This window comes from Acerihabitans arboris (assembly GCF_010131535.1).
Lineage (GTDB): Bacteria > Pseudomonadota > Gammaproteobacteria > Enterobacterales > Enterobacteriaceae > Acerihabitans > Acerihabitans arboris.
Genome location: NZ_WUBS01000001.1, coordinates 404,856 through 462,526 on the forward strand (window position 1 = coordinate 404,856; position 57,671 = coordinate 462,526).

The following is a 57,671-nucleotide window of genomic DNA, read 5'->3' on the forward strand; positions in this document are numbered from 1 at the left end:
CAGATAATGCAGGGGATTGCGGCGCGCCCTTGGCGGAGAGCATAGCCTTGGTGGTTTCCGTTTGCGGGACACGGGTTTTCGTTGTCGTGGCAACGCCCGGTATGGCGCCTTCTGCCGGCCGGGCATTCCCCGGCGCGGATGCTTCGCGTAAAGCAGCATGTGCGGATACCGGGATGGCTTTTATGAGCGCCTCCATCGCTTCGGCCACCTCTTTCGTCGCAGCAAGCAATGAGTTGGATTTATTGGTAGGGATGCCCAGTTTGGCGCCCTCTTTCGTCGGGACATTAGCCAGATTCCGCGCGTTAAGATCAAACTCCGCGGGTCGGTTATATATTTTTTGCCCTATCCCGGGCGATACCCGCTCGAAATGGGTAAGCTGCGCCGGCGGCGATGCGCTAATCAGGCGGCTGATAAGTTGTTTGAGCGCGGGCGTGGGCGTGGCTATCGCCTGATCCAGGCCTGGGCCTGGATCGGTCTGAGTCGCTTTTACGTCGTTACGTAATGTAGTAGCACTCGTCTGGGAATCAGCGACTTTCTTGCCAACAACAGGCCGATGGACAAGAGATCCCCGCCGGTCAGGGTTGTTATCCGATTCCTGGGTATGGATACTACCCGTCGCCGTAGAGGGCAACAAATTAATAACCGGCGCAAATACAGTTTTATTGACCGGCGCATAGGTGAAATGATAAGACCCTGGCGCTGAATTCGCCTTGGGAGGCTCGATTTCAGCCGCGGTGGCTTTTCTATCATGCCGGTCGTTATTCCCTGCGGCAAAGGTTTGCTGTTCCGCATCGCTCGTCAGTCGCGCCGTCAGGGGAGGATTCTTCGCCTGATGTAAATCAGCCAGCAAATTAGGCAGTATTAAAACCATGTCCATATCGCGAAAGGTTTTTTCCAGTGATGAGGCTTGATAAGTCTGAATCCCCGACCGTATATTCTGGAAACATTGATAGGCGTTTTTCTCGACTAACTGCTCAATGTGGTTTCTATTTACCGCGTCGTGGCCGCGCCCCGTCTCTTGCACGATATAGTCAACCACAAACGGCTTGATTTTTTCATTGATGAATCGTTCTCCCGCTTTGGCGCCGCCTTCACCCTGAATGGTGTTCAACAGTAAGGCAAGCTTTTGCTCCAGGCCCCGGCGGCGCACGCAGACCTCTTTCTGCTCAGGACGGTAGCCGCCGAAAACTGAATTTTCGCCCAACTTATCTTTTAACATCATATCGGTCAGGTCATGCATAACCTTGTCGAGGCTGGCGCGTTGTTCCGCGGAAGGTTCGAGCTGACCGGCGAGAAAGTGAGCGTTGGCAATATGCTCCAAATGACGTTGGGCCAGTCTATTGGGCGTATTTTGCAGCATCTGCGCCAGCGTTTCCCGGCGGTTTCCGGCGCAGGCAAACAGGGCGTTCATGCTATCCTGCCGATACTGCCGCTTAAAATCGTTAATATTAATCGGTGAAGGGCTTGCCGCCGTCCGATCCGGGCTTTGGCAAAAGTCAACAGGCGCATCATCGGCGATAGAATACAGGGCGGGGCAACTCTTTCTGCCGCCGGAGACGATACTTCTATTGCCGGTCGGCACATTACCGACCCGCCGCGGATGGCTAGGGTTATTCAGCGCCCGTTCCGCCTGTCGGTTGGATGGCGCTTCCATATCGACAGGAGGGTGAGAAATTAAATTGGTTTTAGGCATGTGTCCCCCGTTATAAATCATCTGTCAGATTGAAGACTTTGGAATTGCCTTCTGCGCGCTTCAATCCACTCATTCAATCCTTTTATCTGAACATCTCGTTCGCCGAATTTATTAGTGAGCTGGGTCATTAATATTTGCATAGTATTTTGCAAGGTATCACCCTGCGCATTAAATCCGCTCTCCCAGGATTGATATTGAAATGAATTCATGGTTTTATCGACACCACTCTTCTCTAAGTCTTTTTTGATCGTCTCCAAAGGAGCCAGATCCACCCTGACGACCCATCCGCCGTTGGCTTCTTGCACACATTGGGGATCCATATCCCATTCCTGCGCCCATTTATCCGCATCCGCTCTGCTGGCGCTGCCCGACGCGGGGAACATAATGCCGGCGTTACCGGAAAATTTATCGATAAGCGTTTGCAGTTCTGCCAGGATGGCCTTGTCAAACTGCATGATGTCGTTACCGTTGCTATCCTTTAAAATGGTGAGGTACTGGGTTTTCTTCCCTTTAAAAGCGTTGAATTCACTTATCAACGAAGTAAAAGCCTTCACGCCGTTTTCATATTCCTGGTAAAAATTTTCATAAGCGGTGATATTTTTTATTCCTTTTAACCAAAAATCCGCCTCCTCCGTTGATAACGCGCCTAAGGCTCTGGCGCCGTGGATTTCGGCTTCCGCCTCGCGCAGGCGTAGCGTATTTTCCACGTGTTCACCCTCAGGCAGGCGTGGTAGCGAAAGAAAGGGCGGTTCCGGCGGCCGATTCGCAATGCTTAACGGCTCGGCATCTGGCCAATTGCGGTAAATTTCTTGGTAATCACGCAACTTTTCATCGAATAAGGCGACTTTATCCTGCATCAACCCTATATGTGCGCCAATTGAATCCAAAACGTCCAGGGATTTGTTTTCGGCATTTTCAATTAATGCATAACCTATCGCCGAGTTCCGGCGATTTGCACCAACCGCTGCTGAATCTGATTGATTCCCCGCGGTGTTGATGCTTTCCTTCTTTTCGTCCAAGAGCGGATCGCTCACTGCGCGACTGTCGACTTGGAATACCGGTGGATAATGGAAAATTACATTAGGCATGGTTGTTACCTCGCGCCGCGCTGCGATTACAGGCGGCGCATTGTATTTTTAAGCGCGGCCGTTGATGTGGTTCAGGTTTGCCGTATGATTCTGTCCCGTATCCTGCATCAATTTCAAAACCATCTGCGCTGCGTTTTCAGCGTCGGCGGTCCCTTTAACGCTTCCCTCGGTTAAGGCGGCTAACACCTGCGCTTGGCTTGACGACACGTATTCTTGCGACTCAGCCACAGCCACGCCCGCGCGGGTCGCGCCGCTGGCCACACCTGTAACGGGATTATTTAACATCTCCAGCAAATTACCCCGGTCACGTAACTTTGCGCTGTCGTTCTTTTTGATAGCGATATCCTGCTTGCTGGCCGCGATATCCTTCTTCAAGTTATCTAAAGCACCTTGTTCGAGATGTGCCTGGTTTTGTGACCTGATATTGTTCTCAGTGGACTGGAGCGGGCTGGTATTGCCTTGGGCGAGCTTTAACTCGGCAATATTACGATCGTTTTTCAACCCCATTAGCTTGGGTTCATCATGTTTTGCTATTCCGCCGTCAATTTTAGTGGCCTTGCTGCGCTTGCTGTACGAGCCGCCCGCCGCCGTAAATCCCAAACCGGCCTGGGCAATGCTGCCGCCAAGCGCGGCCGCGCCTGACGCCCGCTTCATATCGGCGGTGTTTTTTACCGCCGCTTCATTAAGCAATGCCATGGTTTGCGTATTCTTCTGTTCCGCCCGCTTGCCTTCCAGCTGTGCCTGCATAATTTGCGATAAGAGGAGCATAATTGACGCCGATCTGGATTGTGTTTTGTTCACGTTGGCGACGCCGTCCGCAACGTCCTTCTTGTCGCTTACGGTGGTTTTTTCACCCGCCGTCATCAGCATGGGATTTACCCCCGTCTTGACGATTTTCTCAAAGTCTTCAAGAGTCGTTTTAGGTACGGACGGGTCGGGCGCAACGAGTTCAATCTTGTGCGCGTCCAGGGATCCCTCTGCGTCGCGGGATAGTATATTCGCCAGATTCAGCATCTCCGGCCCAAAGCCAAACGACGGATTTACCTGTTTTTCCGGCGCCTCCTGGGATGTAAGCTCATTAATCCTGTGTTCATTTTGGGTATTGATCGAATTTAAATAGCTCATGGGAAACTCCTGTTGGTTATGCTTGGTTGCTTGATAAACCCTGCCTGTTCTGAATGGACAGGGTCGTCAGGTCGTTTAAGGCCATCCACTGCTGGTGAATAGTTTTTTCAGCCTCGCTGAATGCTTCAAGAAGTGCCGTCAGTAATTTTCGCAGTTGCTGATGTTCCGCCAGTTGCTGATGGAAGTCGGCCAACGTCCCCGCCATTTTATTTTGCAGTATGCCTTGATATACCGTAGCGCCGGACTGTGCTGCCTCCGCGCTTAACATCATTTTGTTGTTAAGCCGGTCGAGCCTGTTGACGTGGCGCGCCATAGCCAGCCGGTCCGTACTGAAGGAAAGTTTTTCCATCACCCGCTTTACGCTATTATTGATAACGGCGCCGGATTGACCGGCCACATGCTTAAGCACGTCGGGCACCAGCTTTTTGACGGCGTCGGTTAACATTTTGCCCAATGCCGAGGAAGCGATTTTGCCGCCGGCGGATTTCCCCACCACCACTATGGCGACAATCAACGCCGCCGCGACCAGGGCGCCGATAATCGCGCCTACCATACTTGCGATATTGGCATTGATGCCAAGTCCTTCCAGCATTTTAGTAATGGCCTTGCTAATCATATCGACCAGCGGTTTAATAATGCCCTCCATCAAGGGTCGCAGCGCCTGCTCCATAAAAGATACGCCGGTGACGGCTTTGCATATCTCGTCACCCATCATCAAGGCCAATCCCACCGCCGCCAGCGCCAGGCTGGCGCCGCCGCTGAAAATTGCGCCGGCCACGCTTATAAGGGTAATAAGCCCGCCGAGTATTTTGCCCACGCAGCCCATGGTCCGATTGAGTTCCTCGGACTTGCGAACCTGATCGGCGTATTCGTCGGACTTCATTTTCATCTGTTCCTGCTTGAGCACCTGCATACGCTGATTGAATTTGTTGTCTTCCTTCAGCGATTTGATATTGCTGTCTTGTTGCACTTTGTTCATAGCCAGGATCAGGCCCATTAAGCGATCAAGCGCGTTGAGCACTGGCTTCGGATCTTCCTTGGCCGCGCCGGGCTGCAGACTTTTGGAATAGATTTCGTCAAGCTTTAGCATGCTTTTTTCAGCGGCGGCATACGAGGCATCCGCCCGAACCAGCGCGCTCTGCAGCCGGGTCTCGGCCTTATTTAATGCATCCTGCGCCTCGGATAGCGTTTGCAGCGCCGCCGCAAAGGCATCATCTTCCGGCGGAATCTGGCTTAGCGCCGCTGCCGCCTTGTCAAACGCGAGCCGTTTTTCCACCAGCTCGCTTTGGGCATGTTCCAACGCCAGCACATCGCCTTCGGCAGCGGCCAACGCGGCCTCGCTCGCTTGAATCGCCTGCTGGTATTCAGCCGCCAGGGCCGCATTGGCTTGATTCATTGCCACGCGCCTGGCCGAGGCTAACGTTAGGCGGTCCGCCAGCAGTGCCAGCGAAGAGTTGGCCCATATCTTCTTGACGATATTAAATAACTGGGCTAATCCAAACCGGCCGGTAAAGCTATTTTCCTGGGGGGCGGTAAGAAAGGGCGCCAGGGAATCAGCCGCGGCACTCCGTGGCGCGGGTAATTCAGTTCCAGTCGAGGCATTGGCGCTGAGACTGGACAATAACGCCTGGGTCACCTGTCGTGTGTGATTATTCAGGGACTGGCTTTGCTCCCGTGACATCCCCACAGCATTATTAATTTGGACACCGGCGCTTTCGGAGTGTTGATGTTGTAATTCAATGTTATTCGTGGAAAGAGGGGCATTAAGATTATTGGCGATCTCCGTCATGTCATATCCTCATTTTGTAGTGTATCTTCACTGGCCGGATCCGATTTCTTAAGATTATTTAAATATACTCCAGCGCGTATTTTCAGCGATTCATCCTGGCTTTGTTCCATGACGAGTTCGAAACATTGCCTGGCTTTATTAGTCTTTTGCAGTAACAGCTGGCATTGGCCGTTAAAGAATATCGGGCGATAATCATTCTGTGCCAGGGAAAAGGCTACCGCATAAATATCCGCCGCCTTTTGATACTCTTTTTTTAACTGGTATACCGCGCCAAGCCCTATGTAATACTCCGGATTATAGAAATCATAGATACAGAGAAACCGGAAAAATGTAGCCGCTTCATCTAATTGACCTTTATTATAATAATTATACGCATGGGCATATAACCCTTCCATCATATCTTGGGGTATATCATGTACTTCTTTTAAAGTGATACCACTATTTACCGCATTCCATAGCAGATCTGCAATATGGTCTTCACTGACGTTATCAACAACACTCATATATTACTCCTGAATATGTCATCACCGACAATGATGGTGACCTGATTGAAACACTAAGGAGAAGTAAAAACTTTCAATTATCGCTTAATCATTAATGTCATGTGCCGGAAGGAGAATTGATTGCGCCAGGACCTGATTCGCCCTGCTTAATTTGGTATATTCTGCTCAAATACCACAGACTGCGCTTTCTTCGCAGCCATCGGTTCTTTTGCCGCGCGCATCTGCTACGCCCGCAGCGCGCCTTACCACGCTAACACAGCCGCCTCCTGTTCCAGCGTGGCACCTACGGCTTGCTACTCTCGCGGGACGTTTTCATTATCTTCAGTAATTGGGCCAATCGCTTCCCGCCGCCATGCATCTTCAACTTCTTTCAACCACAGCAACACCTGGACGATTTCGTCCAACGCCTCCGAACCAATAAAAGTATATATTTTATTGGTTTTGTAGATCTTTCTCGCCAACCGTATATCCCTGACCACCGGCACGCCGATTTTTTCCGCGTAGGCGCGTACTGCCAAGGCCCGCTGATTGCACTCTCTTAACGAAACAAACGGCGCCGGCACTACGTCGGGGTCAAAATAAATGCCTATGGCGATATGAGTCGGGTTTACCAAAATAAATTGGGAATCCTTAATATTGGCTTTCGTTTGTTCCGAAAGGGTTTCCCGGTGCAATTGACGTCGCCGGAATTTTATCTCCGGATTGCCTTCCTGTTCCTTGAACTCGCGTTTGACCTCGTGTTTTTCCATTTTTAATTCTTTGATATGCAGGAAATAATCCGCAAGCGCATCCAATATCGACACCAGAATAATGCACAGCAGGCAGGTAATCACCAATGACAGCAGCAGCTCCCGCCAAATATTGACCAGGTTTGCCACGCTGCCGTGCAATTGGGCAAAGATCAGCCGCTTATTGTTGTGCCAGAAGATCATCGCCGCCGCGGCGAAACAGCCTAGATGCAGCATGGCTTTGATGCCGTCCTTGATAGTCCTGATGCTAAAGATTTTTTTAAACCCTTTGGTTGGGTTTAACGCGCCGAAATTGATTTTCAGCGCCTTGGTGGCAAGCATAAACCCGGTTTGCAATAGCGTGGGCAGCGCCGACGCCAGCACGCATGCCAGCAGGATGGGCAATATCATTTTCAGCCCTAACAGCATGATGGCGGTGCTATAGGCCTTTATTTCCATAGCAAAGTTGCCGGCGATAATATTGCGGTAGGCCTCAAGCAATTGCGCCAATGAACTGACCTTGGTCAGCCAGGCGATACCGCACAGCAGCAGGCAGGCGATAATCAACTCGCGACATTTAAACGTTTGCCCTTTTTTCGCAGAGTCTTTCAGCTTTTTTGGCGTCGGTTTTTCCGTCTTGTTTGCCATAATTAATCAGGTTTCAGCCATATGTCCAATACACCTGGCCCGGGGGCCAATGATTTAAACGCGTCGGGCAAATACGGGGAGAAATATAAAATCAGCACCATAAACGCGATCATGCTTTTTATTGTCAATGAAATAGAGAACGCGTTCATTTGCGGCGCAAAGCGCGATAACAGTCCCAAAATCATTTCCGATAATAACAGACAGGCCAGCACCGGGCTTGCCAGTATTATTATCTTGCCCATCAGGTGGCCTACAATCCCAAGCACCGGCTTTAGCGCCGGCGTGCAGGTTTGCAGCGGATCGCATAGGAGATAGCTTTGCTGGAAGGTCTCCAGCAGCAGCAGCATACCGCCACCGGCCAGGAACAGGGCGCCGGCAAACAAATTGAACAGATTCGACAGCTCCGAGGTATCCACGCCGCTCATGGGATCAAAGGTGCTGCTTACGGTGGCCCCGCGCTGATGATCGATAACGCTGCCGAGGCCGTGCATAATCCAGAATGGCAGGGCGAACAGGATGCCTAAAATCAAGCCGATAAATAATTCTTGCGCCAGCACGGCCAAAAAGTTGATCTCATCCGCCGGCAGCCGCTCGAGAGAATAAGGCCACAGGGACGCGCCGATAAAGATTATCACCGGCATGCGTATATTCATGCTGATGATATTGCTGGTTAAAAAGGGCAGCAATAAGAAAACCGGCGTAATCCTGGCGGAGGTGAGGATCATGACGCTGAGCCAATGCTGTAAATCAAGCCATGCGGAGAAATCCATGATGGGTTACCGGCTCATGGCCATTCTGATAACTTCCCGGCCAAAACCCAGCAACGTCTCGCCGTACCAGCCTGACAAAACAAAAAGACATAACGTAACAGACAACAACTTAATACCGAAAGGCAAGGTCTGTTCCTGCAGTTGTAAAACTGTTTGCAACAGCCCTACCATTAACCCAACCACCGTCGCAACCAGCACAGGTCCCGCGGAAAGAATTAACACCAGATATAAGGCTTTATTGCCGGCAAATACGACGTCATTCATTTTTAAACCCTATTCATACTTAATTCAGGTAGCGAGATCGATATATTGCATAATTAACCCCTTGGAAAGTAATGTCCAGCCATCAAGCACCACAAACAATATTAGTTTAATAGGCACTGATATGGTAATCGGACTCATCATCATCATACCTAAGGAGAGCAGGATACTGGAAATCAGTAAGTCCACCACCACAAAAGGCAGATAGAGATAAAAGCCGATTTTGAATGCATTTTTTATTTCACTCAACGCGTAGGCGGGCAGCAATGCCAACATCGAGGGCGTTGCTTCCTCTTCTTCATCCGCACGATCCCTGCTTTGTCGGGACTGGGCTTTTTCAAAAAACTCGGCTAATTCCGGGTCGGCGTATTTTTGCAAATAGGCTTTATAACCGCTCATGCCGTTTTCAACAAAATCAACCACCGTTTCCACGCTGGTGAACTGGACGTTTTCTTCAGTAAAGGCGTTATAAGCGTCCCGCGCCACCGGCGCCATGACAAACATCGCCAATATCAGCGCCACGCCGTTCAAGGTCATGTTCGAGGGAACCTGCTGCAGCCCCAACGCATTCCGAACAATAACAAATACAATGGAAAATTTGACGTAACAGGTTCCTGAAGCGATTAAAAATGGCAGTAACGATAGGAATGATAGCGTGGCGATCATCCCGATTTCATTAGTCATGGGGGCTATCCGGATTGAGTTCCGTTATTTCGACCCCGAGGCGATCTTCCAATTGCACCAACTCGCCCCGCGCCAGCAAATGGCCGTTGCTTCTCAGCTCGATCCTTTGCTCGCAGGCAGGATCCAGCTCCAGGACCTTGCCTGCGAATAACGCCTGTACCTCGCCAATCGACAGGAAGCGCCGCTGCAAAATAAACTCCACGTTTAACGGCAGCGTGGTCAATGCGTCGGGCAAGGCCGCGTTATCAAATGACGGCACATGGCCCTCCGCGGGCGGATGGTATTCTTCATAAATTTCATCATGGCTTTCATCAATCATGATCATCTCCTCTCTTTGGCAAAAATGTCCCGTCCGTCGGCCCTGGCATGTCACCCGACGTGTGAGCGTGGTAATCAACACAATATCCCCGACGGCAAGAGTGCTTGCCATCCCCGCCGGCAGCCTACTGGCGCCGAGGATAAATTCCACCGCCAGCGGCACGCCCAGCAGGCCATGGCAGGATAGCCCGGGCATCACCAGCCGCCGGGGGGCGAGCGCCTGCAGCCAGACCGCACACTCGCGCGCGTTTACCCTGGGCAGGGGAACCCGGTCGCTTACCTCCGGCGGCATAACGCCTTGCGCCTGTATGCGCCGATAGTCCAGCGCGCCGTCGGCAAACGTCAGGGGGCGGGGCATGGAATTGAATAACGCCACGATCTGCCGATCGTCACAGGCGTTGGCCGCCATGGCGGCCAACGCCGGCGCGGTCTGCGCCAGCCATTCACGCGGGTCCAGCAGCGCCCGCCACTCGCCATCGTCGGCGTTTACCATTATCAGCGACCCCGCCGCCGGGGGTAACGCCAGAGCGACGGCAACGCCGCCCGCCCGCCAGCCCGCCAGCGCCAGATGCCAGGACGCCTGGGCCCTTGGCAGTTTGCGCAGCGAAAGTTTACTCACTCGTCATCCTCCTGCTTCTGTTCCTGATGCTGGTCCCGCTGCTGCCTGCGTTGCTCATCCCCCGCGGGCAATATCCGGTAATCTCCCGGCATCTGGTGGTTAGCCATATGCCTGATCACTTCATGGCTAGACGGCGACAACGTGACACCTTGGCCGGTCGACACCCGGACCGAATGATCGCCCGGCACCGAATGAAAGGCGTAGGTCAGGGTGTGGCCGGCGTTCGCGCCGCGGTTTTCCTGGGACATATTTGCCTCGGGGCCGGGGTTCGCCTGCCGGGGCAAGGCGGGATGCCCGACCCTGGCCTCGGCCAGTTGATTTTCCGACGGGGTTGGCGTGCCCTGGGTAGCGCCTGGCGGTAATCCGGCCAGGATCCGCGCATCGACGGATTCGCCCGACGACTTGTCAGCCGGAGTCCGGCCGCCATCGCCGGGCGCAGGTTGGTTATCCCCCTCCGGTAAAGCAGTCTGCGCAACCATGGCGCCGGCGCGCGCGCCCTCGTCCCGTGGTTCGCTGTTTTTCATAGCCGCGCCGGCCAAAACGGGGAGACACTTCACCCGGGCGGGTAAGGTTTCTCTTTCCCGCGCCGCGGCCGATGGTTCCTGAGCTTGGTCCGGGAACTGGATCTGTCGAATCGGCATGGTGGTTTTAGCCGTTATTAACATCCCATTGAGGGTAAGGACATCCTCCCGCCGCGCCATCGTCGCGGGGATAAAGGCGTAATGGCCGTTATCCGCGGATGCCTGCTTTGGTTTTCCACGCAATTTTTTGACGTCCATGCCGTCTTCATCGCGGCGCAGCCGACGGGCGATATCGTCGATGCTCTCCACGGAGTTATCCGGGGAAACGGCAAGACCGCGTGCCAGGTTGTCTATGATGACCATGTGATAATCTCCTGCGTTTCATCTTCTTCCTGACGCAAGCCGGTAAGCCTGAAGGCTTTTTTGCGCTGGTCCGCCCAGTTCAGGTACTTTTTATGCTTACGTTCCCAGTGCAGCTTTTCCGTCCTGAGGGCCGCTAGCTGACGCGTGAGGTCATCGCGCGTCTGGAGCAGTTTTTTCTCCTGGACTTCCAGCTCTTTTATTTTCTGCATAAACACCGCGATACGGTGCTGGCACAGAAAAAGCCGGGCTTTGTCCAGCATGCCGCTGGGACGTTCCTGTTCAATCAGCTGTCGCAAACCGTTTTTCTGCTGTTGCAACGAGGCCGCTTCCTCTTCGTTCTCACGCAGCTGCCGCTCGGTGCCGACGCGGCGCATGTCACAGCGACGCACGCTGGCGTCAGAGCGGCTGATAAGGGTTTTGATATTACGCAACGACGTCATACATCACCCGCAGGGTCGTGGCAAAATCGGTGCTTTCCTGCGTAGACTGGCGCAGCAGGGCCGACAGCGCCTGCCGCTTACCCATGGCGCGGTCATTTTCCGCATTTTCACCGGGTCTGTACTCGCCCAAATCCAAAAACACCTGCAGTTCCTCGAGCCGGGTCATCAGGCGGCGGACCTCTCCCGCCAGGGATTGATGCTGCCCGTCGGTGACCTGGCCGGCGACCCGGCTGATGCTGCGCAGGATATCGATGGCCGGATAATGGTTTTGCCCGGCTAGCTTGCGGCTCAGGTAAATATGCCCGTCAAGGATGGAGCGTATTTCGTCGGCAATGGGATCCGGCTCGTCATCGCTTTCCAGCAATATGGTATAAAACGCGGTGATGCTGCCGACACGGGTATTGCCCGGTCGCTCGAGAATGCGCGGCATGGCGTCGAACACCGAGGCCGGGTAACCGCGCCGCGCCGGCGGCTCTCCCGAAGCCAGGGCCACGTCCCGCAGCGCGCGCGCATAACGGGTGATGGAGTCCAAAAACAGCACCACCTTTTTACCCCGATCGCGAAAATACTCCGCCACCGTGGTGGCCACCATGGCCGCATTGCACCGATCCAGCGAGGAGAAATCCGAGGTGGCGTACACCAGCACGCATTTATCCTGCCGGCCGGAGCGGCGCAGGGACTCGGTGAATTCCGTCACCTCCCGCCCACGTTCGCCAATCAGCCCGATGACAAACACATCCGCCTCGGACCGGTCGATCAGCATATGCATCAGGACCGTCTTGCCGCACCCGGCCGAGGCGAAGATGCCGATCCGCTGCCCGGTGCCGCAGGTCAGCAGGCCGTCGATGGCCCTGATGCCGGTAATAAAGGGCGCGTCGATAACAGCGCGCTCCAGGTAGGAGGGCGCGTTGATATCGATGGGCCGGGTTTCCGGCTGCGGCCCGGGCGCCGGGGAATGCAGCCGTTCGACAATATTTCCCATGGGATCGACCACCGCGCCCAGCAGATCCATGCCGACGTCGATCCCCAGTTGGGCGCCGGTGGGATGCAAGACCACATCCCGGCATAAACCACGGCCGTGCCCTATCAGGCTCAGCACCGTGCGCTCTCCCTGGAAACCCAGCACCTGGGCCCGGGCGACAATCTCCGCCGAGCGCCAGTCGCGGCGAACTTCGCAAATCTCGCCCACCGCGACTCCCGGCAGCTCCGCCTCGATAATCGGCCCCGCCAAACGCAGAGGTAAGGCCTGTCGCAGCAGCAGCCTCAGCTTGCCGGTCATTAATGCATAACCCTGACAAATCCTTCGAGGCGATCAAAATAACCGCTCAGGGCCACCGCGAAATTTTGCGCGCTTTGCAGGCATACCGGGTTTAATAACGCTTTCAGTTCCAGGTAGCCTTCATTCCTGGCCAACAGGAACTGCTCGCCGCGGATAAATTCGGCGCCGCGCATATGCTCGGTCAATAACTCCGCCGCGCATTGTTTCACGGTCGCTTCATTATATTCAGCGATGCGCGACCACAGCCAGATATCCTCATCCTGGCTGCTTATATAGATGCTTGGCAAATCATTAAAATCAAGAGCAATAGTTGAATGGCTATCAAAATTATCCAACAAATCGGGATCACAGCCACTTTCCATTAAGGCTTCACGCACTAAAGCGGCGATATCAACATACATGTTCAATACTCCAGGTCAATTAGATAGTTTTGATAACATTAACATTTATTGCTTCAGTCAACTCCCCAAAGGACATTACTTCCAGATCGCGAAAACGCGTCTCGATTAATTTTTTGACGAAGCGTCTTATATCTACCGAGGTTAATAAAACCATATCTTTTTGGGCAATCAATATGCTTTCTAAACCTACAGTAAACAAATCTATTAATTCATCCGAAACCGCCGGTTCCAGATGCAAAAACGCACCGGAAGAGGTATTCCTGATACCGCCCCGGATCATTTCCTCGACCTCTGCCGAAAGAACAATGACTCTTAGCTCATTATTTATAGCGAATTTATGACATATATAGCGCGCCAGCGAGCTTCTGACATGCTCAACCAGGGTAATCACGTCTTTTTCCCTGGGCGCCCACAGCGCGAGCGATTCCATAATCAATTTCATATTGCGGGTGGATATGCGTTCCATTAACAACCGCTGCAGCACTTCGGCAATGCGTTGCACCGTGGCGTGACGCAGCACTTCCTTCAATAAGTCCGGATATTTATTCTCCATCAGGTCCAGCATATGCTTGGTTTCCTGTACGCCGAGAAACTCGTTGACGTGATGGGACATCAATACCGCAAAACAGTGGTACACCTCATCCACGGCGGGACGCAGCTGGTAACCGAGCTGCAGCAGGGTTTCCTGCGCCCCGCGTTCCACCCAGATGCAATCTTTTTCCACGCGCATGGCAATATCGAGGTGATGTATCTCATCCGACGCATTGACCACGCGCAGCAAATCAAAATGAATGGTAAAGGCATCGGCGCGGATTTCGTTGATCAAGACCACGACGGTGCGATCGTCGACATTTTCCGTGGCGCGCAGCATCGGTTCCGGCAGCTTTACGCCATAATCGACAAAGAACTGGCTGCGCAGGCGTTCACAGAGCTGTTCCTTCTCCAATAAGGCGTAATTGGCGCGCGACACCACCAGTATCAGCGCCACGGTCTCGGCGGCTACGCTATCGAGATCGTTGATGATGTTTAACCGGGTATCCATGCCATTTTCGCCCCCCGGATGATGCGGCTGGAACTCGCCGGCGCGGGAATCAATGGCGACCGCCTCCGCCCTGCGCTGCTTGCGCTGCCGAAGATAAAATACGCCTCCCAGCGTGCCGGCCAGCAGGACGAACACCGGAAACGGGAACCCGGGCAACAGGCCGATGGACAGCGCCAGGAACGCGGTAATTATCAACGCAACCGGATTGCCCAGCGTTTGTTCCATGATGGTGCGGCCCATGTTATCGCCATCGCCGTTGACACGGGTGACAATGAGTCCGGCGCTGATCGAGATCAGCAGCGCGGGTATCTGGCCGACCAGTCCGTCGCCGATGGTCAGCATGGTGTAGGTATTGAGCGCCGTGGACATATCCATATGATGCTGGCTCATGCCTACCGCCATGCCGCCGATCAGGTTGACGAACGTTACCAGTATACTGGCGATGGCGTCGCCCTTGATAAACTTCATCGCGCCGTCGAAAGAGCCGTACAGCTGGCTTTCCCGCTCCAGGTCGCTGCGGCGCTGGCGCGCGCCGTCGGCATCGATCATGCCCGCCTTCAGGTCGGCGTCAATGCTCATCTGCTTGCCGGGCATGCCGTCGAGCGAGAAACGGGCCGCCACCTCCGCGACGCGCTCCGACCCTTTGGTAATCACAATGAACTGCACGACGGTGACAATGGCGAAGATAACAAACCCCACCACCAGGTTGTCGGCGATAACAAACTGGCCGAATGAGGCGATAATTTCGCCCGCGTCGGCGTCGGTGAGGATCAGCCGGGCGGTGCTGATGGTCAACGCCAGGCGAAATAACGTGGTAATCAGCAGCACCGAGGGAAAGGTGGAAAAGCTCAGGATGCGACCGATGTAAAACGCGCCCATGAACACCAGCATGGCGATAACGATATTCAGGCCGATAAGGAAATCTAATAAGTAGGTCGGTAAAGGAATAATCAACATACTGATGATCATGACCACCAACGCCAGAATAAGCAGTTCCGGGCGAGAATGTATATTATTCAGAAATTTTGTAAACACATCGTTATCCCATGCAAAGGCGGTAAAATCCCACAGCCATTATCGATTCATTCTGCTTTCAATGACTTCACGTTTATAAGCCAGGCCGGCGAGATATTCGAACTGCCGGAACATGCGTTGCGCAGTTTCAGCACAAAAAAATAATTCATGTGGTAATAGTCTACATGTGCGAAATATAGGCTGAAGAATAGCCGAGCGCTCGTGGTGGCGATACAATAAAAACTCTTCTCCCAATAAATAATGAAGATGCTCATCTATATCTTCGGGAGATTGCAATAAGGAGAACAAAAATATCAGCCAATCAGGTTCACTTTTATTTAAACCAACAATCACTTCATTAGATATGAGTTGTTTCATGAACAGGTCGTCCCCGGAGCGGATCAGCCTGAGCTGACCCAATTTACCGCAAAAATCGCCATATACCGATCCCGAGCTGGGGGTGGCCGCATAGGCATCGGCCATCAGGGCGGCCTCGATAAACGCGAGGATTGTGCTGCGGTACTGATGGCCATAACAGGAGATCCACTCCTGGTACTCCTCAATGGACTGGCGGTCGCTTTGTAAAAACCGCCGGTAGCTTCCCCGCAGCATAGCAGGCGCCAGATCCAGATGGGCCTGCCCGAATAGCCGGGCCTTAAGCGCGCAGTTAATCCCGGCGTTGAGATGTTGGGGATCGGCCTGCGCCTCCACCTGGGCCAATAATGCCGCAAGCGCCTTCCCGACCGCCTCTTTAAGTTTACGGCGGCGCAATATCTCGCGCAGCACCACCACCAAATCACTGTCATCGGGAAACAGGGCGCGCGCATATGACAATAACGAAGGTTCCTGCGACAGTTTGCCGTCGTTGAGGATGCGCAGCAGTTGCTCCACCTTGGGGATCGCGTCGTCATCAAGGATACGGGCGAAATTTATCTCCGTATCCCGTTCGTATTTCTCGTACTGCCGCCGGCTGGCAAACTGGGACGCCGCCGCCGCGCCGCCCTTGGCGAAGGACTGTTCCGCCTGCCTGGCCAGGGTGGCGGCGCTGCGTTTTACCCGCACGTTGGCAGACATATCCTGCCCCGGCTGCCGGTTGGCCGTCCTGGCGTCAGGCAGGGTAAACAGAGCGGCGGGGCCGATGCCTCCGGTGGCGTTTACCGCCATTTTTGGCTTTCCAGCAGGTTGCGCGACCAGTCCGGCAAGGGATCCAACCGGCGGCCCGCGATCAGCCGCTCCGCCACGTCGCTGGCGTCGGATTGCAGTGGTTCGGTGATTTCCCGCGGCTCTATCAGGAAAATACGCACCATATTGGACTGGGTATCCTGCTTATAGCGAAACAGGCCGCCGATAAGGGGGATGCTGCCCAACACCGGTATCCTGCCCTCCCGGCCGGAGATTTCGTCGCGCGTATAGCCGCCTATCAGCAAACTTTTGCCCTGGGGCACCCGGGCCACGGTGCTGATATTGGTGCGCCCGACCATGGGCAGGATGGCATTGCCGGATACCGTGGTCTCTTTGAGTTCGTTGCCGTCCTCGATATTAAGCACCATTTCAATTTGCCCGGCGGCGGTGAAACGCGGCAGAACATTCACCATGGTGCCGTAGGTGACGTGCTGCAGCTCGACGTTGCGCTCGCCGATAAGCTGGGTGTAAAAGGTGCGGTTGTTGTCAAAAATGGCCGGGATATTTTCCTGGGTCAGCACCACCGGGCGCGATACGATATTGGCGCGGTTTTTCTGCGACAGCGCCTGGATGGACGCGACAAAACGCGCCCCGTCGAGGGTGGAATAGGAACCGCCGTTAAAGGAAACGCCCAATTGGCTGCCGATATTCACGTTACCCTGCCAGCTGACCCCCAGCTGATCCAGATCGTCTCGTTGTATATCGACAATCCATAAGGAGAGTTCGACATGCCGTTTTATCGTATCCAGCGCCGACACCAGGTTGGCGATCAGCTGGACCTGTTTGGCGGTTCCCTTGACCAGCAGGCTGTTGGTATTGGGATTGGCGATCACGTTAATCGGGCTTGACGCTGATTCAGCGCGCAGCGCTTCCGCCAGACTCCCCCGGGGCTGGTAGACCGAGGCTCCGGCACCCGGCGCCTCAATATTGAACTCTGGCATTTTTGGCGCCGGCATGGCGTCCGGCATCATGGAATGCACCGCCGGGCCGGCCACTTTCGCTCCCCCCCTCAGCAATTCGTTGATCACCGTCGCCACCCCGGGGATGGTGATTTTTTCACCGCGCTGTTCATAGACCCGGTCGGTAACAAAGGTATTGCTCAGGTGGATGACCGCCGTTTTCTCGTCGCCGGAACCGATGCCGGTGGCGGACTGCTCGTCCATGTTTTTGGCGGTATTCATTACCAGATCGACATAAAACGGCGGCCCGGAAATGTAAAACGTCCCGCTGTTCTCATCACCGCGCAGCGGATAGCGGCTGTCCAGCAGCTTTGACTTGCGCAGGAAATTGTCTAGCGCGGTAAAGGAAGTATTATTCAGCGACATCATCGAATTACGCATTTCACTGGCGTCGTAAACGTAGACCGCCTGGCCGTCGTGATACCAAATCAGGCCCAGTTGCTGGGAAATGTTCTCCAGCAGATCCTGGGGATTGCTGAAATCAAACTCGCCGCTGATTTGCCTGCGCGCCGCCAGCTTGCTGACAATGACCGGTTTGCCCAGACGCGACGACAGCGCGTCAAAAAACACCTTTAAGCCGTCTTTATTGGCGACATACCCTTCGGCCGCGGCGGTGTCGCCGCCGGTGAGCGGGTTCGCCTGCGCCAGCAGGGGTACCATCCCGCCGAGCAGACACCAGCAAATCAGACCCTGTTGGATAATTATTTGCGATTTCATTTCTCAAGTTTCTTGTTGATAATGTTCCACAATCCCCGGGGGGAAACGCCAAAGGCATCCCTGATATCATTGGATAGATGTGAGGAGGATGCGTAACCGTACCGCATCGCCACCTCCGTCAGGCTTTGCCCCTCCTCGACCACGTCGAGCAATGCTCTTGCGATACGCCAGCCGCGCAGCTCGCTCTTGGCTGAATTACCCAGCGCGTTCCGGCATAACCGCCGGAAATGCGAATAAGACAAACCATAACGCGCGCCCAGCTCGTGTATTTTTCCGCTGCTTATCGATTCATTTAATAAAAACCGGATAAGCCAATACCATTCCGTCCTGCGCAGGAAAGACGCCAGCATGCCCATTTGGGCGGGCATCACCTGATTCTGCGATAACCGCCAGCGCTCGACGTCGCCGCAGGTGGCAATAAGCGGATCGCTGTTAAGCTCGATGCTGTCCCAATGTTGAAGTGGGTCGTACTTCAATGAAATCCGGCGTGACTCATCAATGAACACCTGAAGCTTGACCAGCGCAAATAAGGGTAATTCCTGCTGGCTGGGCGAGCCGGACACAATTTCCATATTGATCTTGTTCATTACCAAAATGCCATGCCAGTCCGGCGACAGCGTCAATGTGGAGGACTCCTCGCCAAACTGGAAATGAATCCGGCACGCCTGGTTATTAGTTTGCATCAGCCAGCATGTGGGTTCGGTTATATCCTGTCTGTAATTTTCCACGAGCAGCCTGCGGGGCAATATGATATTCTCTTTGTCCATTATTAACCCTGCGCGCTTTTGATTAATCTTTATACTCATGATAGTGCCTATATATTTTTAAGAAATCATGACGGGAATCTGATTCATCGGGTTAGATTATTTATTTTATAAAAAAGGACGACATTGAAACCCAGGCAAACACAGATATAGCAATCAGGCTTAAAATATATTCACATACATTTATCATTTGCTAATCTTTAAAAGATGAATTTATTCAAAGAGCAACTTATAACTCCATTATCATTACGTCTCCTTGCATGCTCCGCCGCGCGCTGGCGAAATAGCTGCCGTCAAAACGAGGCAGGCCTGGCCATGACCTGCAGTCCCGTGCTCTCCAGGTTTTGATAACGTTCCCAAACGCGCCGGGCATAACGCATCCGCAGGTGTTTGCTTCCTGCGCCCGTCCCCGCGTTGTACGCGCCCACCGCCTCCCAGGAATAGCCGTAGCGTTTCATCATGTCCGAGAGCACCGATGCCCCCACCATGACCGAAACGCAGGTATCGTCATAAAGCCGTTGTTCATTGATGCCCAAGATCCTCAACCGGGGCAAATGAATGCTGTTGATTTGCATCAGGCCGATATCCCTGGTGCCGTTTTTATTCTTTCCCGTGGCGCGCGGATTCATATTTGACTCCGTCAGCGCAATGGCCCGCAGCAGCCTGGCCTCGATGGAAAAATGGCTTTCGGCCTGGAACCAGCAGTCTGCCGACGCGGCCGTGGCGACCAGCATCAGGCCGAGCGCGATAATGTATCTACCCAGCAGCATCTTCTGTTAACCCTCCTGTCCATCGGCATAAAGGGGTTTGACCCGCGGATCGTTGCGCCAGAACATCAGGCAGGGCGACGACGTCATGTACAGCTGGTCATACCATTTTTTAGCGGCCCGGTAGCCCTGGCACTGCAAGATAACCGGCAATAAGGCCGCGGGCATCATATGCGTCGGCCTTTGCATCAGCGTGGCGATTTGTTCTCCGTTCACCGAGGCCGACTGCGAAAACATACGCGTATAGAGCGCGTTTAAATAGACAATGCCGTCCCGTTCATTCCCGTCCATCAGATGGGAAATCAGCTTCGCCGCCTGGCCGGGCTGCCCCTCGCTGCACAAGATCACCGCCTTCATGCTGAGCAGCACCGGATGGACCGCCGCCCCGGGCGATGGCGGCTGTGCGATTGCAAGCGCCGCCGACGGGTTACCGTCGCAATACGCCAGCCACATGATCAACACCTGCACGGCTATCATTTCAGGCCGCATTTTCCAGGCCTGGCGGGCAAAATGCAGCGCCCGGCCGATTTCCCCGACGATAAACAAGTGCCATGCATAATAATAATTGACCGAAGGGTTATCCCCGGACAGCGCCAGCGCCCGCCTGAACATGTCGGCCGCCTGGCCGAAAGCGGAGCCCAACCCCTGCAGTACCCCGCCCAACGCGAGCGCCTGCGCATGATCCGGGGTATGTTCCAGGACGATATCAACCAGCGCGCCGCATTCCTGCAGTGCGCGGTCAAAATCCATCATCCCCATTTGTCCGAGGGCGAAGTAGCATTCCGCCAGATGATAAAGCAGATCGATATTATCCGGGAGCAGCTGGCGACCCTGTTGCAGCAGGGCCAGCGCCCTGGTCAGGCTTTCCGGGGTATGGGCGAGGAATGCGCCGCGGCCCTCCTGGTGAATGGCCCGCGGATCAACGGCGGGCGAAGGTTTAGCCGGCCCTTGCCCGCCTTTGCGCAAACAGGGGATATGCTGTAACAGCAGCGGCGTGATCCGGTGGTTTATTGCCGCCAGCGTCAGTTGGCCGTCAAGGCGTATGGCCTCCCGGTGCAGTACCTGGTGATCCTGCGCGCGCATCAGTTCGACGCGCAGCGATGGCCCGCTGGCCTGGGTGAGTTGATACCCGGTCAGGTAATAGTCCGGTTTGATCTTCTCCATCAGTTCCAGAGTCGATTGCAACGTCCGGCAATTGAGCGTCAGGGACGAGGGCAAAACGTGCAGGCCCATGGCGGCGTAGCCGGTCATTTCCTGTACCAGGCCGTCGTGTAGCTCCAGCACATCGAGATGCCCCGCCAGATTAAAGGGCAGTACCGCAAAAATGCAGTTGGCGGTGGCGAAGCGTTCACGGGGCGTGACACGGGTAACCGGCAGGGCGAAACGGTAGCCTTTGCCATAAACGGTATCGATAAACCGATCTTGTTTGCCCTCCTGCAGGATGCGGCGCAGCACATAGATGCACCGGGTCAGGGACTCTTCGCCGACGTTCCCGCCCGACCAGACTTCATCAATAAGCCGGTCCTTGCTTACCACCTCGCCCGCGGATTCCAGCAGCAGGATCAGCACGCCCAGCTCCTTGGGTGAAATACTGATTTGGCGGTCTTTGTGAAACAGCACGCGGGTGGAGTTAAGGATGAAATCACCAAACGTATACTGCCCCTTGAAATGGTTAACGACCTCTTTTCTGATCCCTTTGATCGGAAGAGGGGACGGCGGGATATTCGCAGCACGTGGTTCATTAAATGCATTACTCATTTTATACTCCCCCTATCTTGTGATAATGCTGAATTAAAATAGTGGATCACCAATGAACAAGCCTATGACATGACCGGTGCATACTTCATCAATGCACCGATCATTTCTTATTCATTTACCCTTTTGCCATACCGAAAAAACGACTAAAACGTCGTTGCCGCTGAAAAAGCAATGAACAACTTCATCCATTAAAAGTTATTATTAGTTATATAAATTCATATTTATTTTATTATTAATACTTGCGCCTATATTAGCACGTCTTAGCCGGATTCATAGGGCCAGCTTACAATCATACCGCGTCTGTATTTGCAGGTTAGATCAAAAAAATGATAAATCAATTTTTTTTAGCAATACGCACATTATGATTGCAAAAAATATATTAATTAAAATTTAGCTATTATTCCCTTAATGGTGAATACATTCAATTATCAACCAAGGGATATAATACACGTGCCAGTGGAATTGAAATGGGTTACATAATTATCAGGCTTATTGTCAAATAAACCGTCATGGGGAAAGTAAAGCTATCCTGGCGATCGGTACGCGCACGGAGAAACTAAGGCGACATTTCGCCAATAACGAAGATTTTAATAAACGGATGTGATAAATAAAAACATGGGGTTAACATTTTTAACAAGAATGGGCCATAATCCGGGCGGCGCAATAAACTCACATCGCAGCGTTAACCGGGCGCGGAGATCAATACATCTTGCATTTTCTGCGGTTGCCCTAAATATTTTTTCAGCCTGAAAAAAACCAACAATGTTAATGCCATATTTACAAAAAATTGAGATGGCATAGTGATTTCGGCCACGAAATATAATACACCTAATTACAAAATATCTTGGTAAATCAAGAGCTATTATTACCGTCAGCGTTTCCTGCCGCGCCCCGACACCCTATTAACGCTGGGCACATTCACCTGGAACCAGACGCTCAAAGTCCCAATCGTTATGTATGTTTACCAAGAGAAGTGAAATGGTTTTTGACGAAACTTTTACAATATCGTCCACAAAATTACTTTATCCTAGTACGATGTTCAATCTCTGACCACTGATGGCCGCCCGTATCGCATGAAAATCCGTTCCCAACGTAAAATCAAATGGCGCAACGTCCTGTTGTTGTTAGTCGTCGCGCTGTTGATTGCAGCCGCCCTGTTCTATTTTCTTCCTCGTCATACGACCAACACGCATACCGGCGGCATGCCCGGCGGGCCGGGTAGAGGCGGCCCCGGCATGGGCGGCGCCACCCCGGTACATGGCGGCACGGCAAAACTGGCGGATGTGCCGGTGTACCTTACCGCGCTCGGCACCGTGGTGGCCAATGCCAGCGTTACCGTGACCAGCCGGGTCGACGGCCAGCTGATGCAGGTCTATTTCGCCGAAGGCCAGAAAGTGGCCAAAGGCCAGTTGCTGGCGCAAATCGATCCCAGGAGCTATCAGGCGACACTGGAACAATATCAAGGTGAACTGGCGCAAAACCAGGCGTTGCTGAAAAGCGCCCAGCTTACCCTGGCGCGCTACAAGACCCTATTCGCCCAAGACTCGTTAGCCCGTCAGGATCTGGAAACCCAGACCGCGACGGTCGGCCAGTACCTGGGCACCATCAAAGCCGATCAGGCGCAAATCAATGCCGCCAAGCTGGATCTGGACTACGCGCGCATTACCGCGCCGGTCTCCGGCCGGGTGGGACTACGGCTGGTGGATCCCGGCAATATGGTGCACAGCAGCGATACCACCGGCATTGTCACCATTACCCAGACCCAACCGATTGCGATTACCTTCAGCCTGCCGCAGGCCCACTTGCCGACCTTATTAAAAACGCTGCACCAGGGCCAATCCCTGCCGGCAACGGCCATCGACCAGGATGGCGTTACCCCCCTCGGCCGGGGCAAGCTGAATTTTATCAGTAATGAAATCGATAGCGATACCGGCAGCATCAAGCTAAAGGCGATTTTTGATAATAATGACGAGAGTCTCTACCCCAATCAGTTCGTGAACGTCCGGCTGCAGACCGACACGCTCGCGGGTGCCACCGTGATCCCGGCCCAGGCGTTGCAGTTAAGCAGCGATGGTGATTTTGTCTATGTGATCAAGGCGGACAATACCGTTGAGCGTAAAGCGGTTAAAACCGGGCCGGCCTATGGCGATAATATGCAGGCCATACTGTCCGGTGTTGCGCCGGGCGACCGGGTGGTCACCGAAGGCATAGATCGGCTTAGCAACGGCAGTAAGGTTTCTGTGGTCACTGCGGCGACGGCGCAAAGCCAGGGCGTGACGGCGCAATGAATCCTTCCCGGCTTTTTATCCAGCGCCCGGTCGCAACGATTTTATTGATGATCGGCGTGCTGGTTTCCGGCATCTTTGCCTACCGAATGCTGTCCACCTCCGCCCTGCCGCAGGTGGATTACCCGACCATCCAGGTGACCACGCTCTACCCGGGCGCCAGCCCAAGCGTCATGGCGTCGTCCGTCACCGCCCCGCTTGAGCGGCAGTTGGGACAAATGGCCGGCCTGAGCCAGATGTATTCCACCAGCTCCGGCGGCGCGTCGATCATCACCCTTAAGTTCTCGCTGGAGCTGTCGCTTGACGTGGCCGAGCAGGAAGTGCAGGCGGCCATTAACGCCGCCGACAGCCTGCTGCCCACCGACCTGCCCAACCCGCCGACCTATAAAAAGGTCAATCCCGCGGATACCGCGGTCATTACCCTGGCCGCCACGTCCGATACCCTGCCGCTTATCAAGGTGCAGGATTTGGTGAATACCCGCATCGCCCTGAAGCTGTCGCAGATTTCCGGGGTGGGTATGGTGACGCTGGCCGGCGGCCATCAGCCGGCGATACGCGTGCGCATGGATCCCCGCGCCCTGGCGGCGCATAACCTGACGATGGAAGATGTCAACACGCTGATTGGCAATAGTAATGTCAACGGTTCCAAAGGCGGGTTCGACGGCAAATATCATTCCATTACCATCGATGCCAACGACCAGCTGCGCACCGCGGCGGAGTATGGCAACCTGATCCTGACCTACCAGAACGGCGCTGCGCTGCGCCTGCGCGATATCGCGCAAATCGACGAAGCGGAGGAGAACGCCTTCCAGTCCGCCTGGGCCAATCGCCAGCCGGCCATCGTCATCAGCGTGCAGCGCCAGCCCGGCGCCAACGTCATCTCGGTGGTGGACAATATCAAAGCCCAGTTGCCGACGCTGCAGGCGGCGCTGCCCGACGGGGTGAAAGTGCAAATTCTATCGGACCGTACCCAGACTATCCGCTCGTCCATCAGCGATGTGCAGTTCGAGCTGTTGCTGTCCATCGCGCTGGTGGTGATGGTGACGTTTTTATTCCTGCGCAACCTGGCCGCCACCTTAATTCCCAGCATCGCCGTGCCGCTGTCGCTGGTCGGCACCTTTGGCGTGATGTACCTGGCCGGATTCAGCCTGAACAACCTGTCGCTGATGGCCCTGACGGTGGCCACCGGTTTTGTTATCGATGACGCCATCGTGGTGGTGGAGAATATCTCGCGCCGCCTGGAAGACGGCGAAACCCCGATGCAGGCGGCGCTTAACGGCTCGGCGCAGATTGGGTTTACCATTATCTCGCTGACGTTTTCGCTGATCGCGGTGCTGATCCCGCTGCTGTTCATGGGCGATGTGGTCGGGCGCCTGTTCCGCGAGTTCGCCATCACCCTGGCGGTGGCGATCCTGGTGTCCATGGTGGTGTCGCTGACGCTGACGCCGATGCTGTGCGCTTACCTGCTGCGCCATATCCCGCCGGAACAACAGAGCCGGTTCAACCGCAAGGGCGGCCAGCTGTTCGATCGGCTGGTGTCCGGCTACGATCGCTGGCTGAACGTGGTGCTGGATCACCAACGGCTGATGCTGCTGGTGGCCCTGGCAACGCTGGCCCTGACCGCGCTGCTGTACCTGATAGTGCCGAAAGGCTTTTTCCCGCCGCAGGATACCGGGCTTATCCAGGGGGTCACCCTGGCCTCGCAGGATGTGTCGTTCAGCGAAATGGCCGCGCGCCAGCAGAGGCTGGCGGACGTTATCCTGAAGAACCCGTCGGTGGAAAGCGTTTCCTCGACCATCGGCATCGACGGCAACAATACCAGCCTGAACAGCGGCCGGCTGCAGATAAACCTTAAACCTTTCGCGGATCGCGATTTACGTTCCGATGGGATTATCGCGCAGTTGCAGCAGGCTACCGCCGGTATCGCCGGCATCCAGCTGTATATGCAATCCGCCCAGGACCTGACGGTTAACGATCAGGTCACGCCGAGCCAGTACCAATTCACGCTTGACGACGCGGACAGCGAGAACCTGGTGGCCTGGACGCCAAAGCTGGTGGCGGCCATGCAGGGGCGGCCCGAATTCAGCGAGGTGGTGAGTAATTTACAGGATCAGGGACAGGTGGCCTACGTTGAGCTGAACCGGGACGCGGCGGCGCGTTACGGCATTACCGCCTCGGATGTGGATACCGCGTTGTACAACGCCTTCGGGCAGCGCCTGGTCTCGACGATTTTTACCCAGTCCAATCAGTATCGCGTGGTGCTCGAGGTGCTGCCGAAGTACCAGCAATCGCCGGCGTCGCTGGATGATATCTACCTGGCGACCAATCTCACCGACGGCACCAGTAGCAGCAGTACGAGCACCAGTAGCACCAGCGCGTCCAGCAGCTCCACCAGTTCGTCCGGCACCACCACCAGCTCCTCGGGCGGCATGGTGAAACTCACCGCCATCGCCAGTATTCACCTGCGCACCGGTTCGCTGCTCTACGCCCGGCTCAATCAGTTCCCGGCGGTCACCCTCTCCTTTAACCTGCAAAAAGGCTATTCGCTGGAAGACGCCCAACAGGCCATGGTCAAGGTGACCGATGGGCTGAAGCTGCCGTCGAGCATTACCCTGCGCTATCAGGGCGAAACCTCCGCATTCCAGAGCGCCACCGATAATACCCTGTGGCTGATCCTGGCGGCGCTGATGACCATGTACGTGGTGCTGGGTATTTTGTACGAGAGTTTTATCCATCCGGTGACGATTTTGTCGACCCTGCCCTCGGCGGCGGTGGGCGCCCTGCTGACGCTGTTGTTTGCCAATACGGAGTTCAGCCTGATAGCGCTTATCGGCGTCATCCTGCTGATCGGCATCGTCAAGAAGAACGCCATCATGATGATCGACTTTGCGCTGGAGGCCGAGCATAAACAGCATCTTACACCGCGCGAAGCCATCCACCAGGCCTGCCTGCTGCGCTTCCGGCCGATCCTGATGACCACCATGGCGGCCCTGCTGGGCGCGCTGCCGCTGATGCTGGCGCACGGGTCCGGCGCCGAGCTGCGCCGTCCGCTGGGGCTGGTGATCGTCGGCGGACTGGTTTTCAGCCAGGTGCTGACCCTGTTCACCACGCCGATTATCTACCTGTGGTTTGACGGATTGTCACAGCGCGGGCAGCGGTTTTTGCGCCGCCACGGCCGCCAGGAGCGCTGATGAACATCTCGCGCGTGTTTATCTTTCGCCCGGTGGCGACATTATTATTGACGCTGGCCATATTACTGCTCGGCCTGCTGGGCTACCGGCTGCTGCCGGTGGCGCCGCTGCCGCAGGTGGATTTCCCGACCATCATGGTCACCGCCAGCTTGCCGGGAGCCAGCCCGGAAACCATGGCCGCGACGGTGGCCACGCCGCTGGAGCGCGCCCTGGGGCAAATTGCCGGCATTACCGAAATGACCTCCAGCAGTTCCCAAGGCTCCACCAACGTTATCTTGCAATTTGATCTTGACCGGGATATCAACGGCGCGGCGCGCGATGTCCAGGCGGCGATTAACGCCGCGCGCAGTCTGCTGCCCTCCAGCATGCCCTCGCTGCCCACCTATCGCAAAGCCAACCCGTCCGACGCGCCGATCGTCATGCTGGCATTGACCTCCGCCACCCGCTCCAGCGGACAGCTGTACGACCTGGCCTCCAGTCAACTCCAGCAAAAAATCGCCCAGGTCGAGGGCGTCGGCCAGGTATCGCTGGTGGGCAGTTCGCTGCCGGCGATACGCATCGAGCTGCGTCCGCAGATGATTACCCATTTCGGCTTATCCCTGGATAGGGTGCGCAGCGCCATCGCCGACAGCACCAGCAATTTGCCGAAGGGGATTTTGCAGGGGGATAAGCAATCCTGGGTGGTGGACGGCAACGGCCAGCTGGATCTGGCCCGCGATTACCGCGCGCTGATCGTCAGCTATCAAAACGGCACCGCCGTGCGGCTGGGGGATGTGGCCAACGTCTATGACTCGGTGGAGGACAAATACAACGTCGGTTACTACAACCAAACCCCGTCGGTGATGATTGGCGTCACCCGCCAGGCGGGCGCCAATATGCTGGAAACCATCGATGCCATCAAGGCCCGGCTGCCGGCGCTGGCCGCCACCCTGCCCGGCGATGTCCAATTGCATATGGTGGTGGATCGTTCGCCGAACGTGCGCTCTTCGCTGCGCGATACCGAAGAAACGCTGCTGATTGCCGTCGCGCTGGTGATTGCGGTGGTATTTGTCTTTTTACGCAATCTCCAGGCGGTGATTATCCCCGCCCTGGCGCTGCCGGTGTCGCTTATCGGCACCTGCGCGGTGATGTACCTGCTGGGCTATAGCCTGGATAACCTGTCGTTGATGGCGCTGATTATCTGTACCGGGTTCGTGGTGGACGACGCCATCGTGGTATTGGAAAACATCACCCGCTATATCGAGCAGGGCATGGGGCCGGTGCGGGCGTCGATCAGGGGGGCGCAGGAGGTCAGTTTCACCGTGCTGGCGATGACCTTGTCGCTGGTGGCGGTGTTTATCCCCATCTTATTAATGGGCAGTATCGTCGGCCGCCTGTTTCGTGAGTTCGCGGTAACGCTCACCATCGCGCTGCTGATTTCGATGCTGGTTTCGCTCAGCCTGACGCCGATGCTGTGTTCGCGTCTGCTGCGACGCAAGCCGCCGGTGGCCCGCAAGCCGTCGCGGGTGTATGTGCTGATCGAGCGCGGCCTGGCCCGGCTGCTGGCGGCTTACGCCGTCGCCCTGGCCTGGGTGATGCGCCATCAGCGCCTGACGCTGTTCAGCCTGGTGCTGACCGTGATGCTGAATATTTTCCTCTATACCGTGGTGGAAAAAGGCTTTTTCCCCAACCAGGATACCGGCCTGCTGATGGGCATGCTGCGCGCCGACCAGAACGTGTCGTTCCAGGCCATGAAACCCAAGCTGCAGGAATTTTCCCGCATGATCCAGCAGGACCCGGCGGTGGACGGGGTGCTGTCCTCCACCGGCAGCGGCGGATTCGGCTCGCGCAATACCGCCAATTTTTTCGTGCACCTGAAGGATTTCAGCCAGCGGGACGCCACCGCGGCGGAAGTGGCCAACCGGCTGACCGCCAAAGGGCTTAACCAACCCGGTATCCAGCTGTTCCTGATGCCGGCGCAGGATCTGCATATCGGCGGACGCAGCGCCAACGCGCTTTACCAGTACAGCCTGCAGGCCGACGATTTGGATACCCTGCGGCTCTGGACGCCGAAGGTAAAGGCGGCGCTGGAAAAAATCCCGCAGCTGACCGGGGTGGACGCCGATTCCCAGACCGGCGGGCAGGAAGTGATGCTCAATATCGACCGCGATAAGGCCACCCGGCTGGGCGTGGACGTGGAGATGCTCGATACCCTGTTGAACAACGCCTTTAGCCAACGGCAGATCGCCACCCGCTATAAAACCCTCAACCAGTATCATGTGGTGATGACACTGGACGCCGCCTTTACCGTCGACCCGTCGACCCTGAATGATTTGATGGTGGTCAACGACGAAGGAAAACAGATTCCCATCTCCGCCTTTGCCACGTTCAGCGGCGCCAACGCCTCGTTATCGGTGGCGCATCAGGGACAGTCCGCCACCAGCACCGTGGCTTTTAACCTGGCCGACGGCGTTTCCCTTGAGCAGGCGCAACAGTTGATCAAGACGGCGATGGCGCAGATTGGCCTGCCCTCCACCATCCAGGCGGGATTCCAGGGCACCGCCAAGGCCTTCGCGGCGCTGGCCGCCAGCATGCCCTGGCTGATCCTCGCCGCGCTGGCGGCGGTCTATATCGTGCTGGGCATGCTTTACGAAAGTTACATCCACCCGCTGACCATCCTATCCACCCTGCCCTCCGCGGGCCTCGGCGCCCTGCTGCTGTTGATTATCACCGGTACCCAGCTCACGGTAATTGCGCTGATTGGCATTTTGCTGTTGATAGGCATCGTCAAGAAGAACGCCATCATGATGATCGATTTCGCGCTGGCGGCGGAGCGCACCCAGGGACTCAGCCCGCAGCAGGCGATAACCCAGGCCTGCCTGATGCGTTTCCGACCGATCATGATGACCACGCTGGCGGCTTTTTTTGGCGCCCTGCCGCTGGCGCTGGGCAGCGGCGGCGACGCGGATTTACGCAGCCCCCTGGGGATGGCGATTGCCGGCGGCTTGGCGTTAAGCCAGCTGCTGACGCTGTTTACCACCCCGGTGGTGTATCTCTATATGGATCGCCTGAGCCGCACCAGCAAGCGCGCCTGGCGGCGTTTGAGCAAAACCGGCGCGGCCTGATCGCCGATAACCACCCATAACTCAGGATCCCTGACTGAGGATCCATAACTACAGTGAACCTATGATAATGATATCCCGACATCCCGCCCTGAAGCTGCTGTCGTTGGCGCTGGCGTTGATCCTGGCCGGCTGCATGGTGGGACCGGATTACCGGCGTCCGGCAATGACGGTGCCGCTTGAGTTTAAACAGGCGAAAGGCTGGACCCGCGCCGCGCCGCAGGATCGGGCCGGCAAGGGGGAATGGTGGGCGGTGTACCGAGATCCGACGCTCTCCGGCTTATTAAGCCAGGTACGGATTTCCAATCAGAACGTGGCGCAATATGAGGCCCTGTACCGGCAGGCACGGGCGCTGACCGCCGCCTCGCGCGCCAACCTATATCCGACGGTGAGCGGCACCGCCGGCACCACGCGCAGCGGCACCCGGGCTACGACGAGCAACACCCATGAGGCGCAGGTCAGCGCCAGCTGGGAGCTGGATCTGTGGGGAAAGCTGCGCCGCACGGTGGAGGAAAACCAGGCCAGCGCCCAGGCCAGCGCCGCCGAACTGGCTAATATCACCCTGAGCGCCCAGTCGGAGCTGGCGCAGGATTATTTCCAACTGCGGGTGATGGACGAACAGATCACGCTCTATCAGGAAAGCGTCGAGGCCTACCAGCGCTACCTGACCGTTATCGAGAATAAATACCGCGCCGGCAGCGAGTCGCGGGGAACCCTGGCGCAGGCGCAAACCCAGCTGGAGAGCGCCCGTGCTTCCTCACTGGATTTACAATGGCAACGCGCGCAGCTTGAACACGCCATCGCGGTGTTGATAGGCCTGTCGCCGGCGCAGTTCAGCCTGCCGGCGGCCCGGCTGGCCGCCACGCTGCCGGCCATTCCGGTGGAATTGCCGTCGCGGCTATTGGAGCGCCGGCCGGATATTGCCTATGCCGAGCGTAATGTCGCCGCGGCCAACGCCGCTATCGGCGTGGCGCAGGCGGCCTATTATCCCGACCTGACCCTGAGCGCCAGCGGCGGTTTTGAAAGCTCGGCGCTGCATAACCTGATTTCCATGCCGAACCGGGTGTGGTCGCTCGGACCGGAGCTGAGCGGCACGTTGCTGGACTTCGGCGCCACCAAGGCGTCCGTTGAGCAGGCGCGCGCCGCCTACGACGCAAGCGTTGCCAGCTATCGCCAGGCCGTGCTGTCGGGGTTCGAGGAAGTGGAAAATTATCTGGTCGAACTGTCCACCCTGCAAGAGGAAACCGCCGCGGCGCAGCGCGCCGCCGAGTCCGCGCAGGAATCCGCGCGCGTCACGCTCAACCAGTACCGGGCCGGGATGATCGATTACCTGGACGTCGCCAGCACCCAGAATACCAGCCTGTCGCAACAGCAAAACCTGCTGTCGCTGCGCAGTACCCAATGGGCGGCCAGCGTACAGCTGATTGTCGCCCTCGGCGGCGGCTGGCATTACGACGGCCAATAAGGCAGGGCTACCGGCAACCGCCGCCGGGCGGGCGTGGCCCGTCCCCGCTTATGGCGCCGGTGCGGCTTGCGCGCGCTCCGTCAACGCGCGGGTCGATACCCAGACCCGACCCTGGCGAATCTCTGCCGGCCAGGCGCTGACCGACAGGCCGGCATCCTCCAGGCAGCAGCCGTCGCGCAGGCGGAAATGCTTTTTATACAACGGCGAAATCACCACCGCCTCGCCCTCCACGTCGCCCACCAGGCCGCGCGCCAGTACATTGGCGTCGCTGCCCGCCTCATGATTGGATAAGGCGAATACCCGGCCGTCCCCACCCGCCGCCCCCGCGGCCGGCGGCAGGTAAAACAGGGCAATCTGCCGCTGGCCCAACCGCGCGGCCATGCCGGCGTTGGCCGGGATATCCCCAAGTACGCAAACCGGCTGCCAGCTTTCCTGGCCGGCGCCGGACGCCAGGCTCGAGTCCGGCAACGGCCTTTCATCCGCCCTGGCAGGCCGGATCTGATGCCGCTGCGCCACCATGACCACCGCTTCATCCGGTTGGGCGCTGTTAACAAATCCCCGGAACAGCGCCAGCCGATCCGCATCCGCCAGGGTGGTTCGCCATTCGCATTGGTAGCTTGCCACCACCGCTTGCATTTCCTGTTCAAGCTCGGCGCAAATACCCAGTGAGTCATCCATAATCACCCGGCGCAGATATTCCACCCCGCCCTCCAGGTTATCCAGCCAGGTGCTGGTGCGCTGCAGGCGATCGGCGGTGCGGATATAAAACATCAGCAGGCGATCGACAAGGGCGATAAGCCGGTCGGCATCCAGATCGGTGGCGAATAAATCCGCATGGCGCGGTTTCATGCCGCCATTGCCGCAAACGTAGAGATTCCAGCCTTTGTCGGTGGCGATGGCACCGATATCCTTGCCCTGCGCCTCCGCGCATTCGCGGGTGCAGCCTGAGACGCCCAGCTTGAATTTATGCGGGGTACGCAGGCCCTTGTAGCGATTTTCCAGCCTGACGGCCAGCCCCGTGGAGTCCTGTACCCCGAAGCGGCACCAGGTGGATCCGACGCAGGATTTTACCGTGCGCAGCGATTTGCCGTAGGCATGGCCGGTTTCAAAGCCGGCGTCCACCAGTTGCCGCCAGATTGCCGGCAGTTGTTCCATCCTGGCGCCGAACAAGGCGATGCGCTGCCCGCCGGTGACCTTGGTATATAAATTAAAACGGGCCGCCACCTGGCCGACGGCAATCAGCCCCGTAGGGGTCACCTCCCCGGCGGACATGCGCGGTACCACGGAATAAGTGCCGTCTTTCTGGATATTGGCAAAATAACGATCGTTGGTATCCTGCAGCGGCAGATGTTCGGGTTGCAATAGATAGTCGTTCCAACAAGAAGCCAGCAGGGAACCGGCCAGCGGCTTGCAAACCTCACATCCCAGCCCCCTGCCGTATTGCGCCAGCAGCTGGCTAAAAGTGCGGATACGGTTGACGCGGATCAGGTGATAGAGTTCCTGGCGCGAATAGGCAAAGTGCCCGCACACGTCTTTTTTCACCTCCACGCCCCGTTGCGACAGCTCATACTCCATCACCTGCTTGAGCAACGGCACGCAGCCGCCGCAGCCGGTACCGGCCCGGGTACCGGCCTTGACCGCCGCCAGATCGCCCGCTCCCGCCGCCACCGCAGCGCGGATCTCCCCTTTGCTGACGTTATGGCACGAGCAAACCTGGGCGCTGTCCGGCAGGGAAGCCACGCCCGCCGCTTTCGGCGCGCCGCCCGCGCCGGCCGGCAGGATCAGGCTTTCCGGCCGTTCGGGCGGCGCCATATCATTGAGCATCATCTGCTGCAGGATGCTGAACTCCGCGCTGTCGCCCACCAGTACCGCGCCCAGTAAACGTTGTTTATCGGCGGAGACCACGATTTTTTTATAAATCTGCCGCGGGCCGTCGGTCCAGGCATAACTTTGGCAGCCCGGAGTCGTCTCCTGGGCATCCCCAAGCGAGGCAACCTCCACCCCCAGCAGCTTCAGCCGGGTGCTGGTATCCGCCCCGCCAAATGCCGCCTCCTGCCCGGCCAGGCGCGACGCCAGCGTGCGCGCCATTTGATAACCGGGCGCCACCAGTCCATACAGCCTGTCGCGCCATGACGCGCACTCGCCGATAGCGAAAATAGCGGCATCCGAGGTCACGCAACCATCGTCGATAGCCACGCCCCCGCGCGCGCCTGACGTCAGTCCGCACTCCCGCCCCAAGCGATCGGCGGGACGGATGCCGGCGGAAAACAAGACCAGATCGGTATCCAGATAACCGCCGTCGGTAAACTCCAACCGCAGGCCGTCTTGTCCGCTACGGGTGATGCGGCGGGTATTTTTCCCCGTGTGAACGCTTACCTGCAATGCTTCGATTTTCCGCCGCAGCATGGCCGCGCCGCCGTCATCGAGCTGTACCGCCATCAGACGCGGGGCGAACTCGACCACATGGGTTTCCAGCCCCAGCTGCCGCAGGGCATTGGCGGCTTCCAACCCCAGCAGGCCGCCGCCGAGCACCGCGCCGCGCCGCGAGTGCCGCGCCCGCGCGGCGATGGCGTCAAGGTCGTCCAGGGTGCGGTACGCCATACAGCCGGGAGAATCGCTGCCGGGGATCGGCGGCACAAAAGCATAGGATCCGGTGGCCAACACCAGCCGATCGTAGGGCGTTGTTCCGCCAAGGTTATCCGTCAGGCATTGCCGTTGACGATCGATGGCGGTAACAGTCGTGGCGCAGCGTAATTCGATGCCATGCAGCGCAAAAAAACCGTCGGGCGCCAGCGTCAGCGACCCGGCGCTGCGCCCGGAAAAATACGCCGACAAATGCACCCTATCGTAAGCCGGGCGACGTTCGGCGCCGAAGACGATAATGCGGTAACGCCGGTGTAGCTCCCTCGCCACCAGCTGTTCCAGGAAATACTGGCCCACCATGCCGTGGCCGATCACAACTAATACAGGTTTGTTCATAAGAAAAAGTCCTTACATAAAAAAAAGGCGTCCAAAAACATGCAAAAATTGCATGCCTTTGGACGCCTTTATCCGTTAACCCGCGCTATGCCGCCATTGGCTTAGCCCGGTGTCATATGCTTATGTACGCCGCCGCCCCGTCGCTATGGCCGGTCGGTTAGCACCTCTTCCACCGCCAGGATCGCGGCGGCCACCTCAACCAGCTTTTTATTTTGATTCATTGCCATACGCCGCAGGCAGTTATACGCCTCTTCCTCACTTAACCGCCGATGTCGCATCAGCAACAGTTTGGCGTCATCGATTTGCCGCCTGTCATTAAGCGTGGCGCGCAGATGCGCCAGCTCCTCGGCCAGGTCCCGCACCCGGCGCGATTGTTGCCCGACGATAGATAACACCGAACGTCCCAGCCGCGGGCTAAGGCCGTTATTGCTTAGCGGCTCCGCGACTTCACCCGGCCCGGCGGCGGCAACAAATACGCTATAATCCGCCGGTTCTCCCATCTGCCTCGTAAGCAGGGCTTCCAGCGCGGCATCGCCCGGCCGATCGCCGCCGTTGGCGTCTTCCGCGGTCCCGATGCCGGCCCGGCATATTTGCATCAGGAACGCCGCCAGTCCGTCCTCGACCCTCTTCATCAGGTCGATACGGCGGGTCGTCACCTCATACCAACGCAGGCTGCAATCCGTCACGGTGTTATCCGTAAGGGCGATCCGGCGCAGCCGCTCGACATCGGCGTCGCCGTCAATCGCCATCTCCCGCCAGCGCTGCAGATTAAGCGGATCGCTAAACTCGCTGAAGGTGGCAAAACAGCGTTCCTGGCCGTCGATCAGATCCAGCGACTGTTGACGGACGGCGTCGCTAAACGCTCTTGAGGCAAAAGCCGCCGCCACCAGCGCCCGCTCCTGCCCCGCCAGCTCTTTGCCCTGCATAAAACTGAACATGGCAATCAGCGCCCTTGAAACGGCCGGCTCCGCCGCGGTATCCGCCGCCTCGAACACCAGCGCCAGCAGACTGCGCATCACCGCGTTAAATATTTCCGTCGCCTGTGACGGGTTAATCTCGGCCTGCCGGATCTGACGGCGTAGCGCCGGCAAGCGTCCGAGCGCGAACAATACCGCGGCCGTGCGTCCGAGCCGCCGGCTGTCGGACGCCGGCGGATTGGCTTCGTCCGCCCGGCCCAGCAGGCGCAGGACGTCGCGTTCGGCCGCGGCGGCATTACGCGCCGGTTTATCAAGCGCGTCGGCGTTTAATCCGGAACACAGGTAAATATTGGCTACGCCGCGCTCGCGTTGCAGCATATGCACCAGTTGGCTGACAGCGCCCACCAGCTCGCCGGTTTGCAATAACCGTCGCAAAGCCGCGATCTCGCTTTGCCGCGAGGCCAGCAGGAATTGGATGGCAGTAGAAGTATCGGCAATTAATGGCTTCATTTACGCAGTCCGGACTTACCAATACGTTACCTGATAGAGGTCATATTACGGGCCGGCGAGCACCGGCGCCCTGCGCAGAATCAAATTACAGGCCGTCCGCCGATATTTGTCCGCCCGGCGCGGCCCGTCAAGCCAGTACCCCATTGCGGACGCCGGCCGCGCCGATGCGCGTTAAATTCGGCCATACCTTCATCAGCGTGGAAACAATGGTATCCAGATCCTCGCGGGTGGCGCCGTCACGCGCCTGCACCGACATGCCCTGCAGGATACAGGTCAGGTATTTTGCCAGGGTGGGCACATGCGAGTCGGCGGACAGCTCTCCCTTGGCCTGGCGCGCGCGCAGGAAGTCCCCCAGCATATTTTCCTGGAAGTGATGGCGCGCGCGCAGCAGTTTCGCCACTTCATCGGATGAAGAAGACAGCGCGGCGGAAGTACAGATGATAAAGCAGCCTGACGGCAGGTCTTTGTCGGTGTAAAGGGCCGCCGTATCGCGCATGAAATTTTCGGCCGCCTGCGCCACCGTGCATTCCGGGTCGGCCAGCAACGCCTTGCCCCGTTCGGCGAATTTTGCCACGTAGCGTTCAGCCGCCGCGCGGAACAGGCCTTCTTTATTACCGAACTCGCCGTAGAGCGTCGGCGCCTTGGCGCCGGTGGCTTCCACCAGATCGGTTAGCGAGGTCGCTTCGTAGCCGTGGCGCCAGAACAGTTCCAGCGCTTTGTCCAGCGCATCCTCGCGGTCGAACTGTTTTGGGCGTCCGCGTCCTTTCCGTATGGGCGCAACATGATCGGTATTCATAACATCCTCTCTTATCGCATTTTGCCTAACGTGTGCCGATTGCATAACGTCCTTGTGGATATCGGTCGGCATCTATATAATTAACGATCATTACAAAAATTACAAGCACCTTATGTCACATTGCCCAAAGAAGGTTAAATTTTACGGGTCAAGCCCGTCTTGCCGTTCGATCCGCCACTGTCGACATGCGCATCCGGCGGCGGCCGCTAAAAATCAATTAAAATAATCAGCCTAATTTACATAGGCTTGACTATTATATTAACGATCATTAAAAATTAAGTTGATCAACGGACTCAATGGGACTAGTATTAAGTTATCGAACGTTAACAAATAACGTTGCCCCACAAATCCTGCAACTATATAAAGAACAGAGAGAACAGATTATGAAAAACCTAAAATATGCCATCGCCGCCATCGCCCTGAGTGCTGTCTCCTTCGGTAGCTTCGCCGCGGAACTGGTCACTTCCGCCCCTGCGGGCCAGCAACCGGCGGGTGTGATCAGCGCCACCGGCGGCAGCAACCTGTCTTCGCTGGAAAGCCAGCTGTCGGCCAAGGCCTCGGCCATCGGCGCCAAGTCTTATGTCATTACCTCCACCACCGGCCAGAATAACCTGCACGGCACCGCGGTAATTTACGAATAAGGATCGGGCATCATGATGAAAAGAGCTAATCTTGTTATCGGTGCCCTCGCCCTAAGCGCAATCTCGTTCGGCAGCGTCGCTGCCGACGCGATCGATACCGCCCAATATGATTCCCATCAGGCGGTGTTGACCACCATCAGCGCCAGGACCGGGATGCCGCCGCTACCGGGCCATCACAGTGAAAGGGCGGTGCGCGATGATAACCGCGCCTACCCGATGACGTCGGTTTCCGGGCAGAATAATATGCACAATACGTCGGTTGTTTATGAATAGTGCGTTATCGGCGAGCGACCTAACCCAACGCATAACCATTAATTATTTTACTGAAAGCGTTTGCGGAATTTAATCTCGCAAGCGCTTTTTTACGTGGTAACAAAATAACACTTTCTTTTATCTCGCCCGTCGGTATCCTGTGTCAGGAATAATCCTAATTCTGTTTTCCTGAAAAGAAAAAAATCGCATAAATAAGCTTTTTCCTATATTAATTAACAAATTGGGCAATCTTTTTCCCGCCAAATTTACCGTTCTATTCAATAATCGCAAATAGAAACATCTGTGTTAAATATCTTTACGGTTGCGGCCGTTGACCCCCTTTCCCTAATGGATAATCATTTAACGGTAACGTAATTATTAATAAATGGAGCAAACCAATGCGTCGCATTATGGCATTTGTCGGGATTATTGTTCTTAGCGCCGCGCTTAGCGGTTGTCTGTGGCCACCCCCTTGGGGCGGTGGCGGCGGTGGCGGTGGCGGCGGCCATCACGGCGGCGGACCGGGCCGCGGCTAAGGTTAGCATACCTGAAGTCCAGGACCCATTGAGAGCTGCGCCCCAACCGTCAGGAACCTTCGCTGACGGTTGGCGGCGCAGTTTTTATATCTGCCGCAAAGATTATCCTTCATCCCCACTGTTGCAGTTATCCCTCAACCACGCCAGAATCGCTAGCAACCGCCTTCATGCTGAACAGGATGAGTTATGGCCGAGCTGCGCCGTTTTAAACAGGTCGATGTCTTTACCCCTACGCCGCTGATGGGCAATCCGCTGGCGGTGATCCTGGACGCCGATGGATTATCCGGCGGGCAGATGCTGGCCGTGGCCCGCTGGACCAATCTTTCCGAAACCACCTTTGTCCTGCCGCCCTCGACCGCCGGGGCCGATTACCATGTGCGTATTTTCTCGCCGGCCGGGGAGCTGCCGTTTGCCGGCCATCCCACGCTTGGCACCGCCCATGCGATGCTTGAAAGCGGCTTTAAACCCAAATCAGCCGATCGGTTAATCCAGGAGTGCGGGGTGGGCCTGGTCCCGCTCGATCTTTCGCATTCCGGATGGCTGGCGTTCCAGGCCCCGCCGGCCAGGATCCATACGGTAAACGAGAGTTATTTCCCCTTGCTTAACGCCGCCGTGGGCGGCGCGACGACGGTCACCTGGTCGCCGCCGGTGGTGGTGGACATGGGCATTCGCTGGCTGGTGGCGCGCGCCGACGGCGCGTTGTCCTGTTTGCTGATGAAACCGGACACCGGCGCCCTGGAGCGGCTGCTGACGCGCTGCGAGGCCGACGGCCTGGCGGTGTATGGCCTTCATCAGCCGGGCGGCCCGGCGGATTATGAGGTCAGGGCCTTTGTCGTGGAACGGGGCGCGCTGGTGGAAGATCCGGTTACCGGCAGCGCCAACGCCTGCCTGGCGCGCCTGCTGCACGCCCAGGGTTTCCCTGATAATCCGGCTTTTGCTGAATCCTGGCGCGTCCGGCAGGGCACCGCGCTGGGGCGCGACGGACAGGTCAGGGTACGTTTTATCGACGGCGATCCCTGGATTGCCGGCCAATCGATCACCGTAATCGACGGCACCTTCAGGCTGTAGCCCGGCCGGCGCCACGGGGTCTTAGTCGGGTAAACGGCCGGCGCCTTCCGCCGCCGGTTCGCTTTCCTCCCTTCCCCGCGCCCGATGGACCGCTTCCCGCCGCTGGTTCTTTTCCCGCAGCGCCTTGGCGCGGCTCTCAAGCCCCAGGTAGAGCACGATCGCCAGCAATAGCGGCGCGATAAAATAGATCGCCCGGTAGGCCAGGAGGGCGGCGATAATGGTGCCGTGGGACAGATGCTCGCTGCCCAGCATGGCGACGAAGACCCCTTCCAGCACGCCGATGCCCGCCGGGATATGCACGATAACCCCGGCGATGCTGCTGACCAGCAGTACGCCGAGCACCAGCGGAAAATCGACTTTGTCGTTAAGCAGGATATAGATAATGGCGCCCATCGCCAGCCAGTTGGCGCAGGAGGCCACCAGCTGCGCGCCGGCCATGCGCAGCGACGGCAGCACCAGCTTTTGGCCCCTGAGGGTCCAGCGGCGCCGTTTGGCAAAAGCGCACAGCCAAAAATAAGCGGCGATCGTCAGCAACAGGCCGACGCCCGTCAGGCGCAGCGCCATCTCGCCGATACCCCATTTTGCCGGCAGGTGCCGCACCCCGAACGCGCAGACGATGCCGGAAAGCAGGATATAACCCAACCAATTGGTGGCCAGGCTCAGGCTGAAAATACGGGTAATGGCGCTGTTGGACAATCCCAGGCGCGAATAAAGCCGGTAACGCATGCCGATGCCGCCGACCCAGGCGCTCAGGGTGAGAGTAAAGGCGTAGCAGATAAAGGAAACCAGCAGCACCTGCTTTTTAGCCAGCTTATGGCCGCAGTAGGCGCGGCCGATAAGATCGTAAATGCCATATAGCAGATAGCTGAAGATCACCAGCCCCACCACCATCAGCATCGCATTGCGCCGATAGCCGGTGATGGCATGCGCCACGTCGCCCCAGTCCACCTTGCGGGCATAGATCACCAGCAATACCGCCACACCGATAAAAAACAGGCCGGTAAACACTTTTTTGGCCATGGACCGGGCGCGGTGACGTTTGCCGCCGGGGCGCTTGCGGGTCATGATTTGGCCCCTTCGTTTTCAGGTTCGGCGCGATCCTGGGTTTCCATCTCCGGCTGGACCGGCGGCGCCACCAGCGATAATTTCGGCGTATGGGCGGGAAGCCAGCCGATCCACGCCGGGAAATGGCGCAGGAAATGGAATACCACCACGGTTTTCGCCAGATGCCAGTAGGTTTGCCTGGGCACGTGGCTTTCGTCAATCAGCAGGCAATCCCGCTCGATAAGCCCGTTAAGATTGTCACGCAACTGGCGCGTAAAGGCGCTGTCATGGATCACCACGTTGGCCTCCAGGTTCAGCGCCAGGCTGAGCGGGTCGAGATTACTGGAGCCGACCGTGGCCCAGCTGTCGTCCTTGACCGCCACTTTGCCGTGCAGCGGACGACGGCAATATTCATAGATCTTCACCCCCTCGGGCACCAGGTAGTTATACAACATGCGCGCGCCCACCTTGACGATGGGCATATCCGGCTCGCCCTGCACGATCAGCACTACCCGCACGCCGCGCCGGGCGGCGTTGCGCATCTCTCTAAGCAGACGATAGCCCGGGAAAAAATAGGCGTTGGCGATAATCACCTCGCGTTTTGCGCTGCGCAGCATTTCGAGATAGTGGCGCTCTATATCGGTGTCGTGTTCATCGTTATCCCGGTAGACAAACAGCGCCTGGGCTTCGCCCGGCTGGCGGTTATGGGCCGGCAGCCGCGAGCGCCGCCCCCACCAGCTGCGGTGGTGATCTTCGCTGTACAGCGCCTGCAGGGTAAAACGGTGGATATCCTCCACCACCGGCCCCTCGACCTCCACCGCATAGTCCTGTTTGGCTTGCGGACCGTAATCGCCCAGATGCTCGGCGGAAAAATTGATCCCGCCGATAAACGCGATAAGGCCGTCCACCACCACGATTTTACGATGCAGGCGGCGAAACATGTTGGTGCGCATGCCCATAAACGCCGGGCGGGGATCGTAATAACGAAAACGCACCCCGGCGGCGGTAAGCGCGCCGACATAGCCGTCGGACAGATCCGCCGAACCGTAGCCGTCGACCATGATCTCCACCCGTACCCCGCGCCCGGCGGCGGCGATCAGGTTTTCCTGCAACGCCTTGCCGACCTTATCCTCGAACAGGATAAAGGTCTCCAGCAGCACCTCTTTCGTGGCCTTGCCGATGCGTTCGTACAGGACGGGGAAAAACTGCTCGCCGTTTTCCAGCAGCTTGATGCGGTTGCCGTCGCGCCACTCCATATTCATGTTCTGTTTCATAAGTGGATCTCCACGGCGAGGGGAGCATGGTCGGACAAATGCGACCACGGCTGGTTGGCCAGGGAGGTCGGCTCGCTGATACGGGCGTTCCTGACATATATCCGGTCCAGGCGCAGCAGGGGAAAGCGGGCGGGGAAGGTACGGGCGGGACGGCCGCGCGCCTGGGTAAAGACCTCCACCAGGCCGGCCTCGCGCTGCAAAATGGTATTCGCCTGCTGGCGCCAATCGTTAAAATCCCCGGCCACCACCAGCGGCGCATGCGCCGGCAGCGTGGCGATATGCCGGCCCATGGCCAGCATTTGCTCCCGGCGATGCCGCTCCCTCAGCCCCAGGTGCACGCAAATCATATGCAGCTGCAGTTCGCGATCCGGCACCTGCAGCACGCAGTGCAGCATGCCGCGTTTTTCCGTGCCGCCGATGGATACATCCAGGTTGCTGTGGCTGGTGATGGGAAACCGTGAAAGCAACGCGTTGCCGTGATCGCCGTCCGGATAGACCGCGTTGCGGCCGTAGGCAAAATCGGCCCACATGGTATCGGCCAGGAATTCGTATTGCGGCACCACCGGCCAGTTTTCAAAACGCTGTGAATGCTTTTCATGCGCGCCAAGCACTTCCTGTAAAAACACGATATCGGGGGAGACGGTACGCACCGCTTCCCGCAGCTCCGGCAGGATGAAACGCCGGTTGAAGGCGGCGAATCCCTTATGGGTGTTGATGGTCAGTACCTTAAAGGAAAATCCCTGATCCGCTTGCGGCATGCCTGGCGCGCCCTTTTTATCATGATAATCCGTTCGAAGCATTGTATCGAACCCCTGCAAAATTTAGCGGCAAAAACCCACTCCCCGATGTATCGCGGGTAAAAAAATAGGTGGGAGGGAGGTAATTAATAATAAGTATGCTTAATATCTTAGCCGCTGCTAGGCAACCGCGCCAATCCACGGGGCGGCGCGCATGCCGGCGCGCCTCAACCCTGAGCCCGGCCCAGGCCGGATATCGACCTCTTGGACGCCCTTCAGCGCCATGGCTATTTACAGCCATGGATTACATCGGGCGCGGGCAATTAAAGGGTGATGTCATAAAAATGCCATCCAGGTTACGTAGACTTACATAATAATAAATTCAGACACACCCTTCGATTAGCCCGGCTACAGGAGTTTTATTTATGCCGCATCCGCATCGTTCCTTACTCTCCCTTGCCCTTACCGTCGCGCTGCTGGGCGGCAACGGCCTGTTATCGCACGGCGCTTCGGCCGCCGGCGCCGAAAGCCTTCGCGCCGCGCAGGGCGACCTTGCCCAGCCCGGCGGCGCCCGCCGGCTCCAGTACGACCAAACCGAGGCGCTCAGGGCCGCGCTGACCAACCAGCCGGCAAAAAACGTTATCCTGCTGATTGGCGACGGCATGGGGGACTCGGAAATAACCGCCGCGCGCAACTACGCGGTCGGGGCGGGGAACGTTTTCCCCGGTATCGACGCGCTGCCGCTGACCGGCCAATACACCCATTACGCCCTGGATAAGACCTCCCATAAGCCGGATTACGTTACCGACTCGGCGGCCTCCGCCACCGCGTGGTCCACCGGGGTGAAAACCTATAACGGCGCGTTGGGGGTCGATGTGTTCGGCAAGGATCACGTGACTATCCTGGAACTGGCCAAGGCGGCCGGCAAAGCCACCGGCAACGTCTCCACCGCCGAACTGGAGGATGCCACCCCGGCGGCCCTGGTGTCCCACGTCAGCTCACGCAAATGCTACGGCCCGGAAGCGACCAGTAAAAACTGCCCGGCCCAGGCGCTGGAAAACCAGGGGCGCGGTTCTATTGCCGAGCAACTGCTGTCGGCCCGCGCCGACGTCACCCTGGGCGGCGGTGCCAAAACCTTTGGCGAAACCGCCAAGGCCGGGCAGTGGCAGGGCAAAACCCTGCTGGAGCAGGCCCAGGCGCGCGGTTATCAGTTGGTGGGCGATCTGGACGGCCTGAACGGCGTGAGCGTGGCCAATCAGGACCGGCCGCTGCTGGGTCTGTTCGCCGAGGGTAATATGCCGGTGCGCTGGCAGGGACCCAAAGCCGTTTATCACGGCAATATTGAGCAGCAGCCGGTCACCTGCGTCGATAATCCCAAGCGTGGCGCCACGATGCCGACCCTGGCGGCCATGACGCAAAAAGCCATCGATTTGCTGAAAAACAATCCGAACGGCTTTTTCCTGCAGGTTGAAGGGGCATCCATCGATAAACAGGATCACGCCGCCAATCCGTGCGGCCAGTTCGGCGAGACGGTGGACCTGGACGAGGCGGTGCAAAAAGCGCTGGAGTTCGCCCGCGCCGACGGCAATACGCTGGTGGTGGTAACCGCCGATCATGCCCATTCCAGCCAAATTATCGCCGCGGACGCCAAGGCGCCCGGCCTGACCCAGGCGCTGACCACCAAAGACGGCGCGGTAATGGCCATCAGCTACGGCAATTCGGAAGACCCCGAGTCCCAGGGCCATACCGGCACCCAGCTGCGCATCGCCGCCTTCGGCCCCTTCGCCGGCAACGTGGCCGGGCTGACCGACCAGACCGACCTGTTCTACACCATGCGCGACGCGCTGGGCATCAAATAAAATCTCCGGCCGGGGGATATCCCGGCCCCAATCCGCTGATAAAACGATATTTGCGGCCATGGCAGGAAGATCGTAACACGCCGCAAATCCATCGCCGGAGGCTCGGGCGCGCGAATAGGGATCTGATCCATGAGAGCCGCCCTGGCGTTGTTCAAAGACGCTCCCGGCGTCTTGTCCCCGGCGCGCTACGCTTTACTCTTCTACGCTGCAAGCTCATGCGCAGGTTTGCATCTTGCGCCGGGGCGGGATTTTCATTAGCCTGCGATATTCCCCGCCCGCATGAGATTGGGTAAATGACCGAGCAAAGCGCGCCCGCGCTGAAAGAAATCTTTAATCACGCCCGGCTGCGCGATATCGCGGCGCAAACCGCCGCCGTCCACCCGGGCTTCGATGCCGCGCGTTTCCTGGCCGCCACCGCCGAGGGGCTGGATGATTTATCGCTGATGGCGCGCCTGCGCCGGGTAAGCGTCTGCCTGCATGACGGCCTGCCGGCGGACTATGCGCAGGCGCTGGAGATTTTACGCCGGCTGGCGCCACGGCTGGACAACCGTTTTGTCACCCTGGTGCTGCCGGAGTATGTGGCGATGTACGGACTGGATGATTACGATCGGTCGATGGCGGCCCTGCGCTTTTTTACCGCGTTCGGTTCATCGGAGTTCGCGGTGCGTCCATTCCTGCGCCGGGACCTGGCGCGCGGACTGGCGCTGATGGAGCGCTGGTCGCGCGACGATAACGAGCACGTCCGCCGGCTGGCCAGCGAAGGCAGCCGCCCGCGCCTGCCCTGGTCGTTTCGCCTGGAGGCGCTGCTGGGCGACCCGTCGCCGGTAAAACCCATCCTCGACAACCTGCGCGCCGATCCCAGCCTGTATGTCCGCAAATCCGTGGCCAATCATCTTAACGATATCACCAAGGATCATCCTGATTGGGTGATGGATCTGCTGGAGGGCTGGCCGCTGCAACAACCGCCTACCGCCTGGATCGCCCGGCACGCGCTGCGCACCCTGATCAAGCAGGGGGACCGGCGGGCGCTGGGATTGGTCGGCGCCGGGGAAGCTGCCCTGGTCAGCGTCGGGAAGCTGCGGATCGCCCCCGCCGAGATCCTGCTGGGCGACGCCCTGCGGCTGGCGTTCCGGCTGAGTTCGACCTCGCCCCTGCCCCAGCGGCTGGTGATCGACTATGCGATTCATTATGTCAAGAAATCCGGCGGCACCTCGGTCAAGGTGTTTAAACTGAAAACCCTGACGCTGGCGCCGCTGGCCACCGTCGAGATTACCCGCAGCCAGACCATCCGCAATTTCACTACCCGTATGCACTACGCCGGCAAACATGCCGTGGAGGTGTTTATCAACGGCGAATGCCTGGCGCGGGGCGCGTTTATCATCAGGTGATCGACCGCGTCACAGGGGTTTTGCCATATTTACCCCGGTGACCCGGAAACCGCAGGCATCATACAGCACCTGGGCGCCGGGATTGCCGGCCGCCACCCGCAGGCCCAGCTCGGTAACGCCCTGCCCGCGCAGCAGCCGATCCAACTGTGCTAACGCGCTGCGGCCGAGTCCCCGGCGGCGCCAGGCGGGCAGGATGTAAAAATCGTAGATAAAGGCCGTATCGCCTTTGCGTCCGACCCATAAATACCCCGCCACCGGCCTCTGGCCCAGATCGGCGTCCGCATCGGCGGGCTCAATGCAATACAGCTGGTGATCCGCGGTATCCACTCCGAGCGGCAACGAGCCGTCGATACTGGCGCGGGCATTTTCCCTGCCCCGATGAATGTCATACCGGTGGGTGGCGCTCAAATCCCGCGCGTATTCCCCAATAAGCAACAGGCGATAGTCCGGGTATTCCACGGCGGCCATATTCCTGAGGATAATCATAGTGCTGTGCGTCCTTTTTTTGCGCTGATCCGCGCGGGCCATCGGTTTTAAGCCGCAATAGGACACGGCCGTCGGCGAATCATAAACCGCTTACCCCGCCGTCGACAATCAATTCGCTGCCCACCACAAAAGCCGATTCGTCGGAGGCAAGATACACCGCCGCTTTAGCCAGTTCCAGCGGCGTGCCCAGCCGGCCGAGCGGCACCAATTGTTTGATTTCCGCCAGCAAGGCCGCATAGGCCGCCCCGTCCAGACCCAGCTTTTCCAGCGCCGGGGTCTGTGTCGGCCCGGGGCTTAAGCTGTTGACCCGGATACCGCGTGAGAGCAACTCTCCCGACAGGGTACGGGAGAGCGACAGCAGCGCCGCTTTGCTGGCGGCATATGGGCTGCTTTGCGGCAGGCCGATATGCGCGCTGACCGAACCGCATAAAATCACCGAGGCCGGGGCATGCAACAGCGGCAGCAGTGACTGCACCAGGAAAAACGGTCCCTTCAGGTTGGTGGCCATCAGGCGATCCCAGCTCGCTTCATCCCACCCCTCCACCGGCCGGTGGGTCACATCGGCGGCATTGATCAACAGCACATCCAGCCGGGGCCACCGGGCGGAAAGCTTTTGCGCCAGCATCGCCTGAGCGGCGGGGTCGCCCGCATCGCTTTGCAGGCACATCACCCGCTCGCCGCCCAGATCGGCGGCGGCACGCGCCAGCGCATCCGCGTTTCGCCCGGTGATGGCGACGGTCGCGCCCTCGGCCAGGAACTGACGGGCGGTTTCCAGCCCGATGCCACTGGCGCCGCCGGTGATTAAGGCATACTTATCAATTAAACGGTTCATTTTTAACCCTCAACAGGTGAAAACGCCATTATTGATATGATAGTATTAAAATGATAGTAGGTACCAATAGGATACTAAAGAGGCGAGAGGTATGAAATGACGACCAAGGCGATTGCGCAACCGAAAAAAAATTTACCGCCGCCGGCCGCCGCCCCCTGTCCAATGATCACCTTTGTCGACCTGGTGGCCGGCAAATGGGCCATTCCAATCCTGTACCGGCTGATAGTCATCGACGCCCCGGTACGTTTTGGCGAACTGCAGCGGGGGGTGTACCCGATTACGCAAAAAGAACTGACGCGACAGCTGCGCGCCTTCGAAACCAAGGGCCTGGTACGGCGTACCCAATTTGCCGAAATCCCGCCCCGGGTTGAGTATCAGGTCACCGATCTGGGCAAGACGCTGAAGGCGCCGCTGCAGTCCCTGGCCGGATGGGTCAACGCGCATCAGGATGATCTGCGCGCGTAATCCGCGGTGAAACCAGTTACAGCGCCGCGCGGGGCAAATCGGTGACCCGGGTGGTATAGGCCGGCGACAGCATATCGCGTTTCATTTTCCAGTCCTGGCGGATACCCTGCCCGGCAAACCAGATTTGGCCCTTGCCCGATCGGTTGACGTTATCCAGCGTCGCCATCAACGCCTCGGCGTTGACGCGCGGCTGGTACCGATCGAACAGGCCGAGCTGCGCCACGCCCCGGTCAAAAAAGTCGCCCAGCACGATGCCGGCCTTCATATAGCGCCGGTCCTCCAGCCAGATGCGGTCCAGGCACTGCATCGCCTGGGCGATAATATCGCGTGAATCCTGGGTCGGGATGGAAATACGGCCGGTGGCCTGGTTGGCGTAGTGTTGTTCACCCGCCGCGTGCGGACTGGTGCGCAGGAATACCGATATCTGCCGGCAAAACTGTTTTTCCACCCGCAGTTTCTCCGCCGCGCGCACGGCATAACTGCATACCGCCTCGCGCATATCCTGGTAACGGGTAATGCGCGCGCTAAAGCTGCGGCTGCAGATAATCTGCTGCTTGACCGCCGGCATCTCCTCCACCTCCAGGCACGGCTCGCCGCGCAGCTCCCGCACCGTGCGCTCCAGCACCACGCTGAAGTTTTTACGGATAAACGCCGGATGGGAATCCGCCAGCTGCAGCGCCGTGCCGATGCCCATCGCCCGCAGCGTTTTACCCAAACGCCGCCCGATGCCCCACACGTCCTCCACCGGCATCAGCGCCATGAGTTTACGCTGGCGCAGCGGCGAGGAAAGATCCACCACGCCGCCGGTTTTACTCCACTGCTTGGCCGCATGGTTGGCAAGCTTAGCCAGCGTTTTACTGGGGGCAATGCCTACCCCTGAGTTGAGCTTGGCGCACTGCCGCACCTTGAGCTGCACCTCGCGGCCAAACTGTTCCAGCGACATGCAGTGGTCGACCCCGGTGAGATCAAGGAAGGCTTCATCGATACTGTAGATCTCAACCGCCGGCGCCATCTCCTCAAGCAGGGCCATCACCCGGTGCGACATATCGGCATACAGGCCATAGTTACTGGAGAACACCGTTACGCCGTGTTGTTCAAGCAGCCGGCTGATCTTGAAATAGGGCGCGGCCATGGCGATGCCAAGCTGCCTGGCGGCGGCGGAGCGGGCGATAACGCAGCCGTCGTTGTTGCTCAATACTACCACCGGCCGTCCACGCAGTTCCGGCCGGAACACCGTCTCGCACGAGGCGTAAAACGCATTGATATCCACCAGCGCGTACATGGCTACAGCGCCGCATGGATAATAAACGTGACCACGCCGAAGATTTCCACCTGGCTATGCTCGTCGATGAGGATAGGCGCGAAGGCGGGATTCATCGGCATCAGCTGCGCGCGGGGATGGAGCTGCAGGCGTTTTACGGTAAAACCGTCGTCGACGGAAGCGATGACGATATTGCCGTGTTGAGGTTTAAGGGAACTGTCCACCACCAAAATATCCCCTTCATGAATATTGCCTTCTATCATCGAGTCGCCGGTGGCCCGCACAAAGTAGGTGCTGGCCGGATGGCGCACGCAAATCTCGTTGATATCGATCCGCTTTTCCACATAATCCTGCGCCGGGCTGGGAAATCCCGCGGCAACCCGATCGCCGAAAAACGGCAGCGGGGTGATGCCAGTGCCCTGCGCTGCGGGATAAAACGTCATAATGGCCGACTCCAGATACTGTATTTTTATACAGTATAGACGTGCGGAGTGGAGCTTGTGAAGCAGGTAAAATCCGTGACGCGACAAACGGCTGATAACCCTTGGATTTAACATGCAGAGGAGGCGACGCTGCCGTCATTTATTTGTACGATAAATGCGGGCCGCCTCAAACTTTCCGCTATTAAAAACCCTTTTTTTTATGCGACTTTGTTCGGGAACAATATTTTATGCCTGTTTTTCGCGCACTATGAGTCCATGAACTGTAACCACAGTAACTATATGGTCTTATAACTTTGTGGCTATGCTAAGCACTTTTGTGAGCAATGTAACGGGTGAAAAATGAAAAGTAAAACATTAGCCCTGCTTGGCGAGGCGTCCATCAGCCGGCGCAGCCTGGTGAAAGGCGGCATGGCGACCGGAGGGCTGCTGTTGGCCAGCAGCGCGCTGGAGCTGCCGTTCCTCTTTGCCCGCGCGGCAGAACCCCAGGCGACGCCCGCGGGAGCGGCCGACAAGGTGGTATGGAGCATGTGCTCGGTTAACTGCGGCAGCCGCTGCGCCCTGCGGCTGCATGTGCGCGACGACGAGGTATATTGGGTCGAAACCGATAACACCGGCCAGGATGAATATGGCGATCATCAGGCGCGCGCCTGCCTGCGCGGCCGCTCCATGCGCCGCCGGATGAACCATCCGGAACGGCTGAAATACCCGATGAAGCGCGTCGGCGAGCGCGGCGAAGGCAAATTCCAGCGCATCAGCTGGGACGAGGCCCTGGACACCATCGCCGATAACCTTAAGCGCGTGGTCAAGGACTACGGCAACGAAGCGGTTTACATACATTACTCCTCCGGGGCAACCGGCGCTAACTTTGCCCGCTCTTCGCCCTCGGGGTCGCTTATTACCCGCTTGATGAACTGCTACGGCGGCTACCTGAACCAGTACGGCACCTACAGTACCGCCCAGATCAACGCCGCCATGCCCTATACCTACGGCAGCAACGACGGCAACAGCACGTCGGATATCGTCAATACCCAACTGGTGGTGATGTTCGGCAACAATCCGGCGGAAACCCGCATGAGCGGCGCCGGCATTACCTACCATCTGGAGCAGGCGCGCGAGCGCTCCAACGCCCGGATGATCGTAATCGATCCGCGTTATACCGATACCGCCGCCGGGCGCGAGGACGAATGGATCCCCATTCGTCCCGGTACCGACGCGGCGCTGGTGTCGGCGATTGCCTGGGTGTTGATCACCGAAAATCGGGTGGATCAGGCGTTCCTGGATGCCTACTGCGTCGGTTATGATGAAAAAACCCTGCCGGCCGGCGCGCCGGCCAACGGCCACTATAAAGCCTATATCCTCGGCCAGGGCGACGACGGCATCGCCAAGACGCCGATGTGGGCCGAGAAGATCACCAGCATTCCCCGCGATCGTATTATCAAGCTGGCGCGTGAAATCGGATCGGCCAAACCGGCCTATATTTGCCAGGGCTGGGGTCCGCAGCGCCAGGCCAACGGCGAGCAAACCGCGCGCGCCATCGCCATGCTGCCGATCCTGACCGGCAACGTGGGCATCAACGGCGGCAACAGCGGCGCCCGCGAGTCCACCTATACCATTACCATCGAACGGCTGCCGGTATTGACCAATCCGGTGAAAACCCAGATCCCGGTATTCTTGTGGACCGACGCCATCTCCCGCGGTAAAGAAATGACGGCGTTAAAAGACGGCATAAAAGGCAAGGACCGGCTTGACGTACCGATTAAATTCATCTGGAACTACGCCGGCAACACCCTGGTCAACCAGCATTCGGATATCAATCGCACCCATGAGGTCCTGAAAAACGAACGGGATTGCGAAACGATCGTGGTGATTGAAAACTTTATGACCTCATCGGCGAAATACGCCGATATCCTGTTGCCGGACCTGATGACCACCGAACAGGAAGATATCGTCCCCAACGATTACGCCGCCAATATGGGGTATCTGATTTTCGGCCAGCCCGCCACCACGGCAAAATTCGAGCGCCGCTCGATTTACCAGATCACCAGCGATATCGCGCGGCGCCTCGGCGCGGATGTGGCGCAAAAATTCACCGAAGGTCGTACCCAGTCCGAATGGCTGCAGTTTTTATATGCCAAGATGCTGGCCAGGGATCCCCTGCTGCCGTCCTATGAGCAGTTAAAAGCCCAGGGCATTTATAAACGCCGGGATCCCGACGGCCACTTTGTCGCCTACCGTAAATTCCGCGAGGATCCGGCGGCCAATCCGCTGAAAACCCCGTCCGGCAAAATTGAAATCTACTCCGAGCGGCTTGCGCAGCTTGCCGCCACCTGGCAGCTCCAGGCGGATGAAAGCATCAGCCCGCTGCCACGCTATGTCCCCACCTTCGAGGGCTGGGACGATCCGCTGCGCGCGCGCTTCCCGCTGCAAATGGCCGGTTTCCACTATAAGGCGCGCACCCACTCCAGCTACGGCAATATCGACGTGCTGCGGGCCGCCTGTCCGCAGGAAGTGTGGATTAACCCTATCGACGCCGAAACCCGGGGCATCCGCAACGGCGATAAGGTGCGGGTATTCAACGACCGGGGCGAGATCAGGATCGACGCCAAGGTGACGCCGCGCATCCTGCCCGGCGTAACGGCCGTCAGCCAGGGCGCCTGGCATCAGGCCGATATGGCCGGGGATAAAGTCGATCACGGCGGCTGCATTAATACCCTCACCACCCAGCGGCCGTCGCCGCTGGCCAAGGGCAATCCGCAGCATACCAACCTGATACAGATCGAAAAGGTGTAGTGAATGAGCACGCAATACGGTTTTTATATTGATTCAAGTCGCTGCACCGGCTGTAAAACCTGCGAGTTGGCCTGCAAGGATTACAAGAACCTGGGCCCGGACGTCAGCTTCCGCCGCATCTATGAGTATGCCGGCGGCACCTGGCAGGCGGACGGCGCGGGCTACCGCCAGGATGTGTTCGCCTATTATCTCTCGATTGCCTGTAATCACTGCGAGGACCCCGCCTGCGTCAAGGTGTGCCCGAGCGGCGCCATGCACAAGGGGGAGGACGGTTTTGTGGTGGTCGACGAGGCGATCTGTATCGGCTGCCGCTACTGCCATATGGCCTGCCCGTATGGCGCGCCGCAGTTCAACGTGGCCAAGGGGCATATGACCAAATGCGACGGCTGCCGCGAGCGCGTGGCGCAAGGGCTTAAGCCCATCTGCGTGGAATCCTGCCCGCTGCGCGCGCTGGATTTGGCGCCTATCGGCGAACTGCGCGAAAAGTATGGCGATCTGGCCGACGTGGCGCCGCTGCCGGCGGCGCATTTCACCATGCCCAACCTGGTGATCAAAGCCAACGCCAACTGTCGCCCGCAGGGCGACACCACCGGCTTCCTCGCCAACCCAAAGGAGGTGTGATATGGGTAACGGATGGCATGAATGGCCGCTGATGTTTTTTACCGTGGCGGGCCAGAGCGTGATCGGCGGTTATCTGGTGATGGCCATGGCGCTGCTGGCCGGTCGCCTGACGCCACAACAGGCGCGTCGGGTGCACCTGGCGATGTTTTTCCTCTGGCTGCTGATGGGGCTGGGATTTATCGCCTCGATGATGCACCTGGGATCGCCGATGCGCGCCATGAACGCGCTCAATCGCCTCGGCGCTTCGCCGCTGAGCAACGAAATCGCCGCCGGCTCGCTGTTTTTCGCCCTCGGCGGCATTTATTGGCTGATCGCGGTGCTCAATCGCATGCCCGGGCGGCTAAACAAGATCTGGCTGGTGATTACCGCGCTGTCGGGACTGGTGTTTTTATATGCCATGGGCCGGGTCTATATGATTGATACCGTGCCCACCTGGTACAATCTGTATACCCCGCTCGGTTTTGTGCTGACGGTGTTTATCGGCGGCCCGCTGCTCGGCTGCCTGCTGCTGCAGATGGCGGGGATCCGCGGACCGGGCTGGCGTTACCTGCCCTGGGTCAGCGTGATCGCGGCCATGATAAGCGTGGCGGCGGTTATCATGCAGGCCGCCGGGTTGGCCGCTATCCACAGTTCGGTGCAGCAGGCGTCGACGCTGATACCCGATTACGGCGCGCTGATGGCGGGCCGGGTGCTGCTGCTGGTATTGGGCCTGGCCTGCTGGCTGTGGCCGGTGGCGCGCGGTAACACGCCGCCGCTGGCGGGTCTTGCGCTGGGACTGGTGCTGGTGCTCGGCGGCGAGCTTATCGGCCGGGCGCTATTTTACGGCCTGCATATGACGGTGGGCATGGCGATTGCCGGTTAATGCAGGCCGCTAATAGCGACCGGGCGCTATTTTACCCACTGCATATAACATGGGCATGGAATTTGCCGGGCGATGCGGGCCGCCAATGTCGGTATTCCTCTGGAACATAGGCCACGAGGCATCGGGAGATAATATGAGTGATGCGCTGATTGCCCTTGCCGGGCGCACGCTGGGGGCCTTGCTGTATTACCCTCCCCTGTCGGCGCCAAACGCCGGCCTGCTGAACGCGCTGGCGGCGCCGGGCTGGGAGCATGAATGGCCGGAAATGGCCGGCACCAGGGCCGCGGCGGCGCTTATCCGCCAAGGCCTGGCCTCCCCCTGGCATGAATCCCTTGAGGATACCTTCCAGAATCTGTTTATCGGCCCCTACGCGCTGCCGGCGCCACCCTGGGGATCGGTCTATCTCGATCGGGAGGGCGTGCTGTTTGGCGAATCAACCGTGGCGCTGCGCCGCTGGCTGGCCCGGGAAGGCATAACGACCCGGCAGCGGGACGGCGAGCCGGAGGACCATATCGGCCTGCTGCTCATGCTGGCCGCCTGGCTGGCGGAAAATAACGCGGGCCAGTTGGATGCCTTGCTGGAACAGCATCTCCTGCCCTGGTCGGGTCGCTACCTGACGCTGTTGGAACAGGGCACGGATCACCCTTTCTACCGTGGCGTTGCGCGGCTGGCTAGCCTGACGCTGGATCGTTGGCGGCAACAGCGCGGGCTGCAGCTACCGGCGCGGGAGTTATTCCGCTAACGGCCCTGGGCGCGGCCGGCATGGTATCCGCCAGCCCGGGAGCGGAACGTGATTATGCGTTTTGAACGGTAAGCCCCGGCACATTGCGGTTGCCTTCTAAACGAGCGTTACCTTCCAGGATCACAGTACATTTATCACCCTCAAACTCTAATGATTTCACCACAGCGCCATCCTCTATGGTAACGATCTTCTCTTGTGGCTGCTCCCTATTTTGGCCTGAGGATCGGTTGATTGCATGATTTTGCGGGCCATAATTTACCCCATCGATTATGAGTGTGTTTGTGATAATTCCCGAAACCCTGTTCATATTGATAAAATCACCTATCCTTACGCTATCGACATTAGGGAAATCATCAAAAAAAAACGTAGAGGAGATGCAATTAACGTTCTTCAAATAAATATGGTTAACTGTCGCGTTAGCGCCAATATTCAGATGACTTGCGCTAATTACAAGCATATTGTCAATGCTGGAGTTTTCTATTGATAGGGTCCCTGTTCCTGTTATAATGACATCGCCTTTGATATGGCTTCCATCTTTCAAAGTTATTTTCCCGGAACAGTTTTTCAAAGAATCCGCGCTGGAACCTTGGAGTATTATAGCGCCCGAAGTTGTCTGCACATGCTGGACCGCTGCTCCATTATTCAACACCGCATCGCCAGATACGGTCTTAACATTTTTCAGATGAACATCATCACATTTGATATCACCTGATACTGATTTGGCATCACAATTTAACCTCCCCCCAGAAAGCGTTATATCTCCACTCACGCTTTTGATTACCACCCGGCTATTCCCCTCAGGGGTGAAACAGTTTTCCAATTTTATATCGCCAGATATTGTCTTGAGATGCGAGTCTATACATTGACCAACACGATGAAGATTTTGTCCGATATTATTTGAAAAATTGATTGAGGATGATGCGGCCGTGAAATAACACGAGACGCCATTGATATTAACATTCATTCACTAGTCTCCCTAAGCGAACAAAATTATTTAACCATAAACATGTGTAGAGGGTTTATCGAATAAAATAAAAATTGAACCCGACCAATACGGCTAAGAGACAGTATAGAGTGACATCAACTAACCTTCATTAAACAACATTGAAATTTTATATCAGCTTGTCTTGCCGGCGGCCCGGGCGGCGGGCATGTGCCTGGCCTTTTTGCCGACGCGGCGCCTGGCGCCACGCTATGCAATCGTGATGGCGCTCGTCGTCGGGCTGGCCATCGCCGGCAGCCTGCATCGCGCCCTGCTGGGGGAAGGCCTCCGGGACGCCGCCATCGTCACCTTTTCACTGACCGTGTCCGGCGTCGGTTTTTTTGGCATCGGCAGCGCCTTTTGGGGGTTGGCGGGAGGTATTGTCACCTGGGGCATCCTGGCGCTTCCGGGTATAAAAAGATAATCAGGGGCAATGAACCTTCCCGTACATTATACATAATTTACCTGCGGCTTTTGGCTTCCGCTTCCAGCGGCCGTTATTATATTCACATCAGGTTTGAATCACTATGAAATCGTACATCCCCGGCGGTTGTCGTACTCGCTTTTTAGCGGTATCCGGTCCCCCCTATCATCTTTGCTACAGAAAACTTTACCGATTTCGAAGCTAGTGATAGTGCTACTCATTGGTTTAGATCGCCTAACGATATCCTCGCCCTTATTTTCAACTATGTCTTGCAGCGTTGCTTTATGAAAGCCCTCCGGCATATAAGCCACAATGGTCGAGCAGCGCCCTGAAGCTGTTTTCTCACCATCTTGATCTGAGCATTGCGTCACATCAGTAGTTAAATCGCCTGGCAAAGGATTACCCGCTCCACTGAATGACCTGCCCATATTGTATACCAGCTTATACTCAACATTGGCGGTTATTTCTTTATTGGCTTTTGGTTTATTATGTAAAACCATAACTTCCATGCTACTCCCTTGCCGAGCATCGATAATGGAGGTATGTTTATTTCCCTTATTGCTATAGGTGGCTTCCAGGCGGGTGACGTTTTTGAACATTTCTTTGCAGGCTATGTCAGTCGGGATTTTTTGGAAAAGCAGATATCCGGCCAGATCCGCTATCGCTTCCACCATGATGGTCGCTCCTCATATGAATATTTAAAATTAGTTATATCTACAGCAAATTTTTTCGAAAGGTCAATACTGCAAGCGGATATGAACCTTATCACAGCGGCATTAAACCTTGCTTAAATAAATTCATCCCAATAGATGAATTATTAAACGCCGCCAACCAAGACATGGGTGGGATTAAGCTATTTCTCCGCCTAACCATTAAAGATTTATCGCGCCGCCGACTCAGCCTTTAGCCTCCGTATCCAGCAGGCGCCGTTTGCGTTCCACCCCCCAGCGGTAGCCGGACAAGGCGCCGTCGCTGCGCACCACCCGATGGCAGGGAATGGCTACCGCCAGCATATTGGCGGCGCAGGCGCCGGCCACGGCGCGCACCGCGGCGGGCGAGCCGATGCGTTTCGCCACATCCAGGTAGCTGGCCGTGCGGCCGGGCGGAATTTCCCGCAGCGCCTGCCAGACCCGCTGCTGGAAAGCCGTGCCGCGAATATCCAGCGGCAGATCCAGGCCAAGGGCCGGCGCATCGACAAATCCCACCACCAGCGCAACCCGGCGGGCGAAGTCTTCATCGTCCCCCGCCAATACCGCCTGGGGGAAGGTATCCTGCAGCTGCTCCACCAGGCGCTGCGCATCGTCGCCGAGCAGAATAGCGCAGATGCCGCGCGCGCTCTGCGCCACCAGGATATCCCCCAGCGTACAGCGCCCCACCGCAAATACAATGTCCATACCCAACCCTCCGGCCCGGTAAGCGGTGGGCGTCATGCCCAGGAGCGCGTCGGACCCGGCGTAAAAACGTCCCGGTGAATTAAACCCGGCGTCCAGCACCGCGTCGGTCACCCTGGTGCTCTCCGCCAGGCGCCGCCGCACCCGCTGATTACGCCAGGCCACGGCATAGGCTTTCGGCGTCAGGCCGGTAAGCGACTTGAATAAGCGGTGAAAATGAAACGGACTCAAGGCCGCCTGCCGCGCCAGCTCCGCCAGAGGCGGGATACCGTCGGCTCGTTCAATATAACGGCAGGCCAGCGCGACTTTTGCCGCCTGCTCCTCGGCCAGCGTGGACCGCCCCTGGCGGCAGCGTTTGCAGGGGCGATAGCCCGCCCGCAACGCTTCCTCGGCATTGGCAAAAAACAGCACATTTCCCGCCAGCGGCAGGCGCGACGGGCAGGAAGGCGAGCAGAATATCCCGGTGGTCCTGACGGCGTAGATAAACCGGTCGTCGGCGGTTTTATCGCGCGTGACGATGGCCTGCCAGCGCGGGTCCTGCTCGATGGTCATCATGGGTGCGGCGGTTTCTGGTTTCATGCTATGCCCCTCTCCTAATCATCATATCGTCCCGGCCAGGCTGTGACCAGACTGGAGATAAGCGTGACATGGGCTCAGCGGTTAAACACCCTGAAGCTTGCTTTCTCATTCATACCCTCTTCACCCCCTCCATTGGTTAACATCCTGTTGCTGACTGCCTTGTCATTCGAGATAGCCGTCACGCATGGTCATGACCCGGTTGGCGTAATTCGACGCCTCCTGTGAATGCGTCACCATCACGACGGTGGTCCCTTCCAGGTTGATCTTTTTCAGCTGCGCCAGCACGTCGCGGCTGTTCTTGCTGTCAAGATTGCCCG

At 57.6% G+C, this 57,671-nt stretch carries 49 protein-coding genes (1 of these 49 only partly in view); 15 read left to right on the plus strand and 34 right to left on the minus strand.

The features are described from left to right. The 20 genes from GRH90_RS01850 to GRH90_RS01945 form a co-directional block, all read right to left on the minus strand. Positions 1-1,693 (minus strand): hypothetical protein (locus tag GRH90_RS01850; protein WP_162364182.1); only part of this gene is annotated, 1,693 nt, incomplete at its 3' end. A 17-nt stretch (positions 1,694-1,710) separates the two neighbouring features. Continuing rightward, complete coding sequence (locus GRH90_RS01855; protein ID WP_162364183.1) at positions 1,711-2,781, minus strand: IpaD/SipD/SspD family type III secretion system needle tip protein; 1,071 nt, start codon at positions 2,779-2,781, stop codon at positions 1,711-1,713. A 48-nt stretch (positions 2,782-2,829) separates the two neighbouring features. Continuing rightward, a complete protein-coding gene (locus GRH90_RS01860) occupies positions 2,830-3,906 on the minus strand; it encodes an IpaC/SipC family type III secretion system effector (protein ID WP_162364184.1) in 1,077 nt (358 codons plus the stop codon). 16 nt (positions 3,907-3,922) lie between these two features. Then, complete coding sequence (gene sctE / locus GRH90_RS01865) at positions 3,923-5,587, minus strand: type III secretion system translocon subunit SseC family protein (RefSeq protein WP_162364185.1); 1,665 nt, start codon at positions 5,585-5,587, stop codon at positions 3,923-3,925. A gap of 104 nt (positions 5,588-5,691) precedes the next feature. After that, positions 5,692-6,198, minus strand: coding sequence for a type III secretion system translocator chaperone SicA (gene sicA, locus GRH90_RS01870; RefSeq protein WP_162364186.1), 507 nt, complete (start codon positions 6,196-6,198; stop codon positions 5,692-5,694). A 293-nt stretch (positions 6,199-6,491) separates the two neighbouring features. Then, a complete protein-coding gene (locus GRH90_RS01875; protein ID WP_162364277.1) occupies positions 6,492-7,577 on the minus strand; it encodes an EscU/YscU/HrcU family type III secretion system export apparatus switch protein in 1,086 nt (361 codons plus the stop codon). Continuing rightward, complete coding sequence (gene sctT, locus GRH90_RS01880; RefSeq protein ID WP_162364187.1) at positions 7,577-8,344, minus strand: type III secretion system export apparatus subunit SctT; 768 nt, start codon at positions 8,342-8,344, stop codon at positions 7,577-7,579. The genes GRH90_RS01875 and sctT overlap by 1 nt, the downstream gene beginning before the upstream one ends. Positions 8,345-8,350: 6 nt before the next feature. Further along, positions 8,351-8,608, minus strand: coding sequence for an EscS/YscS/HrcS family type III secretion system export apparatus protein (locus GRH90_RS01885; RefSeq protein ID WP_162364188.1), 258 nt, complete (start codon positions 8,606-8,608; stop codon positions 8,351-8,353). A gap of 24 nt (positions 8,609-8,632) precedes the next feature. After that, the gene (locus GRH90_RS01890) at positions 8,633-9,289 is read right to left on the minus strand and encodes an EscR/YscR/HrcR family type III secretion system export apparatus protein (RefSeq protein WP_162364189.1); all 657 of its coding nucleotides are present in this window, start codon (positions 9,287-9,289) and stop codon (positions 8,633-8,635) included. Then, positions 9,282-10,226 carry a type III secretion system cytoplasmic ring protein SctQ gene (gene sctQ / locus GRH90_RS01895; protein ID WP_162364190.1) on the minus strand — a complete coding sequence of 315 codons (945 nt, stop codon included), beginning with the start codon at positions 10,224-10,226 and terminating at the stop codon, positions 9,282-9,284. Before sctQ ends, GRH90_RS01890 begins: the two co-directional genes overlap by 8 nt. Continuing rightward, positions 10,223-11,110 (minus strand): SpaN/EivJ family type III secretion system needle length determinant, encoded by an 888-nt coding sequence (locus GRH90_RS01900; protein ID WP_162364191.1) that lies wholly within the window; start codon positions 11,108-11,110, stop codon positions 10,223-10,225. Before GRH90_RS01900 ends, sctQ begins: the two co-directional genes overlap by 4 nt. Then, entirely contained in the window at positions 11,098-11,550 is a 453-nt protein-coding gene (locus GRH90_RS01905) for a SpaM family type III secretion system protein (protein ID WP_162364192.1), read from the minus strand. Before GRH90_RS01905 ends, GRH90_RS01900 begins: the two co-directional genes overlap by 13 nt. Further along, the gene (gene sctN / locus GRH90_RS01910; RefSeq protein WP_162364193.1) at positions 11,534-12,829 is read right to left on the minus strand and encodes a type III secretion system ATPase SctN; all 1,296 of its coding nucleotides are present in this window, start codon (positions 12,827-12,829) and stop codon (positions 11,534-11,536) included. The genes GRH90_RS01905 and sctN overlap by 17 nt, the downstream gene beginning before the upstream one ends. Further along, positions 12,829-13,230 carry an InvB/SpaK family type III secretion system chaperone gene (locus tag GRH90_RS01915; RefSeq protein ID WP_162364194.1) on the minus strand — a complete coding sequence of 134 codons (402 nt, stop codon included), beginning with the start codon at positions 13,228-13,230 and terminating at the stop codon, positions 12,829-12,831. The genes sctN and GRH90_RS01915 overlap by 1 nt, the downstream gene beginning before the upstream one ends. Before the next feature lie 19 nt (positions 13,231-13,249). Further along, positions 13,250-15,307, minus strand: a complete 2,058-nt coding sequence (locus GRH90_RS01920) for an EscV/YscV/HrcV family type III secretion system export apparatus protein (RefSeq protein ID WP_162364195.1) — start codon at positions 15,305-15,307, stop codon at positions 13,250-13,252. 39 nt (positions 15,308-15,346) lie between these two features. Further along, complete coding sequence (sctW, locus tag GRH90_RS01925) at positions 15,347-16,450, minus strand: type III secretion system gatekeeper subunit SctW (protein WP_162364196.1); 1,104 nt, start codon at positions 16,448-16,450, stop codon at positions 15,347-15,349. Further along, positions 16,441-18,144, minus strand: a complete 1,704-nt coding sequence (sctC, locus tag GRH90_RS01930; RefSeq protein WP_162364197.1) for a type III secretion system outer membrane ring subunit SctC — start codon at positions 18,142-18,144, stop codon at positions 16,441-16,443. The genes sctW and sctC overlap by 10 nt, the downstream gene beginning before the upstream one ends. Beyond that, positions 18,141-18,827 (minus strand): helix-turn-helix domain-containing protein, encoded by a 687-nt coding sequence (locus tag GRH90_RS01935; protein WP_246235803.1) that lies wholly within the window; start codon positions 18,825-18,827, stop codon positions 18,141-18,143. Before GRH90_RS01935 ends, sctC begins: the two co-directional genes overlap by 4 nt. A gap of 374 nt (positions 18,828-19,201) precedes the next feature. Continuing rightward, positions 19,202-19,678, minus strand: coding sequence for a type III secretion system invasion protein IagB (gene iagB / locus GRH90_RS01940; RefSeq protein ID WP_376766047.1), 477 nt, complete (start codon positions 19,676-19,678; stop codon positions 19,202-19,204). Positions 19,679-19,684: 6 nt separating this feature from the next. Beyond that, a complete protein-coding gene (locus tag GRH90_RS01945; RefSeq protein ID WP_162364199.1) occupies positions 19,685-21,433 on the minus strand; it encodes a winged helix-turn-helix domain-containing protein in 1,749 nt (582 codons plus the stop codon). 1,073 nt (positions 21,434-22,506) lie between these two features. Between GRH90_RS01945 and GRH90_RS01950 the strand changes: the two genes are divergently transcribed. The 4 genes from GRH90_RS01950 (at position 22,507) to GRH90_RS01965 (ending at position 31,475) form a co-directional block, all read left to right on the plus strand. Further along, positions 22,507-23,721, plus strand: coding sequence for an MdtA/MuxA family multidrug efflux RND transporter periplasmic adaptor subunit (locus GRH90_RS01950; RefSeq protein WP_162364200.1), 1,215 nt, complete (start codon positions 22,507-22,509; stop codon positions 23,719-23,721). After that, positions 23,718-26,909 carry an efflux RND transporter permease subunit gene (locus GRH90_RS01955; RefSeq protein ID WP_162364201.1) on the plus strand — a complete coding sequence of 1,064 codons (3,192 nt, stop codon included), beginning with the start codon at positions 23,718-23,720 and terminating at the stop codon, positions 26,907-26,909. Before GRH90_RS01950 ends, GRH90_RS01955 begins: the two co-directional genes overlap by 4 nt. Then, complete coding sequence (locus tag GRH90_RS01960; RefSeq protein ID WP_162364202.1) at positions 26,909-30,013, plus strand: efflux RND transporter permease subunit; 3,105 nt, start codon at positions 26,909-26,911, stop codon at positions 30,011-30,013. The genes GRH90_RS01955 and GRH90_RS01960 overlap by 1 nt, the downstream gene beginning before the upstream one ends. A gap of 67 nt (positions 30,014-30,080) precedes the next feature. After that, positions 30,081-31,475: an efflux transporter outer membrane subunit gene (locus GRH90_RS01965; protein WP_162364279.1), complete on the plus strand. Its 1,395-nt coding sequence runs from the start codon at positions 30,081-30,083 to the stop codon at positions 31,473-31,475. Between the two features lie 48 nt (positions 31,476-31,523). Here the strand turns inward: GRH90_RS01965 and nirB are convergent, their stop codons facing one another. From nirB to GRH90_RS01980, 3 genes are all read right to left on the minus strand, one after another. Continuing rightward, positions 31,524-34,433: a nitrite reductase large subunit NirB gene (gene nirB, locus GRH90_RS01970; RefSeq protein WP_376766052.1), complete on the minus strand. Its 2,910-nt coding sequence runs from the start codon at positions 34,431-34,433 to the stop codon at positions 31,524-31,526. Positions 34,434-34,597: 164 nt separating this feature from the next. Further along, positions 34,598-35,881 carry a nitrate regulatory protein gene (locus GRH90_RS01975; RefSeq protein ID WP_162364204.1) on the minus strand — a complete coding sequence of 428 codons (1,284 nt, stop codon included), beginning with the start codon at positions 35,879-35,881 and terminating at the stop codon, positions 34,598-34,600. Positions 35,882-36,008: 127 nt separating this feature from the next. Then, positions 36,009-36,677: a TetR/AcrR family transcriptional regulator gene (locus GRH90_RS01980; protein WP_162364205.1), complete on the minus strand. Its 669-nt coding sequence runs from the start codon at positions 36,675-36,677 to the stop codon at positions 36,009-36,011. Between the two features lie 383 nt (positions 36,678-37,060). Here GRH90_RS01980 and bhsA point away from each other — a divergent pair, with 383 nt between their 5' ends. The 3 genes from bhsA to GRH90_RS01995 all read left to right on the plus strand — a co-directional run bounded on the left by bhsA (position 37,061) and on the right by GRH90_RS01995 (position 39,174). After that, a complete protein-coding gene (gene bhsA / locus GRH90_RS01985) occupies positions 37,061-37,318 on the plus strand; it encodes a multiple stress resistance protein BhsA (RefSeq protein WP_162364206.1) in 258 nt (85 codons plus the stop codon). Between the two features lie 12 nt (positions 37,319-37,330). Further along, positions 37,331-37,591 carry a YdgH/BhsA/McbA family protein gene (locus GRH90_RS01990; protein WP_162364207.1) on the plus strand — a complete coding sequence of 87 codons (261 nt, stop codon included), beginning with the start codon at positions 37,331-37,333 and terminating at the stop codon, positions 37,589-37,591. 701 nt (positions 37,592-38,292) lie between these two features. Beyond that, entirely contained in the window at positions 38,293-39,174 is an 882-nt protein-coding gene (locus GRH90_RS01995) for a PhzF family protein (RefSeq protein ID WP_162364208.1), read from the plus strand. A 21-nt stretch (positions 39,175-39,195) separates the two neighbouring features. Here the strand turns inward: GRH90_RS01995 and GRH90_RS02000 are convergent, their stop codons facing one another. Genes GRH90_RS02000 through GRH90_RS02010 form a run of 3 tightly spaced genes read right to left on the minus strand, consistent with a single transcriptional unit; the run spans position 39,196 to position 42,250 of the window. Further along, a complete protein-coding gene (locus tag GRH90_RS02000; RefSeq protein WP_162364209.1) occupies positions 39,196-40,239 on the minus strand; it encodes a lysylphosphatidylglycerol synthase domain-containing protein in 1,044 nt (347 codons plus the stop codon). Beyond that, the gene (gene clsB / locus GRH90_RS02005) at positions 40,236-41,480 is read right to left on the minus strand and encodes a cardiolipin synthase ClsB (RefSeq protein ID WP_162364280.1); all 1,245 of its coding nucleotides are present in this window, start codon (positions 41,478-41,480) and stop codon (positions 40,236-40,238) included. The genes GRH90_RS02000 and clsB overlap by 4 nt, the downstream gene beginning before the upstream one ends. Positions 41,481-41,488: 8 nt before the next feature. Further along, positions 41,489-42,250, minus strand: coding sequence for an endonuclease/exonuclease/phosphatase family protein (locus tag GRH90_RS02010; RefSeq protein ID WP_162364210.1), 762 nt, complete (start codon positions 42,248-42,250; stop codon positions 41,489-41,491). Between the two features lie 404 nt (positions 42,251-42,654). On the opposite strand from GRH90_RS02010, the gene phoA reads away from it, so the two are divergent. Both phoA and GRH90_RS02020 read left to right on the plus strand, forming a co-directional pair. Further along, the gene (phoA, locus tag GRH90_RS02015; protein WP_162364211.1) at positions 42,655-44,088 is read left to right on the plus strand and encodes an alkaline phosphatase; all 1,434 of its coding nucleotides are present in this window, start codon (positions 42,655-42,657) and stop codon (positions 44,086-44,088) included. A 293-nt stretch (positions 44,089-44,381) separates the two neighbouring features. Then, positions 44,382-45,476, plus strand: a complete 1,095-nt coding sequence (locus tag GRH90_RS02020) for a DNA alkylation repair protein (RefSeq protein WP_162364212.1) — start codon at positions 44,382-44,384, stop codon at positions 45,474-45,476. A gap of 9 nt (positions 45,477-45,485) precedes the next feature. Here GRH90_RS02020 and GRH90_RS02025 read toward each other — a convergent pair whose 3' ends face one another. Both GRH90_RS02025 and GRH90_RS02030 read right to left on the minus strand, forming a co-directional pair. Then, positions 45,486-45,962, minus strand: a complete 477-nt coding sequence (locus tag GRH90_RS02025) for a GNAT family N-acetyltransferase (protein WP_162364213.1) — start codon at positions 45,960-45,962, stop codon at positions 45,486-45,488. A gap of 79 nt (positions 45,963-46,041) precedes the next feature. After that, complete coding sequence (locus GRH90_RS02030) at positions 46,042-46,794, minus strand: SDR family oxidoreductase (RefSeq protein ID WP_162364214.1); 753 nt, start codon at positions 46,792-46,794, stop codon at positions 46,042-46,044. 96 nt (positions 46,795-46,890) lie between these two features. Between GRH90_RS02030 and GRH90_RS02035 the strand changes: the two genes are divergently transcribed. Further along, a complete protein-coding gene (locus GRH90_RS02035) occupies positions 46,891-47,259 on the plus strand; it encodes a winged helix-turn-helix transcriptional regulator (RefSeq protein ID WP_162364215.1) in 369 nt (122 codons plus the stop codon). A gap of 16 nt (positions 47,260-47,275) precedes the next feature. Here the strand turns inward: GRH90_RS02035 and umuC are convergent, their stop codons facing one another. Both umuC and umuD read right to left on the minus strand, forming a co-directional pair. Then, the gene (umuC, locus tag GRH90_RS02040) at positions 47,276-48,541 is read right to left on the minus strand and encodes a translesion error-prone DNA polymerase V subunit UmuC (RefSeq protein WP_162364216.1); all 1,266 of its coding nucleotides are present in this window, start codon (positions 48,539-48,541) and stop codon (positions 47,276-47,278) included. Between the two features lie 2 nt (positions 48,542-48,543). Then, positions 48,544-48,963 carry a translesion error-prone DNA polymerase V autoproteolytic subunit gene (umuD, locus tag GRH90_RS02045; RefSeq protein WP_162364217.1) on the minus strand — a complete coding sequence of 140 codons (420 nt, stop codon included), beginning with the start codon at positions 48,961-48,963 and terminating at the stop codon, positions 48,544-48,546. Between the two features lie 339 nt (positions 48,964-49,302). On the opposite strand from umuD, the gene GRH90_RS02050 reads away from it, so the two are divergent. The 4 genes from GRH90_RS02050 (at position 49,303) to dmsD (ending at position 53,978) form a co-directional block, all read left to right on the plus strand. After that, complete coding sequence (locus GRH90_RS02050) at positions 49,303-51,753, plus strand: DmsA/YnfE/YnfF family dimethyl sulfoxide reductase (RefSeq protein WP_162364218.1); 2,451 nt, start codon at positions 49,303-49,305, stop codon at positions 51,751-51,753. Positions 51,754-51,756: 3 nt separating this feature from the next. Continuing rightward, positions 51,757-52,374 (plus strand): DMSO/selenate family reductase complex B subunit, encoded by a 618-nt coding sequence (locus tag GRH90_RS02055; protein ID WP_162364219.1) that lies wholly within the window; start codon positions 51,757-51,759, stop codon positions 52,372-52,374. A 1-nt stretch (position 52,375) separates the two neighbouring features. Further along, the gene (locus GRH90_RS02060; RefSeq protein ID WP_162364220.1) at positions 52,376-53,236 is read left to right on the plus strand and encodes a DmsC/YnfH family molybdoenzyme membrane anchor subunit; all 861 of its coding nucleotides are present in this window, start codon (positions 52,376-52,378) and stop codon (positions 53,234-53,236) included. Positions 53,237-53,369: 133 nt separating this feature from the next. Further along, positions 53,370-53,978: a Tat proofreading chaperone DmsD gene (dmsD, locus tag GRH90_RS02065; protein WP_162364221.1), complete on the plus strand. Its 609-nt coding sequence runs from the start codon at positions 53,370-53,372 to the stop codon at positions 53,976-53,978. Between the two features lie 52 nt (positions 53,979-54,030). Here the strand turns inward: dmsD and GRH90_RS02070 are convergent, their stop codons facing one another. Further along, positions 54,031-54,942, minus strand: a complete 912-nt coding sequence (locus GRH90_RS02070) for a DUF4097 family beta strand repeat-containing protein (RefSeq protein ID WP_162364222.1) — start codon at positions 54,940-54,942, stop codon at positions 54,031-54,033. 187 nt (positions 54,943-55,129) lie between these two features. Here GRH90_RS02070 and GRH90_RS02075 point away from each other — a divergent pair, with 187 nt between their 5' ends. Further along, positions 55,130-55,384, plus strand: a complete 255-nt coding sequence (locus tag GRH90_RS02075; RefSeq protein ID WP_162364223.1) for a benzoate/H(+) symporter BenE family transporter — start codon at positions 55,130-55,132, stop codon at positions 55,382-55,384. Positions 55,385-55,485: 101 nt separating this feature from the next. On the opposite strand, the gene GRH90_RS02080 is transcribed toward GRH90_RS02075, so the two are convergent. The 3 genes from GRH90_RS02080 to GRH90_RS02090 all read right to left on the minus strand — a co-directional run. Continuing rightward, a complete protein-coding gene (locus tag GRH90_RS02080; RefSeq protein WP_162364224.1) occupies positions 55,486-56,058 on the minus strand; it encodes a hypothetical protein in 573 nt (190 codons plus the stop codon). A gap of 222 nt (positions 56,059-56,280) precedes the next feature. Then, on the minus strand, positions 56,281-57,354 hold the full coding sequence (gene ada, locus GRH90_RS02085; protein ID WP_376766048.1) for a bifunctional DNA-binding transcriptional regulator/O6-methylguanine-DNA methyltransferase Ada: 1,074 nt from the start codon (positions 57,352-57,354) through the stop codon (positions 56,281-56,283). A gap of 162 nt (positions 57,355-57,516) precedes the next feature. Further along, on the minus strand, positions 57,517-57,671 hold the end of the coding sequence (locus GRH90_RS02090) for an ATP-binding cassette domain-containing protein (RefSeq protein ID WP_162364225.1). Its footprint extends 505 nt past the window's final position; 155 of the gene's 660 nt are visible here — the last part of the coding sequence; the start codon falls outside the window, past its right edge; the stop codon is at positions 57,517-57,519.

Bases quoted from the DNA above. Each gene is read 5' to 3' on its own strand.
- GRH90_RS01855 (WP_162364183.1), bottom strand. From the start codon at position 2,781: ATGCCTAATGTAATTTTCCATTATCCACCGGTATTCCAAGTCGACAGT.
- GRH90_RS01860 (WP_162364184.1), bottom strand. From the start codon at position 3,906: ATGAGCTATTTAAATTCGATCAATACCCAAAATGAACACAGGATTAAT.
- sctE (WP_162364185.1), bottom strand. From the start codon at position 5,587: ATGTCACGGGAGCAAAGCCAGTCCCTGAATAATCACACACGACAGGTG.
- sicA (WP_162364186.1), bottom strand. From the start codon at position 6,198: ATGAGTGTTGTTGATAACGTCAGTGAAGACCATATTGCAGATCTGCTA.
- sctT (WP_162364187.1), bottom strand. From the start codon at position 8,344: ATGGATTTCTCCGCATGGCTTGATTTACAGCATTGGCTCAGCGTCATG.
- GRH90_RS01885 (WP_162364188.1), bottom strand. From the start codon at position 8,608: ATGAATGACGTCGTATTTGCCGGCAATAAAGCCTTATATCTGGTGTTA.
- GRH90_RS01890 (WP_162364189.1), bottom strand. From the start codon at position 9,289: ATGACTAATGAAATCGGGATGATCGCCACGCTATCATTCCTATCGTTA.
- GRH90_RS01900 (WP_162364191.1), bottom strand. From the start codon at position 11,110: ATGGTCATCATAGACAACCTGGCACGCGGTCTTGCCGTTTCCCCGGAT.
- GRH90_RS01905 (WP_162364192.1), bottom strand. From the start codon at position 11,550: ATGACGTCGTTGCGTAATATCAAAACCCTTATCAGCCGCTCTGACGCC.
- sctN (WP_162364193.1), bottom strand. From the start codon at position 12,829: ATGACCGGCAAGCTGAGGCTGCTGCTGCGACAGGCCTTACCTCTGCGT.
- GRH90_RS01915 (WP_162364194.1), bottom strand. From the start codon at position 13,230: ATGTATGTTGATATCGCCGCTTTAGTGCGTGAAGCCTTAATGGAAAGT.
- sctW (WP_162364196.1), bottom strand. From the start codon at position 16,450: ATGGCGGTAAACGCCACCGGAGGCATCGGCCCCGCCGCTCTGTTTACC.
- sctC (WP_162364197.1), bottom strand. From the start codon at position 18,144: ATGAAATCGCAAATAATTATCCAACAGGGTCTGATTTGCTGGTGTCTG.
- GRH90_RS01935 (WP_246235803.1), bottom strand. From the start codon at position 18,827: ATGCAAACTAATAACCAGGCGTGCCGGATTCATTTCCAGTTTGGCGAG.
- iagB (WP_376766047.1), bottom strand. From the start codon at position 19,678: ATGCTGCTGGGTAGATACATTATCGCGCTCGGCCTGATGCTGGTCGCC.
- GRH90_RS01945 (WP_162364199.1), bottom strand. From the start codon at position 21,433: ATGAGTAATGCATTTAATGAACCACGTGCTGCGAATATCCCGCCGTCC.
- GRH90_RS01950 (WP_162364200.1), top strand. From the start codon at position 22,507: ATGAAAATCCGTTCCCAACGTAAAATCAAATGGCGCAACGTCCTGTTG.
- GRH90_RS01955 (WP_162364201.1), top strand. From the start codon at position 23,718: ATGAATCCTTCCCGGCTTTTTATCCAGCGCCCGGTCGCAACGATTTTA.
- GRH90_RS01960 (WP_162364202.1), top strand. From the start codon at position 26,909: ATGAACATCTCGCGCGTGTTTATCTTTCGCCCGGTGGCGACATTATTA.
- GRH90_RS01965 (WP_162364279.1), top strand. From the start codon at position 30,081: ATGATATCCCGACATCCCGCCCTGAAGCTGCTGTCGTTGGCGCTGGCG.
- GRH90_RS01975 (WP_162364204.1), bottom strand. From the start codon at position 35,881: ATGAAGCCATTAATTGCCGATACTTCTACTGCCATCCAATTCCTGCTG.
- GRH90_RS01980 (WP_162364205.1), bottom strand. From the start codon at position 36,677: ATGAATACCGATCATGTTGCGCCCATACGGAAAGGACGCGGACGCCCA.
- bhsA (WP_162364206.1), top strand. From the start codon at position 37,061: ATGAAAAACCTAAAATATGCCATCGCCGCCATCGCCCTGAGTGCTGTC.
- GRH90_RS01990 (WP_162364207.1), top strand. From the start codon at position 37,331: ATGATGAAAAGAGCTAATCTTGTTATCGGTGCCCTCGCCCTAAGCGCA.
- GRH90_RS01995 (WP_162364208.1), top strand. From the start codon at position 38,293: ATGGCCGAGCTGCGCCGTTTTAAACAGGTCGATGTCTTTACCCCTACG.
- GRH90_RS02000 (WP_162364209.1), bottom strand. From the start codon at position 40,239: ATGACCCGCAAGCGCCCCGGCGGCAAACGTCACCGCGCCCGGTCCATG.
- clsB (WP_162364280.1), bottom strand. From the start codon at position 41,480: ATGAATATGGAGTGGCGCGACGGCAACCGCATCAAGCTGCTGGAAAAC.
- GRH90_RS02010 (WP_162364210.1), bottom strand. From the start codon at position 42,250: ATGCCGCAAGCGGATCAGGGATTTTCCTTTAAGGTACTGACCATCAAC.
- phoA (WP_162364211.1), top strand. From the start codon at position 42,655: ATGCCGCATCCGCATCGTTCCTTACTCTCCCTTGCCCTTACCGTCGCG.
- GRH90_RS02020 (WP_162364212.1), top strand. From the start codon at position 44,382: ATGACCGAGCAAAGCGCGCCCGCGCTGAAAGAAATCTTTAATCACGCC.
- GRH90_RS02025 (WP_162364213.1), bottom strand. From the start codon at position 45,962: ATGATTATCCTCAGGAATATGGCCGCCGTGGAATACCCGGACTATCGC.
- GRH90_RS02030 (WP_162364214.1), bottom strand. From the start codon at position 46,794: ATGAACCGTTTAATTGATAAGTATGCCTTAATCACCGGCGGCGCCAGT.
- GRH90_RS02035 (WP_162364215.1), top strand. From the start codon at position 46,891: ATGACGACCAAGGCGATTGCGCAACCGAAAAAAAATTTACCGCCGCCG.
- umuC (WP_162364216.1), bottom strand. From the start codon at position 48,541: ATGTACGCGCTGGTGGATATCAATGCGTTTTACGCCTCGTGCGAGACG.
- umuD (WP_162364217.1), bottom strand. From the start codon at position 48,963: ATGACGTTTTATCCCGCAGCGCAGGGCACTGGCATCACCCCGCTGCCG.
- GRH90_RS02050 (WP_162364218.1), top strand. From the start codon at position 49,303: ATGAAAAGTAAAACATTAGCCCTGCTTGGCGAGGCGTCCATCAGCCGG.
- GRH90_RS02055 (WP_162364219.1), top strand. From the start codon at position 51,757: ATGAGCACGCAATACGGTTTTTATATTGATTCAAGTCGCTGCACCGGC.
- GRH90_RS02060 (WP_162364220.1), top strand. From the start codon at position 52,376: ATGGGTAACGGATGGCATGAATGGCCGCTGATGTTTTTTACCGTGGCG.
- dmsD (WP_162364221.1), top strand. From the start codon at position 53,370: ATGAGTGATGCGCTGATTGCCCTTGCCGGGCGCACGCTGGGGGCCTTG.
- GRH90_RS02070 (WP_162364222.1), bottom strand. From the start codon at position 54,942: ATGAATGTTAATATCAATGGCGTCTCGTGTTATTTCACGGCCGCATCA.
- GRH90_RS02075 (WP_162364223.1), top strand. From the start codon at position 55,130: ATGTGCCTGGCCTTTTTGCCGACGCGGCGCCTGGCGCCACGCTATGCA.
- GRH90_RS02080 (WP_162364224.1), bottom strand. From the start codon at position 56,058: ATGGTGGAAGCGATAGCGGATCTGGCCGGATATCTGCTTTTCCAAAAA.
- ada (WP_376766048.1), bottom strand. From the start codon at position 57,354: ATGAAACCAGAAACCGCCGCACCCATGATGACCATCGAGCAGGACCCG.